The organism is Shewanella colwelliana ATCC 39565 (assembly GCF_000518705.1).
Taxonomy (GTDB): Bacteria; Pseudomonadota; Gammaproteobacteria; order Enterobacterales; family Shewanellaceae; genus Shewanella; species Shewanella colwelliana.
The window spans coordinates 1-57,671 of sequence record NZ_JAEC01000031.1; the positions used below are offsets into that span (position 1 = coordinate 1).

The 57,671-nt window shown below is 44.0% G+C and carries 51 protein-coding genes, 4 pseudogenes and 1 CRISPR repeat array (1 of these 56 running past the window's edge); of the genes and pseudogenes, 21 read left to right on the top strand and 34 right to left on the bottom strand.

Annotated elements, in window-relative coordinates:
• On the top strand, positions 1–266 hold a 266-nt coding region (locus L876_RS22525; RefSeq protein WP_156029427.1), incomplete at its 5' end, for an integrase core domain-containing protein.
• An 8-nt stretch (positions 267–274) separates the two neighbouring features.
• Here L876_RS22525 and L876_RS21760 read toward each other — a convergent pair.
• From L876_RS21760 to L876_RS0113215, 6 genes and pseudogenes are all read right to left on the bottom strand, one after another.
• Positions 275–508, bottom strand: a pseudogene (locus L876_RS21760) (transposase); the annotation flags it as partial.
• 240 nt (positions 509–748) lie between these two features.
• Entirely contained in the window at positions 749–1,174 is a 426-nt protein-coding gene (locus L876_RS0113195) for a hypothetical protein (protein ID WP_156029428.1), read from the bottom strand.
• A gap of 13 nt (positions 1,175–1,187) precedes the next feature.
• A complete protein-coding gene (locus L876_RS0113200; RefSeq protein ID WP_156029429.1) occupies positions 1,188–1,652 on the bottom strand; it encodes a hypothetical protein in 465 nt (154 codons plus the stop codon).
• Entirely contained in the window at positions 1,579–4,776 is a 3,198-nt protein-coding gene (locus L876_RS0113205; protein WP_028764242.1) for an RHS repeat domain-containing protein, read from the bottom strand. Before L876_RS0113205 ends, L876_RS0113200 begins: the two co-directional genes overlap by 74 nt.
• Entirely contained in the window at positions 4,773–7,952 is a 3,180-nt protein-coding gene (locus tag L876_RS0113210; RefSeq protein ID WP_028764243.1) for a toxin TcdB middle/N-terminal domain-containing protein, read from the bottom strand. Before L876_RS0113210 ends, L876_RS0113205 begins: the two co-directional genes overlap by 4 nt.
• 55 nt (positions 7,953–8,007) lie before the next feature.
• Entirely contained in the window at positions 8,008–8,334 is a 327-nt protein-coding gene (locus tag L876_RS0113215) for a hypothetical protein (RefSeq protein ID WP_028764244.1), read from the bottom strand.
• A 316-nt stretch (positions 8,335–8,650) separates the two neighbouring features.
• Between L876_RS0113215 and L876_RS22530 the strand changes: the two are divergent.
• Positions 8,651–8,952 (top strand): annotated as a pseudogene (locus L876_RS22530) (ISAs1 family transposase); the annotation flags it as partial.
• Between the two features lie 163 nt (positions 8,953–9,115).
• Here the strand turns inward: L876_RS22530 and L876_RS21765 are convergent.
• From L876_RS21765 to L876_RS0113240, 6 genes are all read right to left on the bottom strand, one after another.
• Positions 9,116–9,430, bottom strand: a complete 315-nt coding sequence (locus tag L876_RS21765) for a hypothetical protein (RefSeq protein WP_051413122.1) — start codon at positions 9,428–9,430, stop codon at positions 9,116–9,118.
• Positions 9,431–9,519: 89 nt separating this feature from the next.
• A complete protein-coding gene (locus L876_RS22770) occupies positions 9,520–9,678 on the bottom strand; it encodes a hypothetical protein (RefSeq protein WP_156029430.1) in 159 nt (52 codons plus the stop codon).
• 217 nt (positions 9,679–9,895) lie between these two features.
• Positions 9,896–10,223: direct repeats of the CRISPR family, unit length 28 nt; unit sequence ATTTTCAGCTGCCTATGCGGCAGTTCAC.
• Positions 10,224–10,353: 130 nt separating this feature from the next.
• Positions 10,354–10,953, bottom strand: coding sequence for a type I-F CRISPR-associated endoribonuclease Cas6/Csy4 (gene cas6f, locus L876_RS0113225; protein ID WP_028764245.1), 600 nt, complete (start codon positions 10,951–10,953; stop codon positions 10,354–10,356).
• 1 nt (position 10,954) lies between these two features.
• On the bottom strand, positions 10,955–12,049 hold the full coding sequence (gene csy3, locus L876_RS21770; protein ID WP_051413123.1) for a type I-F CRISPR-associated protein Csy3: 1,095 nt from the start codon (positions 12,047–12,049) through the stop codon (positions 10,955–10,957).
• A 9-nt stretch (positions 12,050–12,058) separates the two neighbouring features.
• Positions 12,059–14,164 (bottom strand): type I-F CRISPR-associated protein Csy2, encoded by a 2,106-nt coding sequence (locus L876_RS0113235; protein WP_028764246.1) that lies wholly within the window; start codon positions 14,162–14,164, stop codon positions 12,059–12,061.
• The gene (locus L876_RS0113240; RefSeq protein ID WP_028764247.1) at positions 14,158–15,393 is read right to left on the bottom strand and encodes a TniQ family protein; all 1,236 of its coding nucleotides are present in this window, start codon (positions 15,391–15,393) and stop codon (positions 14,158–14,160) included. The genes L876_RS0113235 and L876_RS0113240 overlap by 7 nt, the downstream gene beginning before the upstream one ends.
• Positions 15,394–15,997: 604 nt before the next feature.
• On the opposite strand from L876_RS0113240, the gene L876_RS0113245 reads away from it, so the two are divergent.
• The 4 genes from L876_RS0113245 to L876_RS0113260 are packed head-to-tail and all read left to right on the top strand — an operon-like array spanning position 15,998 to position 20,801.
• Positions 15,998–17,023 carry a nucleotidyltransferase domain-containing protein gene (locus L876_RS0113245; RefSeq protein WP_028764248.1) on the top strand — a complete coding sequence of 342 codons (1,026 nt, stop codon included), beginning with the start codon at positions 15,998–16,000 and terminating at the stop codon, positions 17,021–17,023.
• Positions 17,023–18,750 (top strand): ThiF family adenylyltransferase, encoded by a 1,728-nt coding sequence (locus tag L876_RS0113250; RefSeq protein WP_028764249.1) that lies wholly within the window; start codon positions 17,023–17,025, stop codon positions 18,748–18,750. The genes L876_RS0113245 and L876_RS0113250 overlap by 1 nt, the downstream gene beginning before the upstream one ends.
• The gene (locus L876_RS0113255; protein WP_051413124.1) at positions 18,737–19,219 is read left to right on the top strand and encodes a Mov34/MPN/PAD-1 family protein; all 483 of its coding nucleotides are present in this window, start codon (positions 18,737–18,739) and stop codon (positions 19,217–19,219) included. Before L876_RS0113250 ends, L876_RS0113255 begins: the two co-directional genes overlap by 14 nt.
• Positions 19,212–20,801: an SAVED domain-containing protein gene (locus L876_RS0113260; RefSeq protein WP_028764251.1), complete on the top strand. Its 1,590-nt coding sequence runs from the start codon at positions 19,212–19,214 to the stop codon at positions 20,799–20,801. The genes L876_RS0113255 and L876_RS0113260 overlap by 8 nt, the downstream gene beginning before the upstream one ends.
• Before the next feature lie 93 nt (positions 20,802–20,894).
• On the opposite strand, the gene L876_RS0113265 is transcribed toward L876_RS0113260, so the two are convergent.
• Positions 20,895–21,221, bottom strand: coding sequence for a helix-turn-helix domain-containing protein (locus L876_RS0113265; RefSeq protein ID WP_028764252.1), 327 nt, complete (start codon positions 21,219–21,221; stop codon positions 20,895–20,897).
• 219 nt (positions 21,222–21,440) lie between these two features.
• Between L876_RS0113265 and L876_RS0113270 the strand changes: the two genes are divergently transcribed.
• Together L876_RS0113270 and L876_RS0113275 are read left to right on the top strand one after the other, a co-directional pair.
• On the top strand, positions 21,441–21,968 hold the full coding sequence (locus L876_RS0113270; protein WP_051413126.1) for a hypothetical protein: 528 nt from the start codon (positions 21,441–21,443) through the stop codon (positions 21,966–21,968).
• Between the two features lies 1 nt (position 21,969).
• Positions 21,970–23,367, top strand: a complete 1,398-nt coding sequence (locus tag L876_RS0113275) for a DEAD/DEAH box helicase (protein ID WP_028764254.1) — start codon at positions 21,970–21,972, stop codon at positions 23,365–23,367.
• On the opposite strand, the gene L876_RS0113280 is transcribed toward L876_RS0113275, so the two are convergent.
• The 4 genes from L876_RS0113280 to L876_RS0113295 form a co-directional block, all read right to left on the bottom strand.
• Positions 23,361–24,353 (bottom strand): TniB family NTP-binding protein, encoded by a 993-nt coding sequence (locus L876_RS0113280; RefSeq protein ID WP_028764255.1) that lies wholly within the window; start codon positions 24,351–24,353, stop codon positions 23,361–23,363. The two genes, L876_RS0113275 and L876_RS0113280, sit on opposite strands and share 7 nt — an antisense overlap.
• Positions 24,353–26,200 carry a Mu transposase C-terminal domain-containing protein gene (locus L876_RS0113285; RefSeq protein WP_028764256.1) on the bottom strand — a complete coding sequence of 616 codons (1,848 nt, stop codon included), beginning with the start codon at positions 26,198–26,200 and terminating at the stop codon, positions 24,353–24,355. Before L876_RS0113285 ends, L876_RS0113280 begins: the two co-directional genes overlap by 1 nt.
• Positions 26,197–26,730, bottom strand: a complete 534-nt coding sequence (locus L876_RS0113290; RefSeq protein ID WP_248674607.1) for a TnsA endonuclease N-terminal domain-containing protein — start codon at positions 26,728–26,730, stop codon at positions 26,197–26,199. Before L876_RS0113290 ends, L876_RS0113285 begins: the two co-directional genes overlap by 4 nt.
• 340 nt (positions 26,731–27,070) lie before the next feature.
• On the bottom strand, positions 27,071–27,904 hold the full coding sequence (locus tag L876_RS0113295; protein ID WP_081730707.1) for a class I SAM-dependent methyltransferase: 834 nt from the start codon (positions 27,902–27,904) through the stop codon (positions 27,071–27,073).
• A 111-nt stretch (positions 27,905–28,015) separates the two neighbouring features.
• On the opposite strand from L876_RS0113295, the gene L876_RS0113300 reads away from it, so the two are divergent.
• Positions 28,016–28,855: a 23S rRNA (adenine(2030)-N(6))-methyltransferase RlmJ gene (locus L876_RS0113300; RefSeq protein WP_028764259.1), complete on the top strand. Its 840-nt coding sequence runs from the start codon at positions 28,016–28,018 to the stop codon at positions 28,853–28,855.
• 4 nt (positions 28,856–28,859) lie between these two features.
• On the opposite strand, the gene L876_RS0113305 is transcribed toward L876_RS0113300, so the two are convergent.
• The 4 genes from L876_RS0113305 to L876_RS0113320 are packed head-to-tail and all read right to left on the bottom strand — an operon-like array spanning position 28,860 to position 31,597.
• Positions 28,860–29,222 carry a nuclear transport factor 2 family protein gene (locus L876_RS0113305; protein ID WP_028764260.1) on the bottom strand — a complete coding sequence of 121 codons (363 nt, stop codon included), beginning with the start codon at positions 29,220–29,222 and terminating at the stop codon, positions 28,860–28,862.
• 6 nt (positions 29,223–29,228) lie between these two features.
• Positions 29,229–29,960: a lytic transglycosylase domain-containing protein gene (locus tag L876_RS0113310; protein ID WP_051413127.1), complete on the bottom strand. Its 732-nt coding sequence runs from the start codon at positions 29,958–29,960 to the stop codon at positions 29,229–29,231.
• Positions 29,960–30,970, bottom strand: coding sequence for a DUF3137 domain-containing protein (locus L876_RS0113315; protein WP_028764262.1), 1,011 nt, complete (start codon positions 30,968–30,970; stop codon positions 29,960–29,962). The genes L876_RS0113310 and L876_RS0113315 overlap by 1 nt, the downstream gene beginning before the upstream one ends.
• A gap of 57 nt (positions 30,971–31,027) precedes the next feature.
• The gene (locus L876_RS0113320) at positions 31,028–31,597 is read right to left on the bottom strand and encodes a LemA family protein (RefSeq protein ID WP_028764263.1); all 570 of its coding nucleotides are present in this window, start codon (positions 31,595–31,597) and stop codon (positions 31,028–31,030) included.
• A gap of 833 nt (positions 31,598–32,430) precedes the next feature.
• Between L876_RS0113320 and L876_RS0113330 the strand changes: the two genes are divergently transcribed.
• Complete coding sequence (locus tag L876_RS0113330) at positions 32,431–34,044, top strand: AbgT family transporter (protein WP_028764264.1); 1,614 nt, start codon at positions 32,431–32,433, stop codon at positions 34,042–34,044.
• Positions 34,045–34,111: 67 nt separating this feature from the next.
• Here L876_RS0113330 and L876_RS0113335 read toward each other — a convergent pair whose 3' ends face one another.
• Complete coding sequence (locus tag L876_RS0113335; protein WP_028764265.1) at positions 34,112–34,981, bottom strand: LysR family transcriptional regulator; 870 nt, start codon at positions 34,979–34,981, stop codon at positions 34,112–34,114.
• Positions 34,982–35,125: 144 nt separating this feature from the next.
• Positions 35,126–37,165, bottom strand: coding sequence for an oligopeptidase A (gene prlC / locus L876_RS0113340; protein WP_028764266.1), 2,040 nt, complete (start codon positions 37,163–37,165; stop codon positions 35,126–35,128).
• 272 nt (positions 37,166–37,437) lie between these two features.
• Here prlC and L876_RS0113345 point away from each other — a divergent pair, with 272 nt between their 5' ends.
• From L876_RS0113345 to L876_RS0113380, 8 genes are all read left to right on the top strand, one after another.
• Entirely contained in the window at positions 37,438–38,214 is a 777-nt protein-coding gene (locus L876_RS0113345) for a hypothetical protein (protein ID WP_051413128.1), read from the top strand.
• A 109-nt stretch (positions 38,215–38,323) separates the two neighbouring features.
• Positions 38,324–38,815 carry a hypothetical protein gene (locus tag L876_RS0113350; RefSeq protein ID WP_028764268.1) on the top strand — a complete coding sequence of 164 codons (492 nt, stop codon included), beginning with the start codon at positions 38,324–38,326 and terminating at the stop codon, positions 38,813–38,815.
• A 132-nt stretch (positions 38,816–38,947) separates the two neighbouring features.
• Positions 38,948–40,303, top strand: coding sequence for a glutathione-disulfide reductase (gene gorA / locus L876_RS0113355; RefSeq protein WP_028764269.1), 1,356 nt, complete (start codon positions 38,948–38,950; stop codon positions 40,301–40,303).
• A gap of 405 nt (positions 40,304–40,708) precedes the next feature.
• The gene (rimK, locus tag L876_RS0113360; protein WP_028764270.1) at positions 40,709–41,614 is read left to right on the top strand and encodes a 30S ribosomal protein S6--L-glutamate ligase; all 906 of its coding nucleotides are present in this window, start codon (positions 40,709–40,711) and stop codon (positions 41,612–41,614) included.
• A complete protein-coding gene (locus L876_RS0113365) occupies positions 41,614–42,639 on the top strand; it encodes a succinylglutamate desuccinylase/aspartoacylase family protein (RefSeq protein WP_028764271.1) in 1,026 nt (341 codons plus the stop codon). Before rimK ends, L876_RS0113365 begins: the two co-directional genes overlap by 1 nt.
• Positions 42,640–42,667: 28 nt before the next feature.
• Positions 42,668–43,096, top strand: a complete 429-nt coding sequence (locus tag L876_RS0113370; protein ID WP_028764272.1) for an ATP-dependent zinc protease family protein — start codon at positions 42,668–42,670, stop codon at positions 43,094–43,096.
• Between the two features lie 65 nt (positions 43,097–43,161).
• Positions 43,162–44,529, top strand: coding sequence for a magnesium transporter (locus tag L876_RS0113375; protein WP_037428723.1), 1,368 nt, complete (start codon positions 43,162–43,164; stop codon positions 44,527–44,529).
• A 119-nt stretch (positions 44,530–44,648) separates the two neighbouring features.
• On the top strand, positions 44,649–45,596 hold the full coding sequence (locus L876_RS0113380) for a YeiH family protein (RefSeq protein ID WP_028764274.1): 948 nt from the start codon (positions 44,649–44,651) through the stop codon (positions 45,594–45,596).
• Here the strand turns inward: L876_RS0113380 and L876_RS22915 are convergent.
• The 10 genes and pseudogenes from L876_RS22915 to L876_RS0113425 form a co-directional block, all read right to left on the bottom strand.
• Positions 45,570–45,728 (bottom strand): hypothetical protein, encoded by a 159-nt coding sequence (locus L876_RS22915; protein ID WP_169731093.1) that lies wholly within the window; start codon positions 45,726–45,728, stop codon positions 45,570–45,572. The genes L876_RS0113380 and L876_RS22915 overlap by 27 nt on opposite strands.
• Positions 45,729–45,829: 101 nt before the next feature.
• Positions 45,830–46,519, bottom strand: coding sequence for a DJ-1/PfpI family protein (locus tag L876_RS0113390; protein ID WP_028764275.1), 690 nt, complete (start codon positions 46,517–46,519; stop codon positions 45,830–45,832).
• Positions 46,520–46,709: 190 nt separating this feature from the next.
• Positions 46,710–47,888, bottom strand: a complete 1,179-nt coding sequence (locus L876_RS0113395) for a cyclic di-GMP phosphodiesterase (protein ID WP_028764276.1) — start codon at positions 47,886–47,888, stop codon at positions 46,710–46,712.
• A gap of 243 nt (positions 47,889–48,131) precedes the next feature.
• Positions 48,132–48,341: a hypothetical protein gene (locus L876_RS0113400; RefSeq protein WP_028764277.1), complete on the bottom strand. Its 210-nt coding sequence runs from the start codon at positions 48,339–48,341 to the stop codon at positions 48,132–48,134.
• 10 nt (positions 48,342–48,351) lie between these two features.
• Positions 48,352–49,089 (bottom strand): DNA-binding protein, encoded by a 738-nt coding sequence (locus tag L876_RS0113405; protein ID WP_028764278.1) that lies wholly within the window; start codon positions 49,087–49,089, stop codon positions 48,352–48,354.
• Between the two features lie 14 nt (positions 49,090–49,103).
• The gene (locus tag L876_RS0113410; protein WP_028764279.1) at positions 49,104–49,646 is read right to left on the bottom strand and encodes a hypothetical protein; all 543 of its coding nucleotides are present in this window, start codon (positions 49,644–49,646) and stop codon (positions 49,104–49,106) included.
• A gap of 15 nt (positions 49,647–49,661) precedes the next feature.
• Positions 49,662–50,345 (bottom strand): energy-coupling factor transporter transmembrane component T, encoded by a 684-nt coding sequence (locus tag L876_RS0113415; protein ID WP_028764280.1) that lies wholly within the window; start codon positions 50,343–50,345, stop codon positions 49,662–49,664.
• Positions 50,335–50,979, bottom strand: a pseudogene (locus L876_RS23295) (ATP-binding cassette domain-containing protein); the annotation flags it as partial. The pseudogene L876_RS23295 and the gene L876_RS0113415, both read right to left, overlap by 11 nt.
• A 315-nt stretch (positions 50,980–51,294) precedes the next feature.
• Positions 51,295–51,750, bottom strand: a pseudogene (locus tag L876_RS23300) (ABC transporter ATP-binding protein); the annotation flags it as partial.
• Between the two features lie 12 nt (positions 51,751–51,762).
• A complete protein-coding gene (locus L876_RS0113425) occupies positions 51,763–53,877 on the bottom strand; it encodes a TonB-dependent receptor (protein ID WP_028764281.1) in 2,115 nt (704 codons plus the stop codon).
• Positions 53,878–54,266: 389 nt separating this feature from the next.
• Between L876_RS0113425 and L876_RS0113430 the strand changes: the two genes are divergently transcribed.
• Positions 54,267–55,625, top strand: coding sequence for an isochorismate synthase (locus L876_RS0113430; protein ID WP_028764282.1), 1,359 nt, complete (start codon positions 54,267–54,269; stop codon positions 55,623–55,625).
• Here the strand turns inward: L876_RS0113430 and L876_RS0113435 are convergent.
• Positions 55,622–56,371 carry a substrate-binding periplasmic protein gene (locus L876_RS0113435; protein WP_028764283.1) on the bottom strand — a complete coding sequence of 250 codons (750 nt, stop codon included), beginning with the start codon at positions 56,369–56,371 and terminating at the stop codon, positions 55,622–55,624. The two genes, L876_RS0113430 and L876_RS0113435, sit on opposite strands and share 4 nt — an antisense overlap.
• A gap of 243 nt (positions 56,372–56,614) precedes the next feature.
• Here L876_RS0113435 and L876_RS0113440 point away from each other — a divergent pair, with 243 nt between their 5' ends.
• Entirely contained in the window at positions 56,615–57,283 is a 669-nt protein-coding gene (locus L876_RS0113440) for a 7-cyano-7-deazaguanine/7-aminomethyl-7-deazaguanine transporter (protein WP_028764284.1), read from the top strand.
• Between the two features lie 86 nt (positions 57,284–57,369).
• Positions 57,370–57,671: the 5' portion of a GNAT family N-acetyltransferase gene (locus tag L876_RS0113445; RefSeq protein WP_028764285.1), read on the top strand. 160 nt of this gene lie beyond the right edge of the window; 302 of the gene's 462 nt are visible here — the first part of the coding sequence; the start codon lies at positions 57,370–57,372; the stop codon falls past the right edge of the window.

The following is a 57,671-nucleotide window of genomic DNA, read 5'->3' on the forward strand; positions in this document are numbered from 1 at the left end:
GGCGTTTTCAAATTAAGCAAAGCTTATCTCGACGGGGAAACTGTTGGGATAATAGCCCTATGGAGCGCTTCTTTAGAAGTCTGAAAACTGAATGGATAGCGACAACTGGATATCGTAATTTTACTGAAGCTCAACACGAAATTACACGATACATAATTGGATATTACTGTCAGCTTCGCCCACATCAATATAACGGCGGGCTGACGCCCAATGAATCAGAACGACTGTTCTGGTTAAACTCTAAGATCGTGGCCAATTTTAGTTGACCACTACAGTCACGTTCTTCAGTAACTCGTTTAAGCTCTTTCTGTAATCGTCTAATCTCAGCAGACTCTGCTGACTTCTTCAGATGCTCCTCAGAGTCAGGGCCGTAGCGTTTAATCCAAGCATAAAGACTATGAGTGGTAGTCCCTAAACGCTGAGCAACGTCAGCAACGGAATGACCGGCAACAGTAACCTGTTTAACCGCTTCGATTTTGAATTGTTCGGGGTAACGTTTATGGCTCATGGACACCTCTTTTTTAGCTAGTTTATCTAACTAAAAGGCGTCTAGGAAATTAGTGGCGATTCACTTCACATTGCCCCGTTTCAATCAAGAAAAAGCCCCAAAGAGATGGGGCTTATTAGCATAAAGTGCTCTGGCTAATCGCTCTTTTTTTCTATTCTAATTCTTTCAGCTGTTCTTCATCTAAGATGAGCTGGAGCTTGTAAATGAATCGCCACTACTTCGTATCTCAGTCTTAAAAACCTATTCATTTATATAGTTCACATAGACTAGAAGATTTACAGATAATGAACCAGAATCAGATAAACCATACAGACCATCTAACAACCTAAATATATGGCCCGCTATATCAATGTGATCATAGGTTATGTCAATATTAGTTTTAAATGGCAGAGACTTTGTATGACCCGTAATACAGCTAAAGCGAATTTGCACAGCCATTTCATCAAACCAAACATAAAAGGTAGATTCTCGACTACACTTACACCGAAAGATTTCCTGCACATCAAATATAAACTCTGCGATATTATTTAAAGTGCACTCTCTGTAAGAAGTTTCATCCAATGAAATAGCCCACATATTATCCGATGCCATTTGAACCATATCCATCGTCCCTTCATTTAGTTCTTCTTTTCTTATAGCAAGAAGAATATCTTCAAAAATCTTCAAATTTAACCCTCAATTAATTACCGGTAGGAAGCTGATCCATTGGTTCCACCGAAGGAGACATGATGTAAGTCGTAGGATCAATAACTTCCAATATCGTCACTCCAATAACAATACTTGTATTGATTGATTTATCCCAACCACTAACAGAGTTTAGCTGTTTCCAAGGAATAGATAATCCCGTCGGCCCTTTATGCTTGCCAACTATAAAGTTTCCATATTCATCAGCATCATGAATCCACTCAAGACCTTCCTTTGTTTCCTTATATACTTTCCAGTAACTATCTCCATGTCCAGCCTTATCCGCAGACCACCATAATTTATCACTCTTACTTTTGTAGAACTTACCAAATTTTGAATGATTCATTATCTTCGAAGAACCAGCGGGTGTTACCGTCCAAAACTTTCTAACCGCAGCTTTTGCAAATTTTGCCCCCCCAACCATTAAATAACAATTGAAACCAGGCAGTTCTTGCTCCATTTGAAAACTTACCCCCACTAAGAACACTAGCTGTACCACCAATAACCATATGAGCAACTGCTTCGCCAACTAGGTTATCAGAAGTAGATGATATTAGTGGAGTCCCTAAGCCTTTAGTAAAACCAGCACTAATAAAACCATTTCCAAAGTTCCCTCCAGATAAAACATTTATAACCCCCCCTGATATTGCATGAGCTGCTATTTGACCTGCAACTTGACCTTTCGTTAAAAGATTTCCCCCAAAGTCAACATAATTCCCCAAACTTTCTCCGCCCCACACAACATCATCTATATTTTGAACACTCTGTCCCCTATAGTAGGCACCTATTTGCTGGAATGCTGCACCAGAAAATGCCCCTATCAAAGCCCCTCTCATAGTTCCTGTTGCTATGTACCCGGAAGCTGCACCTAACGCAGCAGCACTCCATATGCTAGATGCAGCTAGCTGTCCCACACCAGGAATAAACATCATTCCAATAGCCACAACCATTCGGCCATACTGCTTAAAAAACCTGCCAAACTCTCTGAATATTTTTTCAAAAAAGTACCCACTGGGGTCGGTATAGCTCATTGGGTTATTCAGCACATAACTGTAACGGTTATAGTTCTGGCTATTCTTAGGCGCCTGGATAAAAGGGTCGGCCTGCATGAAACGGCCTAGGGTTGGGTCGTAAATACGCCCTCCCATATGAATGATGCCCAGCCCTTTAAGCTCTTTATGACCGGTATAGCCACGCTCTGTCGGCTCAGGAACCGTGAAGTTGGCCATTAAACTATCGACATAAATGCTATGTCGCTTGCCATATGGGTCATAAATCGCTTGCGACACTACCTTGCCATTTTGGTCGGTTACCGCAACAACCGACCCTTGATGGTCTTTATGAAGATAATAGGACGATTGGCTACCATTACTTCGGTGCGTGACAACTATATCACCACCAACATAGTACTTGTGCTCAGTTAGCGCACCAGCCCCACCACTACGAACAACCTTTTCATAGTTACCAAGATAAGTTGTTTGGTAAGTCGTGCTTTTACCTTGCTCTACGCGACTATCGGTCTTGAAATACAGCTCTCTATCGACACCGTAGTACATTGTAGATGAGTTGCTACCTTTAGTTATCTTGGTAGCTTTGTCGTAGCTGCCATAGGTAAAGCTACGGCTACCGTCTGAAGTAATATTGCCATTTCCATCATAGCTAAAGCTATATAGTGCATGCGTGAACGATGAGTCACTGTAAACGCCCAGCAACTTATGGACTTTCGCCGCATCATACTTGTAGTAACCAGCTCCAGACTTATATTTGAAGTTACCCCAGCCATCTAGCGTATAAGTTTGAGTCGACTTAAAGCTACCAGGTAGCGTACCAAGAGTGTCCTGATAACTGATGGTGCGACGTTCCAAACGATTTAAATCGTCATAGGCGTACGACTCAGTAAAATTGCTACCACTGCCCACTTTTGAAGAGTAGTTGCTAGTCCTAGTTTTTACGTTACCAATTAAGTCGTAAGTGACCCCAGCATAGTGAATATTTGGGTTTGAACTGTGAGTGATTTGTACGCTGCTAAAGCGCCCCGTATCACTTTCATAGTCAATAGTGCTAATGACATTGTTGCCATAACTCAGTCTTGACACATGATTACGTTCATCCATGTCATCAATTTGCTTTAACTTTGCTTTGGTCTGGTTATTTCGCAGCAAATATAGGTAACCGTTACTCTTATAAACAGATTCAACGGCAAAGCTACTGGTACCCGAAGGGTAGGTGGTCACTTTGGGTCTACTATAGCTGTCATAGGACTGAGTCTGGGTATACCACTGACCATTGATATAAGTTTTGGTCTGCTCAGGCAATGACAGTTGATTATAGGTAAATGTTTTCTTGGTCGACGCCGATGACGTTGTATTACACGCAACAGAGGTGGCGGCATATTTTGCCGTCGACACCAGCTTGCCTACGGCTTTGCTGCTTGCATGTGCCGTTGAACCATAGTTCCAGCACAGCGTCCCCTCAGAAGCCTCGTAACTTCGTACTTTGCGCCCTAATACATCATAACTAAAGGTAAACAGGTGCTGTCGAGCCGTTTTCTGCGTATAGAGTTCACCAAATGCATTATAGGTATATTGCCAGAGCCCTTTGATAGGGTCGTTAGTACTAAGCTTACGCCCCCAGTCATCATAGGTATTGCTAATAACACTCGACTTCCCATCGGCCACCGTTGTAGAGGAAAGCAAATTCCCATACGAGTCATACTCAAATTCGACCGTATTACCGAGCTCGTCGACCGTTTTAACTAACTCTCCAAATGCATTTTGGTAAGAGTAAGCAATTTGCCCTAAACCATTAATCTCCTGCGTTTCGTTGCCATACCATCTCTTTTCGACATCATTCCCATTTGGACTGGTTACCAGATAAGGCCGTCCCAACACATCGTAATCTATGCTAGTCACAAGACTCGAGTTGGGTTCAGAAACAGTCTTCTGACGTCCCTGTTCATCATACGTTAGAACAACCGTATTCCAGGCTCCATCAAAGCCTTCGACGCTGTTAGCAACTTCTCTTCCCCAGCGGTCAAAATAGACTTCTTTATTAGGCGCCCCGCTCATTTGAGTCGTTATCTTGTAGTAAGAGCCAGTTTTACAGTTAATACAGAGACTTTGAGTCGTCGTGGTAACTTTTGAATCAGGATGATCAACATAATACGCTCGGCCCAATGCATCATATTTTGTCTTGGTAACTAAGCCGTTGGCATCGATTTGCGTAATTGACGTTTGTTTTCCACTGGCAGAACTCGCACTCAGGTCATTGTATTTATATGTCACCTTCTCATTAAGTGCATTAGCAACATAGTCAACAAATCTTCCTCTTGAATCATAAACGGTTTTTGACACGCGAGTTTGAGACGTACCGGTATTCGTTGAATAGCCCGTAACACTGACACTCGTCTTATTACCGTACTTGTCATATCCATATACCGTTTCAAGTCGGGTGCTTACATCCGTACTAGAGCCGCTAGCAGCCGTAGGCTCATTGAAAGAGAGTGAAAAGGAGGAATACTTATCGTCACCAGGCAGACAGATATCCCCATTAAATGGATCACAATCATCACCAGGGGGAGTCACTTCACCACCGGGGGGGTATATCCATCAGTGGCCTCATCTGGAGAAGTAACACTGCTCTTAAGCATTAAATCCTGATTATAGGTAAAGGCGGTAGACCTTGATATTGCAGAAGCACCAGTCCTCTCTTTAGTCACGGTTGTAAATAACAAGCGCCCCATACGCAGCATGGTTGCATCAGAGCCGTAATCATTGGTTGTTGTTGTTTTCAACTCCATGGCGTCACTCAGGTTTGTTTGAGTGACAACTTGCTCAGTGACGTTGCCGTACTTATCGTATGATGATGATGCATGCGTACTGCCTACTCTAGTGCTTAATCCGTCACTTCCAAATACATAGCTATCCTCATAAGAGTCTTTGATATAAGCAAATTTACCGCCCGCATAAGTTGTAACAGTGCCCAGTTCATTAATCGCTTTAGAAATAAGCTCCCCGTTTAAACGTTTTTCCGTATAAAGCGGCATGCCGGCGGTGGCATAACATGATGCTATACCTGATGTTGAACAACTTGACGAGTACGATTGGTCATAATGCGTTTCACTAACGACACCAGATTGATTATCAATAGTTCTAAGCATCTCAAAGCCTAGACTACCTCGACCTTTCCTATGTATCAGCATGCCTCCATACTGATATGAGACTGAGACCCATTGATTAGTGTTACTTTGAGAGGCTACCTCACTGACAACTTGCATGCCAAAAACTGGAGAAATTCCGTCCTTGTTGACACTATCGTCAGAGCCTTGAACAACATACACACTGTTATCGCTTAAAGGCTTATAGCTAATCTTGGTCTCGACACCGAATCCGTTGACAATTTTATTAATCGAGTATTCTTTGGTGCCTGGGCGTCGATAATATTCTCTCCATGAGTCCCCCCAAGAAGCTAATAAATTTAAATTTCCGTCTCCTCGTGTATCACCAAAACGAACTGTGGCGTTTAGCGGAAACTCAAATTCACCGCGAGGCTCAAAATCAATCCATTCACCATTAGAGGTTGCGCGGGAGAAATAACTGTAATAATTACCCGACACTGTTGCGTGGAGGACATCTGCACGGCCATCACCATTTAAATCAACAAACTGGTCGAGATATTTCAATGTGTCAGATGTAGCCATCCCTGTATAAACTGGATCCAGTAAGGTCACACCATCGGAAAGCCGGTAATACCACTTGTTACTTTGTACATAAAGTAAATCAGATAACCCATCACCATTAATGTCTGCCACTCTTAAGGTATCTATTCCTAAACCAAGTGACTGGATAAACGTCAGAGAAGGAGAGCTACTGGTGCCAGAGGCAATAAAGAGCTTATGGTAGGTGTTAGTCGCCTCGACCCAGACACCACCAATATCCCTCTCACATTCCCACTTACTTCTGATCAACGGCACAATGCGAGAACCATCATAACAAGCAGCATCAGACTCGGTGACTTTCATAATCAAATCTGAGCGACCATCGCCATTAACATCGATGACAGACGATGACTGCATATTAGCCGTTTGACTTTCGTAGTGACCATTCATCGTACTAGCGGAAACAGTCTTGAGAAATGAGTAGAGCAAGACATTAGGGGTGAATGAACCAGACCCCGTATTTATATGCGCTTTTATCTGACTCCCTGTTCTAAAAACGATATCTTCATAGCCATCACCATCGATGTCCATGACTTGCGCGTTACCCTCAAGACCAGTTGCAACGACCCCCAAATCTGTAGCCTTAGGACTTGAGACTTTGATGTAGTCTGAACAAGGGCCATTGTTGTCACATAAATCTCCATATCGATTATCTTCCTCAAAACTCAGCACAGTCCAATTAGAAGTGCTGGAGTCCGCAACCAGCAGATCTCTATGACCATCACCGTTATAATCGATATTTAGAGCATACTGTTTTTTATTGGCACCTTTGGTGCTGAGTAAAGATTCGACAGCGTCATAATCGGGACCGAGTCTGGCAACCCAAGTCGAATAAGGGTATCCATTGGCATACCCTGCTGGGCCATAATAAATAACATCAGAATATCCATCACCGTTTATATCAAAGACATGCGTATAGTCCCTATTGCTTGTGCCAGAAACCAGTGTTCTATAACCATCAAAAGGCTCATAGTCCGACTGTGTTGCCTGCCATCGGCAAAAATCAGGAGCGCCGGGTTCACTATCACAAACCCAGGACTTTCCACTTGTGGATAGAGGCGGTCTATTCCATTCAAAGCTTGTTCCAGGCAAACAGCTTGATTTAGCGCTATTAGAACACTCTTGTACACTTGTGAGCATTACTCGCTCTTCAATAAAATCTGAACCTTCATAATCAAGGAAGAAGGAGCGATATTCTTGCCCATCTATTTTGGTATCAATTCGAGAGACTAACTTATTGTGGTAAGTGTGTTTACCTGCTGCGTACCCTTTAAAGCCCTTTTGATAGGCTTCATAGTTAAACTTGATTTCAGCAAAAGGCTGCTCGCCTGTGGTGAGGTTTCCTGAGTATTTAATGGAACTTACATATGCATTACCTGACGCGATGTCTTTAGCATAGTTAAATTCAATATAATTATTCTTAACATCTTTGATGGCCTTGATAGCCCAGCTTTTCGCGATAGCCCCTGCAACGCCACCACCTGGTTCGACAAAGGCATCAGATGGATTGTTGAACATATTGCTAACAGCAGAGACATCACCATAGTAGTGCGTTTCACCAGCTTTGTTTTTTACTTCGAAGTACTTAGGGCCATTTCCCGAAGACCCGAGTCTCGCAGTAACTTCGGTAAACGGAGCATTTTCTATTCGATATACAGAATTAGGCGCGCCATAGGTGCCAGAGCGCAAAATCAAACGTTGCCCATCAATACAAAGTCGATCTTCACTCGTATAAGTAACTTGCTTGATATTACCGTTGTCATGTGTCGGCGTTTGAGGACATCGGCTTATTGAAGACAGCCCAGTAATGGACCATCCCACCCCTACAGGACCTTCTACAAGGTTACTGCTCGAATAAGTTAGAGATACAGAAGGTGCAACACCTGCGCGACCGGCAGGAGAGACAATAGGAATTGAATATGTCGCCGAACCAGACTCATCGACCCTGAATTTACCTTGCGATAACCCAACAACCTCTTGAGCGACTCCAGCGGAAGCAAAAGAAATCAAAAAAATGGCAGGTACTACAGTCCTTGTAAACATAAAAACTCCGTAAAGCACTACTTCTTAATGGTTAATCGAGCAGAAAAGTGGAAAGCTAATTGATACTTAACTGAAGGTCGGATATGCATTTGCCTGCATCAAACTCCCAAAGGAAAGAGCCTTTACCAGGCTCAATATCACGCAGCAAGGGCGGAAGGCTATCTCCCTTTTTATTCTTTAGTGACATCACGATTTGCCGGCTTTGATCGCCTGGAATGGAATAAAATACTTCCATGGTGACTTCTTCAGAATATGCGCACTTTCCGTATGAAACGTTCTTTAGCACTTCGTATCTGAGATGATTTTGCTGTTCAGCGTGAACGAGAGAGGGAATTGCCAATCCTACAAAACAACATAAAGTTAGGCACTGATTTAACTTCATTGAATAATTCCATTTAAATATTAAAAACTACTAAACTAACAAGCAGCCTGCTTCCTCATACAAATCGGAACAAATTGTTGCACACATGTAAATGAATAGTCAATAGGTTTTAACCACATACGGTTTGATTCAATGCCTTTAATATCAGTAAGCTAAAGCTAAATTAGTGACGCCCAACAATCTTGTTTTAGATAGCTATTCTTTAATCAAACCTGAGGAATACACATAATACTTACCGAATCACAGTTACCTCATCAAACAACTTTTCTTATCAAATGAAGCAGCGTGACCGCTATGTAAATACAAACAAACGTGAAAAGGCATTACAACCATAAGCATGGATTATTACTTAAGTTCTTTACCTCTAGACGTCAACTTGCAGCCAAAGCGGTGCGTCAGCATTGACACATCGAGAACCAGCAACGCTGGGTGCTTGACGTCACCTTTAGGGAAGACTCTTCAAGGATTGGTGACCATGAAAACGCGAAGAAGATGGCGCTATTTAGGCTTATCGTGCTGAACCTTTTAGAGTAGCATCCGCTAAAAGCAAGTAAACCAACCAAGATAAGAAAAGCAGCATGGAATGGCGATTTTAAGAGCGAGATTTTCTTTGGTTAAGTGATTTAACAAAGTTTAATCTGTGCTAGCTCAGATCTAATCTGACAGTTACCCATTTTTCTGGTACCTCTGTCAGATTAGATTTGAGTTAAATTATTTAATCCCGCCCTGGTTGGCATCCTATGATGTATTATTTGAGGTAGAAGTCGTTATACGTTTTTTACTACCACTCCCCCATATTGCGAACCCTTGACTCAACTTCTTTAAGTACACTCAGAGAACCTGTACCAATTAACTCTATGGGAGAAAGACCATTGAAAAAAGGTGTACGGTTATTCAGTACCATAAACCCGATCTGATTTTGAGGATTCGAAAAATACGACATTAGAAAACCACGAATGCTAAGAATATAATATGCTCGCATATCCTGCTCTTCCTCAGGATAATCAAGAAGTATTTTTTGAATTAATGTCGGTGAAGCCTTCCACTCCTTGAGAGCTTCAACAGCTGATTCTAATTTATTGTTGTCAGACTGCAAGTTGATACCTCAAACTCCACGATAAGAATCCTGCCTTATACTCACTTAGCCAAAATACAACAAACACAAGTTAATGTTCAGCAACAAAGCTATTGAGATTTCACGGGACTCTTAGCGGGTCCAGCTAGCCGTCCACTAGTATCGGGGGCTCGAATCATTAGAGAGTCGGCAATGGAAGACTGACTCTTACGAGCATGCAATTGCATACGTTCTAGCGCTTTTCTTAAATCTAATTTGGTTCTTCTCATAGTGGTAAAGCCTGAGCTCTGTAGATACTCTGCACCTCTACTAAATGTAGGTCCACTTTTAAACAGCCGTATAAATAACGCACAACTAAACTAAGCAGCTTGGGTACAGAAGTTTTAAGTAAATGCCGCTTCATACCAAGGTAAAAAGAGGTTTTAACATTTCACTGCCTATTCGGCAGTTTGCTGCATTAACATAAACGTCGAAACGATTGTTTTTATTTTTAGCTGCCTATGCGGCAGTTCACGCCCAGCGGCGCGAATGTTGACCGTAATAAACATTTTCAGCTGCCTATGCGGCAGTTCACAGAGCATGAGAGCGTAAGCGATACGCTTTTGAATTTTCAGCTGCCTATGCGGCAGTTCACGATGGCTCGCTATCCGATTGCTTTATTTCTAAATTTTCAGCTGCCTATGCGGCAGTTCACTATGACCGTACATCATATAAAACTGGTTTGAGATTTTCAGCTGCCTATGCGGCAGTTCACTAAGCATCAAACTCAATCACAATGAGGGCGAAATTTTCAGCTGCCTATGCGGCAGTTCACAATAAAACATAACCAATAAGTTATTAATTTTCAATTAGTAACTTGCAAATAGAACACTTCACCTATTTTTTTAGTATCTAAATTTATCAATTATAAAACAATGGGTTACGTTAACGACATATAAACAAGGTTAAAACATATTGAACTCTGGAACTGTCCCCTTTTGCTCTTGATTCGTTGCCAGCCCATACTGATTAAACTCGGCCTGTTCGGGCCTACGTACTTTCTCTTTTTGCACATGCAATAGAAAATCCTGCCCGGTACTTTTACTTTCTATTGCTATACAGTGAAAATTATCCAGCTCTCTAGGTTCGTAGCATTTACTCGTAGTAAAAGGCTCCCCCCTTGCAAGCGCCCGTTTCTCCAATCGTTTTAATCGCCTTCGAGCTTCACCAACAAATATTTTGGCGATACTTTGATTACGCTTAAACCTGACCTCATTACAATCATCAGGGACTGCTCCAACATCACCAACACTGAAGAAGCCACACTCTTGCATATCTTGAAAATAACCTTGCTGCTTCAACTCGCTCAATACACCTTTATCCTTGTGAACAAAAGCAATCACATGACCAATTGATGTATCTGACCAAGCAGGAAAACTCACACCAAGCCCTTTAATTTCATGCTTGCATATGAACCCATGCATGATTGAAATACATCGCCCAGTCAACAAAGCTAAATTTGCCTTTTCGGGTAAAAATCGCACCATAAAATAGTATCGTTGCATACTATGCCTTCGCAATGTTTGTGGTTGCTGGGATGGTTTCGGCTTTTGATTTACTTTTATCCTTAGCCTTTTTCTGGAACATACCGCCCTTTATTAACACAGCAAAAAGATAGTAGATATTAGGGCTAATAGAAGGTTCTGATTTAGGCAGGGCCTCCTTAAGCTCTGCAAGATAATGTTCAGCATTAACAAACAGAGAATAAAAGCTCAACTCCGATTCTGGAGAGCGGCGCGCGATACCTAACTCTTTGTCTGCACCATATTCATGGATGCGTAATCGCTTTGAGCCGTCTTCCCACCAATCATCAATCAATTGCAGTGCTGCCCCAACCTTTACTGAATTGAAACTTACGGCATAACGACCATCGACACACCTCACTTTTGCAAATTGTTTTGATGCTTCACCCTGTGTGGCCTTTTCACCAAAAACCTGACTTGGATAGATCTCTTGGCAAAAAGCCGTTTCAATTTTTGCTGTGATATCTGCATGCCAAAATACGGTTGGTTCAGTTAGTGCCTGATGTAACTCTTGGCTCAACTCATCTAGTACCCTCTGGGCATCTGCAGGCCAATGACTATCCCAAGCAAGCTGTCGAGTGTTAGATATTTGATAACTGTTACCAGAACTAGTTCTGATATCGATTTGAGTATTTCCGGTATTTTGATTACGCCAAAGCCAGCTACCCAACAACAAGTTTTTACAGTATCGAGTAGATAACTCTTTGAAGCCTCCACACGCTTTAAAGGTTGTCGCCAACTCCTGAAGTAATGAAAAAACTGCTGGTTCACTGCAACCTGTGGGCTTCAATGAGTTAGCTTGGGCTCTCAACGAAAAACGACAATAGATATGCTCTACATTTGGTGGAACATAGCATTCTTCAAGAATTAACGGATTACAATGAGCTAAATCTTGTGGAGCTAAATTTTTGGATTTGAACTGAGGAGTAAATGCTTCTGTAAAACCGGCTTTTTGGCCTCGAATGCGATTGATTTCAGCCTCGAGGGGAACAAAGTCATTTTCTGCTGTTTTATAGAAAAAAACCGCCTTGCCTGGGTACAGTGAGCGGTCATATTTTAGAACATTACATAACTCCATAGAGGTTCCTCAAATCCGTTTCATTAGCATTGAAGATTCTTTTATCTCGAGCATCCAAAAAGCCCGCCTAAAAAAGTTACTCATTCCCTGTAACCTTATCTCAATTGCAGTGGCGTACTCAACTCCCCCTATGGCAGACTCGGCATAAGAATGTAATGCTTCTAATGAATTTCGACGGCTTTTGGGTTTCTCCAACAACAGATAGCCAGACATGACCGGGCACAATGAAGCTTTTTGCTCGAGCAATACTAGGAGCTCATCAAGACTACTCATTTGATACCTAGTTGGCATAATCCATCTACCGGATACCGGAAGCCTGCTTAGCTGCGTAAAGAGTGACGCTTCATTACGATACAAACCACACCATTCATCAACAGAGCCTATCTCAGGAGGATGCATCACTCCTCCTGCAAAATTTGCAGGAAAGCTCGCCTTCAAAGCATTGATTGAACCATCAAGAACTTCTAGCTCTTCTTCATAACCATCAATATGAAACACTAAATCAAACACTAAATCACAATACCTATGATCTACAATTCCAGCTCGTCTAAATTGATTCTCGCTCGTGCCCTGCATTCCGTACTCAGGGAGTTTTTTACCCGCCACAGATGAATACTGACGAATAAACCAAGAAAAAGAGGTTAACCTAAGCTGAGTACCAAGACTTTCATTCAGTCGCCGTTGATAGTTATACATCATCCCCCAAACAGCAGTTAACGAAGGTAAGCCGGCACAATAGGGATTAGATAACGCTTGCGCATCAAATACTCGTATGCCCTTCAAATACAAATAACGTTGTTGATTCTCTTCATCAGAAGCTATTACTACTGCATTCGGTTCTTTCGAGAGGTTATCGAGTAACCATTTCAAACTGCTTTTTAATGGCTTCATCAAACGCTGATGGAATGCATATTTTTGTGATGCATTTGAGTTAGAAAGTACTGTATTCAACAGGCTAAACATCGGGCTTAGTAACCCGGCAAGTTTTTCTTTTTGCGCAGTTAAAAACTGATACTCAAATGAACCATGAATACAGGCGAGTTCGCTAACATTAACCTTGTTCTCTTCCACCTCTAAACGCCACTCTAATAGAGGTGACAACCATTCAGTCAGGGTTGCTCTTATCTGCCTCATGCTAGCTACTTTCTGCAGCCTGCGTTGTTTCAATGCCAGTTCAAAACCATTTGATAGAAGACCCTCTAAGGCTCTTTTAAATCTAGGTTGTGATAACGCGCCTTGGTTTAGCACAGTTTGACTGGCTTGAACCTTTAATACCCAAGAGTCACTTAATCCATGCACTGCATTTCCTACTCGAGGTGGGTAATTAAGCACTTTAACGTTACCGCCAAGAGAAGCCGACAACTCACTAACGGCAGCAGGACGCGTAAACTCAATATTGGTGTATCGGCCCTGCTTAGCCATTGCTGCTTGTTGTATTTCAGCTTGCAATGCATGGCTAGCAACTGGCGTTATCGCCAAATAGCCATCTCGATAAGGTAAGCGAACTTGAATTGAATATTTATCAACACGATTGGGGCTATCAATAATAGGCAATGAAGCTTTAACCCTGCCACACAAATTCATGAAGTGCTTCACAGGCATGCCAAGTTCCTTAAAAGCCGTCTTCCACTCATTAGGAGGATCAATCAAAAGAGTTGAAAGACAGCAAACTCGCTCTTGCCAGATAAAATGACAACTAAATAACTTTGCTAGATTCACTTTGGCACTGTCATGTGACCAACCTAAAGCCCTAGTGCAGTTTGCGCTACTCAATACATGAGGATGTGAAAACGGAGATGGTGCAATCAGCCTTTGTTTGCTGACTCGTATATCAGGGTACTTCAAATTATGCGTATGTAACCATTTAACCTCGTCAATACAGCCGTCAAGATGTGCATCAGTATTGAGTGTTTGCTTGGCTAACCTTTTATCAAGCAGATCATCAACCCGTTTTCTAGGGTAAGTCAGATTAAGTAGAATGGTTAATGCAGCAGCTTCACTGCCCGTCACATCTATCGGTGTGGTGTAGGCGGTAAATGCTCGCCTTAATACAATATTACGCTCAGCGATATCGTCAATGTCTAACAACTCTTGGAATTTCTGTTTATCTACCATGCTGATAAGTACATCCCTTGTTTATCGTTGCCAAAACTCGCTTTGTACTCGATGACTTGCCTTAGGTAGAACACACCAATATGAGGATCAATTCGAGTCTGAATTTTCTGCCTCATTCCAGCAGTTAACACGCCATCTTGATAGAGTCGATACACTTGCTCATGAGTGGTAGAGAGTAGCGCCGCAGCTTCAGCTACAGACACCAACATATCAGCCACATTAGGCTTTTTTGATTTAGGATGTGACTCAACTAGTTTGCTAAGGTAATCCATCAAAGCAAGGTAGATAAAATGCGGCTCTTTATCTTCTGGTTGTACACACTGAGACTGTAGAATTAGCTCACCGTAAATTGACCGAAATGATGTGCGATTAAATAGGTCAATAAGCCTCGCCTCTGCACCAGAAGTCACCACATCGAGTTCTTGGTAGAAACTTGATGGCCAATCTTCAAAGTAGCCAACTGATCCATGTGGCATACATTCAGCATTTTTAACACGACGCTTCTGGTACCAAAGCAAAGCAGCAAATCGCTGAGTCGCAGATGTGCCCATAAATAACAGAGGATTGTTAGATAAAGCGTCACCTTCAAACAAGCTACGTGACAATAAAACCGCTTGGCTATCGGCTTTCACGCTCGAAGCTGATGCAAATTCAAAACCGCATGCACAATGAGTAATAGACTCGTTCTCAATGTAGTTAATGGGCTGCTGGCACTCAGGGCAATGATGAAGCAGTTCACACTCATGCTTGGCACACACTTCAACAGGCCTAATATGCCAAGCCTGGCGAATATAGGCCTCTTCTTTCAGGCATTGAGGACAAACAGGCAAAGTCTCAATACCATCATCATCTGCGTAACGAATAAAGCTCAGCGGAATATCAATGCCGTTACGGTGAACTGCCGACATACCGCCAACGAACGTTCTATTAGAGCGCAGTAAGGCCAGTTTGTGTAACTCATGTCGAGGTAAATCAAGAAGGGATTCAAGCAGGCTCAACGCTCGCATTCTAAAATGGCTATTATGCTTGGCGTGATAAACATTAAGGCGTTTTAGCTCGATAGGAAATGCGCCATGAGCTTCAAAGTCCAACTCATGCAGCTCTTCCCTAATGGCCAAGCTCAACTGCTGATAGGAATCAAAGAAGTTCTCCGCCACAACTCGTAGCAAGTAGCTCTCTAATGACTCATCAGAGAATGCACGCGACTTAGGAGAAAAGAGAAATGCCATCAAGCACCAAAACTAAGGAAGTCTTAGTTACAATCTATTTAATCTAGAACTGCTTTGCAAGGAAAATTAAAGTGTAGTAAGTAGTTTTGGTATTTTCATAACTAATACTGATCCCGTTTTTACCCCATTTCTTGTTTCAACTTTTCGGTAACCTGCTTAATCAACTAGTTATTCAACTTACATTTTCTCATGTCTGGAAAACCAATAAAGTTGTGGAAACAGTGCTTGCTTTTGGCTGTAAAGAGAGCGATAGCTGTTCACAAATAACACACTAGTTCTCAAACGTTACTGTCAACATTTATCGGCTAACTTCATGAAAAAATAAAAGTAAATACTTTTTGTCTGATAATCAACCAACACGTTCAAATCTTTTTAACCTGAAACCACTTGAGGATGTTGTTTTGTACAGTTAGTAATCACTAACACATAATTTCTTATTCAATAGTTATCCACAGACATTGAAGTTTTAGTGACTTGAAACCTCCTTGTAAGCACACTATATTGTATCTTCAACTAAGAATAGGCACTACATATAGTAGTCGAACCTAATGTTACGAGTAAAGCCGACATCAATTTCTAGATATATAAGTAGTTAAGGAGCCAAATGAGTATCCAAGCAAAATTTATTAAGTTTCACGACAAAATTAAGTTGAGCCGTGAAGACAGCGAGTACAAAGACGCTCGCGAGAAGGATGACAGCATTTTAAAGGCTGTAAAAAAAGCATTGAAGGAAGAAGGTTACCCTGTAGTAGATAATTTTCTTCAAGGGTCGATGTCAACATCTACAGGGATTAAGAACCCGGGAGAGGACTTCGATATCGATAGAGCCATCGTAATAGCGTTTAATGGATCACCTGATGACCCAGTTAAAGTAAAAAAAATCGTTTTGAAGGTGCTGGAAGATCGAGGTTTCAAAAATGCCAAGATTAAGAAGCCATGCGTTACTGCTGATTATACAAGTAAAAATCTTCACATTGATATCCCAATCTATCGAGAACAAAATGGTGACTATGAACTAGCTGTAGGGAAAAAGAACTCTAGTGATGATAATAGGGAGTGGTCAGCCTCTGATCCGAAGGGACTAAGGGATTGGATAAATGACTCATCCTTATATATTGGGTCTGCGAATAAGAAGTTGGAGCAATATAAGCGCATAGTTAGGTACTTAAAACGGTGGAGAGACAATAAGTTCTCTACTGCTGTTGCTAAAAAAGTGTTCTCAATTGCTTTAACAGTAATGTCTAAACAGCAATTCCGTTCAAGCTTAGATGACAGCGAAAAAGCTAATGATTTAGTCGCGCTTCGAGATACCGTAAATGACATGCTTCATGCCAGTTATTTTAGCTTTCAAGGTAATGAGCAATATAGGGTTCGAGTAACTTTACCTAAGTCACCATGGAGAGATATTTTTGATGGAAGTAGCCTTAACACGGGGACTCAGTTTTACAACAAACTTACAGTACTGAAAAGTAAACTAGATCAGGTTATTGAAGAAACAGACTTAGTTAAGCAATGCAAGATACTGAACGAAGTTTTTGGCGATGATTTTGAAGTGCCTAGTAGCTCTTCAACAGCAAAGAAAGCTGCATATTCAACAGCTGGAGCTTCTGGTACTTCTCAGGGGGCTTAATGGCTGACAATATTGAGATCATCGAATATTTAAAAAGCAAAGGGTTTGCTTGCCAAGAACTCGACTTTAAAGGTATCAAGGCTATTTCTGTAGACGTAGAAATCGCAGAAAAGCTCATAGAGTTGATACACTTTCCATCGTCCGAGATAGCTGGTTTGCCTGTATTTTTACTTGCAAAGCCAAGTGAGATTGGTCACTTAGCACATGTTCTTAATTATCAAGAGTATGGCCATGATTTTGGTAGTATATGTGTCAATGACAGAGACTCTGTTTCAGTTAACTTTAATATGCCGTTATTGGCGATTGAAGAGTCGCTTAATCGCCATATAGATATTTTAGAGAAAGCGATAACTGATCCAATATGGAATAGGCAAGAGCTGTTGCGAGAGTTTAAGTCTTGTTGGCTAAACGTTTGTGATTTTGACGACAGGCCCGTGCTTTTAACTAACGATAACGGTGCAGTAGAGGAAATAGATGTCTTCAGGCCCGTTAAAGGGCGTAAGTTTGGTGTTAGATCCTACTACTTAGCTCAATCAAAGGATACTGAGCTCGCTGCAGCAGCTAAAATATACTGGCAAGATAATTCCGATAGAAGCCTTGCTGGTAAGGCGGTAGTGTTACCTTTAACTGAAATCGAGCCTGCACCATTAAACAAAGGCCAATTGGAAAATTGGTACTTAGATATTCTTTCGAAACAAAAACCAGACATTTTAAAAAAGCTAAATGATAACTATGGTCAATGGAAAACCTATAAGTATTGGCTCTTCTTTAATGCTCAGGTCCCATCTGGGAAGGTTTGGTTTTGCTTATCGTTTAAAAGTAAAAAAGGTAAAAAGCACTCTCTACCATTAACTGAACGACAATTAGAAAATTGGAATGTTAAAGCTGTACCTATAAGGCTTTTTAACAAAGAAGCTATTTTACCTAGGGGAGGGGCAAACTTAGACTTGGCAGAGACTAAGGTAGCGTTAGTTGGAGCTGGTTCTGTAGGAAGTGAAATAGCGCATAAACTGTCGGCTGCTGGAGTTCAAAATTTAACTATATATGACCCTGATAGATACAACATTGAAAACCTGTATAGACACGTATTACCCGAAGAATTCTTGAATTACGGAAAGTCCGGTGGGCTAAGCTTTAGCCTTAAACGCCAATTTTTATGGTCTAAAGCCAACTCATCGTTGAGTAAACTACTAGATCTCAGAAACTCAAAATTACTAAACACTTATGACTTGATCGTCATTGCTATAGGTAGTCCTACACACGAGAGGCTCTTTAAAGAGTACTTATTAGAGAAGGATATTAGAGTTCCAGTAATTAATACTTGGCTTGAAGGTTTTGGTGTTGGTGGGCATGCGGTACTTGATATTCAAGAACGTAGGGGATGCTTGCTTTGTGCATATGTTTGTCCAGATACTTTGGCTAGAGGGTTAGGATCAAATCTTAATTTTATAGAGCCTAATCAAAACGTAACTATTAATATGTCTGGTTGCGGTGAACAATTTATTTCTTATGGTGCAATGTGTTCTGCACAAACAGCTCTAATAGCAAGCGATCTAGCTATCAAATTCCTCGAGGGGAAAATTGAAACAAGTTCTAAGGTTAGCTGGAAAGGCTGCGAACAGGATGCCCAAAAGCATGGAATAACGCTGACAAATAGGTACTATCAGTTTACTAATTCATTGAAAATTCAACCGTTGTTTCATGAGGATTGTGATGTCTGTAACTGATGAAGTGCGGTTTGTCGGTTCAACCATAGAATTAACAGTAAGCAAGCAAGTTTATGACTGCTGGCTGAGGCATCGCCAAATGGAATCCGAGGATACGGAACAGTTTGGGGTACTAATAGGCTCGCGGATTGAAGATGAAAGCAAAATCTGGATAAACAAGTGTACAACACCTCAGAAAATGGATATTAGCCAACGAGCAAGGTTTACGATGAAAGATCCATTTCATCAAAAACAAATAGACACTGCATTTGAAGAGTCTAATGGTGAGTCGGGCTATATCGGTACGTGGCACACTCATCCACAAGGTATACCAATACCTTCAATTATAGATTTAAATGACTGGGATCAATGTTCATTACGCAACCCTGACAGGCAACTCTTGTTCGTGATTATTGGAAATAAACAGGTCAATATTTACATAAGAATTAATAATAAATTAGAAATGGTAACGAGGAAAATTGATGGCTAACAAAGCAGACCAGTTCTGTAATCAAGCAGCAAATTCACCAATTGAATCAGTGGAAACATTTGAACAATATATCGATAATTTAAGAAAATTGGTCAGTTGGAACCATGTGGGGATTTTAACAGATGAGGGTGTTCGGAATATCATCATATTGCTGATTTTAAATGATGAATTAGTTGGAACTGTACGCCTATCTCTTGCGCCAAGTATTGTTGCAAGCTGTTTAAAAGGCTTGACTGTAGAAAATGAGCCAGTTTGTTATAGATGCATTCAAGGCTATTCAATTTCTAGTGATGATCTTCTGCACTTGGAATCAATTGCAGGCATGTGGGACAAAGCAAAGGAGCAAAGTGCAGAACTTACCCACGATGAAATAGAACCTTTGTTCATCCGTTTTGATGATGATAGAAAAGAAAAAGGTCGAGGCCCTGACTTCACGAAGGATACCAAGGAAACCGTTTGGAGGGAAAGCTTCGGACGCTGTATGTTCACTGGGTGTGGCGAAAAGCTTGATTACGATGAAGTGTCAGGTACTTCAGGAAATTATGCGTACTTAGCTCATAACGTCGCTTCATCGGAACAAAGCGCAAGGGGAATCGTTGAGTTATCGAAAAAGCTCTCCAATAATCCGAATAACGTTCTGTTATTGTGTGATAAACACCATCGGCTCATAGATAAAGTGGCCGCTAGTGATTACACCGCTCCTGCATTGTCCGCTATGAGAAAGGAATTTAGTATTGTTGCTAATAGTTTATTGGACGGGCTAAAGTTCGAACCGATTCCTGTGTATGCAGTTTTATGGCCTGTAAATTCTCAGACGGTCTCACCTCCATCTTATCTGCAGGTAGCTAACAGTCTTTCAAGAATCAAAAGAAGGATGCATGAACAGCTCAATGTTTTAAGTAACAATGAAGAGTTATTAGTTGGATCACCGGACATACTTTGGAGTTTAATGCCAACTGTTATCCAGAATGCTGCTGAAAAAATAATTCAACAAACTAAGCAGTTTGGATACAGCGCTGCACTATTCGGGTTCGGGCCATCCTCAGCGCTTATAGGTTTAGGAGCTAGGTTGGGTAACAAAAATGCTGTCACCCCTATGCTCCGATTCAGAGAAAGCGGAAGCTGGTCTTGGCCACAAACAGAACCAGTTGGCGATTTTTATGAGATAGAAGGTAATAACAATTTACAAAGTGGTAGTGATTTTGTGATAAATATTGCCTTAACTGCAGAACCTGAAAGTTTAGTCGAGGCTTCAAAATCAGTCGGCGATAGGGTTGAGGCGCAAACTATTACGATCCGAGCAAGGAAAACTAATATGGGGAATGGTGCGATACCACACCCAGATGACGGAAGAGCTTTCTCTGCTTTTCTTCAATCACTGTTTCATGACCTCAAGTCAAAGTATGGGGCACAAGTTATTCACTTATTTCCTTGTACATCAAATGCTGCATCGGTATTTATTGGACAGGCATATGATCTGCACCACCCTAAGGTGATTGTATATGACTTCGACAATGGAACGATGGTACCAAGAATATGTTTAGAAAGTGAGAATCATCAGTGTTTAGTTAGGGCGATATAGAGCTGCTTTTGAATCACCAGAGTTTGGAGATGAATTTACTAATATCAAACGTGTTAGTTAGAAAGGTTTAGCTAGCTCATTTCTGCCCAAAATCTATTTATCTGTAGTATTCAATTTAGTCAACTGCTCTATCAAAATATCTTTTTCTGCATCAGTCATTTGATCTAAAAGACATAGTAGTTGGGCACTCTTTTCTGACTCACAGAAAAAGTAAGCAACGGGCACACCTAGTTCATCTGCCATCGCTTTTAGCGTTGCGTAATCTGGGGTGTGCTTGCCTTTCTCATAATGATTCATGCGTGCGCTCGCCGTTCCCGGTTCCATTCCTAACTGAATGCCCAGTTGCTTTTGGCTGATACCCATCGCTTTTCTTGCCTGCTTGAGCCTAAGAGGTAGCGGGCTAATTCGTTTGTCTGACACGAGTTCATTTTTGTCTGATCCTAGATAACTTAGATTGTCTTAGTTTTTTCACTTAAGGTATACTAAGGAATCCTTAGCTTTTTAGGTGGCATTGTCAAGTTTTAGCCTAATCAGAAAAAATTGAATCGATAAGAGGGCGATGAGGTAGAGGAAAACAATAAGAAAAACGTCACGGATTGGCTCATTAGATGTTGAAATTATTAATAATTGGTAAATACCGTGAACGAATCAAAAATCCGTATAAACAAAATACTTATTAGTATCTTAAAAAGTAAAACGCTGTCTCAATTTACTGCTATTGAGTTAAAAAAGTTATTCATAGAGCAAGTTCCTGCCACAAAAAATAAAGATGCCAACCAACTAGTGCATAGAACACTCGGCAAATTATGCCAAATTGGGTTCCTAGAAAAGCGTACTGATGGCAAAAAGATATTATTTTCTAAGACATTAACTTTTGATGAGAGTCGCCTACACCCAAGTAAACCAAGTCGTCAGACACAACAACCGAATGTGGTGAACCACGGTACAGCTCAATTACAAAAACTCAAAGCCACACTTAATCAATATCAAATTGATCTGCTTGAACACATTGGTGAAGCGGAGGAGTTTAAACGGTTATTTACTGAGTATCCTGAAACTAAAACAACCCTATATTCCCGCTATATGGAGGCACGTAACTTAAGTTCATCAATCGTTGGCAAAATTAAGGCTATAGAAGCCTGTATAAATGCACTTGAGGAGTTATGAGATGCAACTAAGGTCATGGCAGCAAGCCTGCGTAAATAAAGCGCTTAGCCTCTATCAGTCACAAAGCCACTTTATGTGCCTCGCGACACCTGGAGCAGGTAAAACTGTCATGGCTGCAGAGCTATCAGCAAGACTCATCGAGATGGGAACTATTGATTTTGTTTTGTGCTTTTCACCATCATCAGAGGTCAATGAAAGCATCCGTTCTACGTTTTCTCGTCGATTAAAAAAACGTTTTGACGGTTTAATAGGAGCAATTGGTAGTGTTTATACCTACCAATCGATGCCCTCTTTAACAGCTGAATTCTGGCAGCTTCTAAATAGCCATAATGTTTTGGTTATTATGGATGAGGTACATCATTTAAAAGGAGCTGAAATTAATGATGCTAATGCGTGGGGTGAAGAAGTTCTTGTTAATATCCAAAATAAGGCCAAGTATACATTAGCCCTTTCTGGCACCCCTTGGCGTTCAGATTCTGCACCAATTGTCCTATCACGGTTTACTGAGCCTGATAATACAGTTCATTGTGATTATATTTATGGTTTAAGGCAGGCTATTGCCGACGGCGTATGCAGACAACCACATATTACACTCATCGATAATGAAGAAATTAAATTAGATATTAATGAAGATTCAGAGACATTTACCTCGATAGCAGCTCTTTTAGAAGGCTCTAGTTACAGCTACCGTTCATTATTAAATAATCAACAAATCACGCACTATATGCTTAAACAAGGCGTTAGTAAGCTAGGAGATATTCGTAAAAGCACTCCCCTAGCAGGCGGACTTATCGTTGCTTCATCTATTAAGCACGCTAAACAACTTTATCAAATGCTAGTGACCGACTTTAAGCAAACAGCCTGTATCGTCACCTCTAAGTTGAAACATCCTTCACAGACGATTAAATCTTTTAGAGAGAGCGATATTCAATGGATAGTGAGTGTTGGTATGATCTCTGAGGGCACTGATATTCCGAGGCTACAGGTTTGCTGTCATCTGAGCAGTATTAAAACTGAAATGCATTATCGACAAGTATTAGGAAGAATACTACGAGTCACTGCTGATGAAGTTCAACAGGCTTGGCTATTCACCTTGGCTGAAACTAAGCTTACTGAATTTGCTTATCGTATTGGTCAAGATGTTCCTGAAATGCCCGTGATTACTAGTCAAAAAGCACGGCTACCAATAAATTTGGCATTCCCAAGTAAATTAAGCTCTAGCGGGCAGGATAATAACGAAATAGCTAGCTTGCAAATATCAGATTTAACGCTATCAACCAAACCTAGCATACAGCCACACTTATCTGATATTGAGCAAGAAAATCACTACAATTTAGCCTTGTTAGGCGGATACAAAGAGCAAATAGTAAGGATGTTTGACACTCATTTACATCAATAGGTGTATTCAAACACCCTATCAATAATTTCATCTTTCTCTTCTAGAGCATTTGGGTTATATCTTGAAGGGCTCGATAGCACTGGAATAGGAACGTCCTTAAATTCTATAGTAAATGGGTTTGAACTTAAGTGGTCACAGCCTAGTTTATCAAAAGTTTTAGCAAGTATTTGTTCATTTAGAGTATGAGCGTTATTCTGTAGCGCAATTTTACAAGCTTCATACAGAAAGTACTTTAGTTGCCTGAACTCCCCTCGACAAACAGCAAAGAGTGCTCGGGTTAATTCTTTACTGTGCAAAACTGGACGCTTGTCAAATGACATTCTTTTCGAAAAGCCAACTAGAAGCTCCCTAAAATGCTCACACTCTTCTTTAACGGTATAACTAAAATAGTCCAAGTGCTTCCTGCGCCGAAGCCTTGAAACCCATTCAGAGTCATTGATTATATCTTTCATCCAAGGCATCCCTACTAATACAATTGGTATATTTGCTTCTTCACTAATAAATTTTAGTGCACTCGTGATTATCTGGCGCTCTTGATAACTTTTAAACTTAACCAAGTCATGAAATTCATTAATGATAAGTAACTCTACTTTAGCCGCTGTTAAATTTTGAACCACTTTTTTGGTCAAATCGACTTTCGTATCACGTTTCTTTTGGTGACATGCAAACTTCTCTAAATCTGACAATATTTTTATTAAAGTTTTTTCTAGTCCCTTATTGCTCGAAACCTTTGTGATGAGCACTGGTACATCTGAATGCCTAAGGCCACTATTAGCGTTAACCCTTCGCCTATATTCTTGAATCAAAGATGTTTTACCTGATCCTGTTTCACCTGTAAGCATCATACATTGAGGATCTGATTGGTAACCTCTATTGAATCTTAGATCATCAAAGTCGTTAAACACTTCAGTCACAATGGGGAGTTCAATAAAACAAAGGCCAAACTCTTTAAGCGCTGCGTCCTGTTGAGGCGTCAATTTAGTCATCAATATCCTTCCAAGTCCATATCCCAATCATCATCTTCCATCTCTGCCTCTACTTGATTGCAGCTAATTGACTTCTGCGGTTCACTTTTGGAGAGGGCTATTGTGGATTTACCTGTTGAGCTAATATCAGCTAGTTGAGCTTTTTTCTTAAGTTCAGGAAGTTTGGCTTTAGTTTTAGATTTATTAAAGAGTTCTTGCTCTTGCTGTACTCGAGCATGAATTGCCATTCGAGCTTTAGCTAAACCAAGGTTATCCTTACTCTCGCGTATTGTTTCACGATTAATTTTCTTTATGACTTTATGTTCGTGAAGACTCAAGCCACTGACATAACCAGTAGTATCTGTACAAGGCACTTTTAGGTACCCACCCAACTCTTCTAGATAAACATGGATACTGGACAGATCATCAGGGTCTATCTTTATGAGTTTTTTTATTGTGTCTTTGGTTTGCGGGTAGTGCTTACGATAATCCGCTAATGCAGTTGAGTCATACATCAACTCTTCAAATTTAAAGCCATTTCGAGTTAATGTTCTTTCATCAGTAATCCCCATCAGCACATTAAAACGTTTTTCTTCTTCCACTGTCATCTGCAACGGTGGGTATATATCAAAACCATGCTGCCACTGCTTTATTGGAATACGTGTGTCACGAGAGTCTGAATCTTGGTGATAAATATCGACAACCCAACGATGAAACTCTTCGACAAATACTGAGAAGCGCATAATGGCGTCTTTTTCAGGTTTGTAGTCCTCTTTCTCTAGAATATTTGAAAACGTTTTTCCTGGGATCTCGGTTAAAAAGTATTGGTTAATCATGCCAAAGAAACGCTCAACAAACGGCTTCAACCATGGCTTACGAACTGGGTTATATTGAATATTTATACCTGCTTCTTTACAAGCATGGTCTAAACTCTTTGACCAAAATTCAGCTCCATTATCAACAACCAAGGTTTCAAATTTTCCATAACAAGGCCAATCATTCTGAAGCTCTATTCCAACATCGTTAAGAGTTTTAGGCTTTATCGCATGCACAATAGCTTTAGCCGCAGAAACATAAGAGGGAGCTTTGTAACTCAAATGGAAGCCTAAAACGCAATTGCTAAAAACATCAACGAGTAAAGTAAGGTAAGGCCTTCCCAAAGGGAGAAGTAGTTCATCATCGAGTAGGATTAAATCAAGTGGAGTATGATCTATTTCAACACGTTCTAAAATTCGAGTTGGCGGTATATGAGAAGAACAATATGCAAACCACTGATCAGCTTTGAACTTACCATGCCTAGCGACAGCAATAGGATAAGGTGGCAGTGACTTAATTCTCTGATTGAAAGCTGTATAGGAAATTATAGGGATCTTCCCATCAACAATTGATTCATTCTCAATGGTAATGGCGTCTTTATAGTACTGGTAAGCGGTCGTCACTTTAGGTCTTTTGGCATCTAAAAAGCGAGATAACGCTCGCTCAAAAAACACCTCATCACCTTCAACTCGCTTCTTTCGGTTGCCCATTTTATGGCGCTTAACAACCAAAGAGGCTAAATCTCCATTACTATCAATATAACTCTTACGCCAACGAACCACTGTACGCCAATTAGGTCGTTTTTCTGTATTGCCTTCAAACAGCTTATCAAGAATTGGGTCTAGCTTTTTTTGCGTCCAGCCTCCTGAGTTTTCCTGCTCAATAAAACTAATTAGTTTGTATTTATCGAGCGCTTTTTCTTTAAGGAAGTCAGGGAAAGTATCAAGATCTCGCTTAACTAACTCTGTATCATCTAACTTAACGTATTGAGCTGGGGTATCTGGCTTTTTGGCAGATGTAGACTCTGTGAACTCATCTTCAAAGTCCATCATGTATTACACCAAATAGATGGATTGCCAGTAAGGTCGTCTTGATTCAAATCAGCTTTTACCAAGCCTTTATTCATTAACGAATAAAGAAAAGAACGGGTTTCAGCGATCGGAAGTTTATATTCACTCGCAATATCATGAAGTTGAACTTTACCTGACTTTCGAATCAACTGGAGCAACTCACGTTGAATATCGGTCACGCCATAAATACCAGAGTATCGGTGTAGTAATTTGAGGTTATTTAAGATTGGATTTACACGGATTTGCTTGTCTGTAACGAGTATAAGCTCAGTACCAAGTAGCCGAGCAGCCTCTTTTTTAGCTACAAACTTTGCTCTAAAAACTGGATCGAATGTCTTACTGTAAGGTTTATATTCATGAAACTTTGTCGTCCCATCAATATAGCGAAGTATCGCGTCCGGTGTATAAGGTAATCTTTTACCCTCAAAACAGTAATAAAACCCTTCTGGTTGACTGCCAAAAGTCTCGATATTCTCATTATATTCATGATGGAAACATGCATCGAACTCCAATGTGCTCTCACACATTATCGTTTCGCTCACTTTTGCACTCGCGAATTTAAAAACGTTTTTATTGGGCGAAGGCTTGCGTAAATTCCGAATATACATGGACAAAACTCGAGCGACATCAGTACACTTAGTGTACAGTCGCTCGATATTTTGTCAAATTTGTCAGTCTATGCTTTAACTTTAAATTCAAGCAATTGATTTATATGAAATTGAATTGTGTACTTAAAATACAAAACACCATTTTATGTCAAACTATGCTTTAAATTTGTCAGACTATGGTTATCTTATGTCAATGTATGCTTTCAGCAACATAAAACCTGGTAAGCCCCTATTTTCTTAGACACTAACCACTTTTCATTGCCGCTTTAACATAGACATCGAAGCGATTTTTCTTGGTGGCAATAACTGTGCTGGGCTTAACACCATCTAAATCTTCGGCATAATCGGGACGCTTAACGACCACACGTTTGGTGGCTAAGGCCATTGCGGGAGCGAGCAGCCCATCTGCGTCAAGATCGGCACCGACCAAGGATTGGAATACGCGCATCTCTTTTTTAACTAGTGCAGATTTTTCACGGTGGGGATACATGGGATCTAGGTACACCACGTCAATTTCAGTGCCAGAGGTGTTGGCGGCATCGGCTAATGCATTAAGGCTTGAACCATGAAACAGACTCATACGCTCTTGCATCCACTGACCGATCTCGGCATCAAGATAGGCACGGCGCAAACCATCTTCTAATAGTGCGGCGACTACAGGGTGACGCTCAACCATGATCACTTTGCAGCCTAGGCTCGCCAATACAAAGGCATCGCGTCCTAGACCTGCGGTACCGTCAACAACGGTCGGCGTAACCGCTTGCTTAAGGCCAACAGCTTTGGCAATTGACTGGCCTCGGCCACCACCAAACTTGCGTCGATGGGCGACGGCACCACCGACAAAGTCGACATTAATACCAGCCAGTTTAGGTTCATCACGTTTATATAAACTCAGGATATTTTGTTCAAAGCGCAGTTCGAAAAGGGCGTCTTGATCCCACTTCAGGCCCCAACGTTCGCTCACCTCAACCAATGTTGGGTACTGACGATTAAAAAAGATAGCTGTTTGCAAAATACCTTGACCACAATTGAATAAAATCACTACGCCATTATGCCAAAAGCAGTCGGTGCTGAACATCTGATTTATTGGTGTCACGTGGAGGCTTTTGCACTCAGCGGTTTTACCTCGTCGCACTTACCCCCTATAATCGCCGTATTCAGGCAATTGCCCTCGACCATTGGACACCCCATGTTAAGTTATCGCCACGGCTATCACGCTGGCAACTATGCTGATGTGCTTAAGCACACTATGTTGCTGCAAACCTTGAGACTGATGCACAAAAAAAATAAGCCGATGGTGTATATCGACACCCATGCTGGTGCTGGCGGTTACGCCTTGTCAGATGAATTTGCCCAGAAGACGGGAGAATATTTAGAGGGCGTCACCAAGCTGTGGGACAAAACTGATCTGCCTGAAGCCTTGAGTCAGTATATTGCAGACGTTAAGCATTTTAATAGCACAGATGAGCTTGAGTTATACCCAGGCTCACCCGCCTTTGTCGATATGAACCTGCGAGAGAACGACCGTATGGTGCTGCACGAACTGCATGGCGCTGATCATCTGTTGCTGGACGAACAACTGGGCAGCGATAAAAAGATTAAGGTAATTAAAGGCGACGGCTTAAAGGGTCTTATTGCTTCAGTGCCGCCACTAGAGCGTCGTGGCGTCATATTAGTCGACCCAAGCTATGAGATGAAAACCGATTACCAAGAGGTTGCCAAGGCGGTTATTCAGGCCCATAAGCGCTTCTCTACTGGGGTGTATATGATCTGGTATCCAGTGGTTAATCGTGCGCAAACTGAGTCAATGTTTGAACTATTAAAGCAAAGCGGTATTCGTCGTCAGTTACGCATTGAACAGGCGATAAAAGCCGACAGTGATGAGTTTGGCATGACAGCGGCTGGCCTATGGGTCATTAACCCCCCCTGGCAGCTCGACGAGCTAGCACAATCGACATTAGATTACCTAGGACCACTGCTTAATCAGGGCGGCGGTTCGACGCAGGTAACATGGGAAGTGGGCGAATAAGCACCTAGAAAAATGCTTCGCAGGGAGTGCCTTGGTGATAGATCATCTGCCAACGCTCTCCCTCAAGCTTCCACAATGAAGTGCGCAGTGAGTAACGTTTTTCTAGCTCATTAATGGGTTTAAAGCTCGCGCGGTAGGTCAGCTGTGCTAAATCGGCACTGAGTAATCGATAGTGAATATCAAATACGTTAAAGCTTGGTGGCCTTGCTTGAGGTAAGCGCTGCAATACCTCTGGTTTACCAAAACTTACCCCTGTCGCCCCTATTTCTAAAAACTCATCATGAATCAGCTGTTGGAGTGCCGAAACGCTGGTGCGAACCTCTGGGGTTAATAGTGCAAGCTCTAACTCAATAATGGTTTGTCTCATCCGTGACTACCCCACTTTTTGATAGCGTTTCAGTAAAATCTTAACCCGTTTCACATAGGCCTGAGTCTCTGGGTACGGCGGTATACCTTGATATTGACTCACGGTTGTTGGGCCTGCGTTATAAGCCGCGCAGGCTAACTCAATGTCACCGTCAAATCGCGCTAGCATCTTGGCAAGATAACGCGACCCACCATCGATATTTTGATCGGGCCGATAAGGGTTCGTCACTCCCATCTCTTTGGCAGTATCAGGCATTAGCTGCATCAGCCCCATAGCGCCACTGCGCGATAAGGCAAACACATTAAAAGCCGACTCGGCATGGATCACCGCACGGATTAGTGCTGGGTCGAGCTGGTGTGTTTTAGCTGCGAGGTTAATCAGCTCGTCGTAGTCGGCGCTAAACAGCGGCATCTTTTGCCAGTCTAGCTCGGAGTTAGGTTTGCAGGCGTAGCAGTCATAAAGTAATACCCTAAACTCCTCTTTGCCCGGAGCATGATCCGAAAAAACCACCACGCCATTGCTTTGGGTGTATTGATAGACCTTAATTTTATTGTCGCTCACTGGCGCGTCAGCTGGGGCGTCGTTATTGGTCAATGTTGCCTTATCGCTATAACTTTTTTTATAGTGCGGCTTACCTTGAGTGGGCTGCTGTGCATGAAGGCTAACACTCAATAGCATTAGCAAGTACAGTGGCAGCACTCGGTAGTTAATGTCGGCACCAATAGACGAAAAGGTCATTACAATCCAATATCTTGATCGAGTTTGAGTACTTCAATCATAGCAAATAGCTGCTTCATCTCGCGGTTTATTTGGCTAAACTCATATTCAAAGGTCGCGCCATTAAAAATGGAGCCGAGCTCAAAACGGTTTTCGCGGCTAGCCAACATAATCAATAGCTTGTTCTCGTAAAATGCGCACTGAATTTTACCTGCAAACATACTCGCTAAGGATTGTAGCCGCTCCATAAATCCGACGGTGAGTAGATAACGCGCCTCAATCTGATCGGTAGAAAAAACATCAAACTGTTTCTCAAAGCGGGGATCTTCTAACTTCACTCGACTTAGGTTTTTAAAGGAGCTAGATAAGAAGTTAATTAAACCGCCGCGGCTTTTAACGACCACAGTGTGACCCTTAAACGCCTTGTGACTGCTTAACTGCACCATTACGCCACGAAATACGGTTTCTGTTTCGGTACGCTTATCACGGCGAACTTCTTTCGTCAGTTTCAGCTCATTAATGACGATCTCAACCCCATTATGACTGCCCTGCACATAGTCGTCGAAATGGGCATCATCGTAGCTGGGGAGTAATTTTGAACGTTTGAGTGTCGATAGGCTCATTGTGTGGGTATGACTAAAAATAAAGTCATCGCCAAAATAACGAAATATCTTAGGAAACACCTGCTCCTTAACATCGTTGCGATAACGCTTAATGGGTCGCGAGCACCACCACACCAAGGGGATAATCGGTACAGCTAAAAATATCCAAGGCATCTCAACATATTGGCGCGCGGCATACAGCATGGCGATAACCACGACACTGGCAAACATAGCGAGACTCATGTAGATACGCTGCCTAAGGGCTTTTAGGCAAGCAACACGACGGTTTTCAAACTTGCGAGTTAGCGGTTCAATATGTTCAGCGTAATGCGTCTTAAACTTATCCAGTTCAGCGCTATCGGCCACAAGGCGCTTAGGCTGACGTGAGGGCTTAATCGGCGCGCCAAATATAAAACTAATAATGTTCATTGGTGAGGCTCTACACGGCGACTTAGGTGAGTACCATCAGCACTCACCTATCAAATGTTACTTAAGATAATCGGCGGCATCGACGGGGGCTTTTGATGCTTCATCCGCTTCATAAAACGGCATCACTTTAACATTAGCCATTGACGCAATAATCGAACCTGGAAAGATTTCGACCGCTGTGTTCAACTCAGACACTGCTGAATTGTAAAAACGACGAGCGGCAGAGATATGTTCTTCGACTTCGTTGTAGGTCTGCATCGCTTGCAGCATAGTATTGTCAGACTTCAGCTCAGGGTAGTTTTCTACACTCACCATTAACTGTCCCATCTTGCTATTGAGTTGTTCCGCAACTGCCAGATGTTCCTTAATCGCTTGACTGTCTGCATTGTCGTAACCTGCTGTCACTTGGGCGCGCAGCGCGGTGATCTCAGTGAGTAGCGACTTTTCATGGTCCATAAACTTCTGTGCGATTTTGAGAATATTTGGCACAAGGTTAGCGCGCTTTTTTAATTGCACGTCGATGCCTGATAGTGCCTCTCGCCCCGCGTTACGCTTTTTGATTAAACTGACATACCAAAGGTAGGTAATAATCACTACAAGCCCTAACCCTAACAATAAACCTTCCATTTTGACGTCCTTCCTGTTGTTCTTTTTTAGTTTTTGCTCTTATAACTCCCCACAATTACCGATTTTGTTGAAGAATTCCAGTTATTTGTATGCCAATCGTCGCAATATAATTTGTTGTAAAAATCAACAATTAGCAGTTATCTGCTAGCTTTTACGCTTAAGTCAGATAGTTGACCTATGCATTAACAGAAACAAAATACCGTTTGAATTAGAAACAGGCGAAAATGACAAACAAGTCAACTAAATAAGCCAAATAAATACAGAGTTCATTGATTTTAAAAGCAATAAAACAAGTTATAATTTCATCATTTTTATACAAACCTAGCTGAAAATCACAATTTTTTCGACAAAAAGCTAACATTAACAGCACTAGAAGATGCATCCACCACAGTTAGAGATAACAGCTCATTTTGACCTATTCAGCTCAGGTACAGCGAATGATTGTTAAGCTAGCCTCATTGAATTGAAAGACGCTTGTTCGTAAATCCCATTTTGACCTCTTACCCCATAAGAGGTCTTTTTTTTGTCTGCGTTTTGGCCAAGTTTTAAACCCGACTAATGTTCAGGCTTTGTACAGCAATTTAGCGCTAATCTATTCACTAACCAAACAGCAACTCACCTCCCCATTGTGAGTTTTGGTGACATCATCCTATTGAGACCCATTCTGCTTCAGAATCGGGTCTATTTTTTTAATACCCCATCTAATTACTCAGATTTAAGTTTCAATTAAACCGCCTCTGCCATCATGCTTGGTTAACTCGCGATCGCGCTAAAGCGTGCGAGTACCAATACTAAATAAAAGGCACAAAGATGCCCGCAATGAAGGAAGTATGATGAGTACAAATCAACAGGATGGCCTGCCCTCCTCAAGTATAACGCCACCCACAGCGGGTCAAAGCGGTGCCTTTGTTCGCTTTTTAAATGTGGTTGAGCGATTAGGTAACTTGCTGCCCCATCCAATCACGCTGTTTGCGATGTTCTGTCTTGCCGTGATCGCCATCAGTGGCATTGCAGGTTACTTTGAATTAACCGTTACCGACCCAAGGCCTGTTGGTGCACCGGGTCGCAGTGCCGATGGTCTGATTCATGTCGTCAGCTTAATGAATGGTGAAGGACTGCGACTCATCGTCTCCAATCTAGTCACTAACTTTACTGGGTTTACACCACTTGGCACTGTGTTAGTTGCCCTACTGGGTGTCGGCATTGCTGAACGCTCAGGGCTACTCTCAGCCGCCATGCGCTCTTTGGTCATGGGGGCATCTAAACGCCTAGTGACGCTAACCATTGTATTTGCGGGTATCGTGTCAAATACCGCCTCTGAACTGGGCTATGTGGTACTTATCCCCATGGCAGCGCTAATATTTCACTCTCTTGGTCGCCACCCGTTAGCGGGCTTAGCCGCCGCATTTGCAGGGGTGTCTGGTGGTTACAGCGCTAACTTACTATTAGGAACGGTCGACCCACTGCTATCAGGCATCACCGAAGCGGCGGCGCAGATGATCGATCCTGAGTATCTTGTTGGCCCTGAAGTGAACTGGTATTTCATGTTTGTGTCGACGTTCCTGATCACCATTCTTGGCGCCATTGTTACCGAAAAAATCGTTGAGCCTAAGTTGGGCAAATATGATCCAGAAGAAGCCTCTATCGATTTGCATGCCCAAAAGATGGATGGAGTCACCGCCCAAGAAAAACGCGGTTTAAAGGCTGCGGGGGTCGCTATCTTGGTCTTGTCGGCTATCCTTGCGTTAACCATCATCCCTGACAATGCCCCACTGAGAAACCCAGAGACAGGCTTAGTCGCTGGCTCACCTTTCCTAAAGGGTATTGTTGCCTTTATCTTTATCTGTTTTGCGATTCCGGGCCTAGTTTACGGTAAGGTTGTAGGCACCATGAAGCGCGACAAAGATGTGATTGATGCCATGTCTCACAGCATGAGTACCATGGGAATGTACATTGTGCTGGTATTTTTTGCCTCACAGTTTGTCGCCTTCTTTAAGTGGACCAATCTCGGCGCCGTGCTCGCGGTCACAGGGGCTGATGCCCTGAGTGCGATAGGGTTAACGGGTCCCGTTGTATTTGTCCTATTTATTATGATGTGTGGCTTCATCAACTTAATGCTAGGTAGCGCCTCGGCGCAGTGGGCGGTGACCGCGCCAATTTTTGTCCCTATGCTAATGCTCGTCGGCTACGCGCCTGAGACAATTCAGGCTGCGTACCGAATCGGCGACTCGGTCACTAACCTTATCACCCCTATGATGAGCTATTTTGGGCTTATTTTGGCGGTGGCTTCTCAGTATAAAAAGAACCTTGGCATAGGCACTTTAGTGGCAACCATGTTGCCGTACTCTATCGTGTTCTTTATTGGCTGGACCTGCTTCTTCTTTATCTGGGTATTTGCATTAGGTTTACCTGTGGGCCCAGGAGCTGCGACCTACTATACGCCATAGCCCTGAGTGATAGCCTTGACTGACCATAAAAACGCCGAACTGAGTTCGGCGTTTTTATGCCACCTCGTTATAACCTGGCGACAATCTCATCCATAACCGAGATCACTCGCTTTGGTAACGTCGTTTGGCGTCGGTAACATAAATAGATGGGTTCACTTACAGGCACACTTAAGGGGTGCGAGCTGATCAACTCGGGGCGTGCGAACGCCTCGACAGCATAGGCAGGCAACACGGTAAAGCCTAACCCACGACTCACAGGCTCTAGTATCAGGCTGATCTGATTAGAAAAGCCTCGATGACTCAGCTGGTCGCAGTGCTCAAACTCTGTATAGTTAGCGGCCAATAACAAGTTAGCATGGTGTGCGCCATCTGGATGATTGATAAAGCCAAGCTGCTGTAATGACGACCAACTCAAAGATGTATGTGACGCAGGGGTTACCAGCAATAGTGGTTCTTGGGCGATCAATCGGCTTTGCACCTCACTTAAGATGGGCTGTCGAGTCATTAAGCCTAAATCAGCATCTAAGTCTGCAATCGCGGTTTCAACACCTGAGTTAGAGTTGATTCGGTAATCCAGCGTTAACCCGTTGTGCTGCTGCTGAAGGCCTAGAAGTTCAGTATACAACTTGAGACCAATACTCCCCGGCGACATTAATCGTACAAGCCCTTCAAAGGGCGGATCGACCTTAACCGACTGCTGCAGCGCATCGAGAGCTAGCAGAATATCTTGCCCTTGTTGATAGAGCTTTTGCCCTGCATCAGTGAGCGAAAACTGTTTACCCTCTCTTATTAATAGCGGTGTATCGAGCTGCTCTTCCAATTTACGAATATGCTGACTCACCCCAGATTGGGTCATATAGAGTCGCTCAGCCGTGCGAGTAAAGTGGCCAAGCTCCACCAGCGTACAAAAACTACGTAACCAGATTGGATTTATCATAACAAATTGTAATCAAGTCTATAGATATTGATTACCCTACATGATTTAACACAATTTGGAAGCCACACCACGATTGTTGGGCACAATCAAAAATGCCAACCCTTGTGTGTTGGCATTTTACCTTAACCTATTAGCTCAACAGCACTAGCCATTGATACCTGAGTGCCTGAGTAAGGCATCTATCTTAGGTTCACGGCCCATAAACCGCTTAAATAGCGTCATCGGCTCTAAGCTACCGCCCATCTCTAAGATGTTTTCTAAGAAACTATGGCCAGTCTCGGCATTGAAGATCCCTTCAGCTTCAAAACGGGAAAACGCATCGGCAGACAGTACTTCGGCCCATTTGTAGCTGTAATAACCCGCGGCATAGCCCCCAGCAAAAATATGTGCAAAGCTGTGTTGGAAACGGTTAAATTCAGCCGCCTTCACCACGGCGACTTGCTCTCTTACCTCGTTCAACTTCGCCTGAATTTCTGCGCCAACGCTAGGGTCAAACTCAAGATGCAGACGGAAATCAAACAGCGAAAACTCCAATTGACGCAGCATAATCATGCCTGACTGGAAGTTTTTCGCCGCCAGCATCTTATCTAACATCGCCTTCGGCAGTGGCTCGCCAGTTTCATAATGACCAGAGATCTCCGCAAGCGCTTCCTCTTCATAACACCAGTTTTCCATAAACTGACTAGGCAGCTCCACGGCATCCCAAGGCACACCATTGATGCCCGATACACCCGCCACATCAATCTTTGTCAGCATGTGATGAATGCCATGACCAAACTCATGGAACAGGGTAGTCACTTCATCATGGGTAAATAGTGCCGGTTTACCGTCAACTGGCGCATTAAAATTACAGGTGAGGTATGCCACCGGATCTTGCAAACCGCTTTCAGTTTGGCGACGCACGCGACAATCATCCATCCATGCGCCACCGCGCTTGCCTTCACGCGCATAAAGATCAAGATAAAAACTGCCTCGATGTTCGTCATTGGTATCTTTAATATGAAAGAAACGCACATCTTTGTGCCAAGTGTCGACATCTTTTTGCTCTTCAATACTTAAACCGAATAGGCGTGAGACGGTATAAAACAGCCCTGATAACACACGGTCTTCTGGGAAGTAAGGACGTAACAACTCTTGAGATATCTCATACCTATGGTGCTTGAGTTTCTCAGCATAATAGCTCAGATCCCAAGGAGATAAGTCGCTAACACCGTAGGTTGTCGTTGCAAATTCAGTGAGTTCGTTAAGCTCGGTTTCGCCCTGAGATTTAGAACGTGCAGCCAACTCATTTAAAAAATCCAACACTTGTTGTGGCGATTGCGCCATTTTGGTCGCTAGCGACTTATGAGCGTAACTATCAAACCCAAGTAATTGGGCCAGCTCATGTCTTAGGGCCACAATTTCATCCATCAAGGGACTATTATCAAATTCCCCCCCATTGGGCCCTTGGTCTGACGCACGCGTCACAAAAGCGCGATAACACTCTTCACGTAATTCACGGTTATCACTGTAGGTCATCACGGGTAGGTATGATGGAAAGTCTAAAGTAAATAGCCAGCCTTCAAGGCCTTTAGCCTCAGCCATAGCTTTTGCAGCGGCAACGGCTGATGCAGGTAACCCTGCCAGTGCTGACTTATCTGTTACCAATTTAGTCCATGCTTGAGTCGCATCAAGTAGTTGATTAGAGAACTGACTAGTTAGCTCAGATAAACGTTTAACCAATTTTCCGTATGTTTGTTTACCTTTATCGCTCAATCCTATCCCTGACAGCTCAAAATCACGTAGACTATGCTCGATGCTGGTTTGCTGTGCCTGGCTTAATGTAGCAAATTCATCAGAGGCTTTGAGTGACTTATAAGCTTCGTATAATCCTTGATGCTGACCAACATAGGTACCGTATTCTGACAGTAACGGTAAACAGGCATCATGAGCGGCACGCCACTCATCGGTGCTCAGTACTGAATTCATATGCGACACGGGTGACCAGATCTGGCTTAGCTCATCGTCTACCTGTTCAAGCGGCGTAATGAAATTGCCCCATGTATACGGACCACCAGCGGCTAACACCTGATCGATTTTCTGGCGACAGTTTTCAATCCCCTGCTCTACTGCGGGCTGAATGTGCTCAGGTTTAATTTGCGAAAATTGCGGCAAGGTGGCACCGCTCAGCAAAGGATTACTCATCATATTTCCTCGAAAATCTTAAGATACAGAGTAATAGATATGGGCGAACTCAATGCTATTCAAGCATGAGTGCCCAAGAGAATTGAAATGGCGCCCTCTAGCAGGCATATAAAATAAAAACTTTGATCTACGGCAAAAATAAGATTTACTCAATATTTACATAGCCGTAATTGATAAGCGGTTCGCAAATGCAATGCATTATCATTTACGTTTAGCACGTAACTGCCTATGCTCCATGTAAACAGGATACAGCCATCGGAATTTCATTGGGTATGAAACAAATCACTTTTTCATTAGCAACCAGTATGCTGCTTGTGAGCACGGTGACTTTTGCTAACGAACCAGGTCAAGCAACCAGTATCGACGACTCTCACATCACCAATATTATTGCCCACAGTGACGCGCAACCACTCGAATTTATTTTGGATATGGGCTGGGATTCTGAGTACATTTCCGAAGGACGCAACAATTTAGATCACGGCGGTATCTATTGGGGTACGGCCGCGGTGCAATACCAAGATCTCGTCATCTATACCACAGTGGGACGCGGTGACAGCGAAACCTACACCGAGTGGAACTTTGGTCTAGAGTATGGTTTTTCGATTGCTGAAAACCTAGAAGCATCGATAGGCTACCAACGTATCGAAGCCTATGGTGATGAACGCGGTAGCGATAATGAACTATTTGCGTCACTCAGTTACAGCGCTGTAGAGTGGTTAACCCCGTCAATGGCTTACACCTATTCTACCGAAGCAGGCGGATATTTTATTGAAGCAAGCCTGCATAGCAGTTGGCCTGTGACCGAGCAACTCACACTCACCCCCTACGTTACACAAGCATTTGATTTCCAATATGCTACCGAGGCACATAACGGCCCAAATCACTTCCAGTTTGGTATTGAAGCTGAGTACCAAACGAGTAGCAATTTAGTGTTATCTGGCCACATTAGCCACACATTAGCTCAAGAAGATATTAAACAAGAGCAACAAGGTAGCCACGACAGCTTAGACCAAACCTATGCTGGCATTCATTTAACTTGGAGCTTTTAACTTAACGCTGCACTTTAGCGTTTGCGAGTGGCAGGCTCGGTCGGTATCGACTAACTTTAAGCATGAAATCGTTGCAAGGAGCGCAACGGTCTAAGCATGAGGACATGGAATGTCTGCACAACGATATCACCCCCTTACCTCTATCATCGCGCTTAGTTTATGCTGCGTTTGCGTCTTTGCTGCCGACCCCGAACAGCCGATAACTGAAACACATACCCTGCCGCAAAATGTCGCCCTTGACAGTGAAGGCAACCCTATTGTGATACCCACCGGCGACAAGGCGGCACTGAACTATCACGCTGCGCCAGTGCAATCAATCTCCCAACCGGTTGTCACCAAGCCATTGCGCAAAAGTAAGCCCAAAAAACGAAGTCGTAAGCAGCAACTCGCTAGCCGTGATAGCGTTGCTGATAACCCCAGTTGTCGTTGGTTAAATAAGCGCATGCGCCACCTAGAAAAGACTTTAAAAACAGGCAATACCAAGCAGTTTGGCTACCAGTATGATGAACTGCAAGCACGACAATCTGAGTGGGTCTGCATGAAGTGTGGCGCAGAGGGACCCAATCAAGACGATCACAACCGCTGCCAATATCGACGCTAATCACCCTGCTGACTGAAAGCGAACCTCTGGCGACAAGGTCTATGATAAGGCACAAACATTGAGCACTGGTTTACCATGCTTTTTACCCCTACAATGACCGCAATATGCAATGGTTCGAATTTGGAGAAAATGATGGCTCAACACTTTGACTATATCTGTTTAGGCGCGGGTAGCGGTGGAATCGCATCGGCGAACCGTGCCGCTATGCGTGGTGCTAAAGTGCTACTTATCGAAGCAAAGGCGCTTGGTGGTACCTGTGTCAATGTGGGCTGTGTGCCTAAAAAGGTGATGTGGTATGGTGCACAGGTTGCTGAAGCAATGCACCTGTATGCCAAAGATTATGGTTTTGATGTCTCCGTGAACCAATTTGACTGGAGTAAGCTGGTCGAAAGCCGCGAAGCCTATATTGAGCGCATCCACGGCTCTTACGATCGCGGTCTCGAAAACAACGGCGTGACCTTAGTGCGCGGTTATGGTCGCTTTATTGATAACCACACCATTGAAGTCAATGGCGAGCATTACACTGCCGATCATATCCTGATTGCAACGGGTGGCTCACCAACTATTCCTAACATTCCTGGCGCAGAGCATGGTATCGACTCAGATGGCTTTTTCGCCCTTAACGAACAACCTAAGCGCGTAGCTGTAGTGGGTGCGGGTTATATTGCGGTAGAAGTCGCTGGCGTGCTGCATGCCCTTGGCAGCGAAACCCATCTGTTTGTGCGTAAACACGCACCGCTCCGTAGCTTCGACCCAATGCTTAGTGAAGCCCTAATGGAAAGTATGGCGACCGATGGCCTTGCACTGCATACGCATAGCGTACCGCAATCTGTGGTTAAGAATAATGACGGTAGCCTAACACTGACCCTTGAAAGCGGTGAGCAATATCACGTCGACACCCTTATTTGGGCAATAGGCCGTAAGCCTTCAACCAATAACATTGGTATTGAAAATACCGACGTGAAACTTAGCGACAAAGGCTATGTCATTGTCGATGAGCAACAAAACACCAGCGCCAAGGGCGTGTATTGCGTCGGTGATATTATCGAAGGTGGTGTTGAACTAACCCCAGTTGCTGTTAAAGCGGGCCGTTTACTGTCAGAGCGCCTATTTAACGGCATGACTGACGCCAAAATGGATTACAGCCTCATCCCTACCGTGGTCTTTAGCCATCCAGCCATTGGAACCATGGGATTAACCGAGCCAGAAGCCATCGCGCAATTTGGTGAAGCCAACGTAAAAGTCTACACCTCTGGCTTCACTTCAATGTATACCGCCGTCACCGCTCATCGCCAAGCATGCAAAATGAAACTTATCTGCGCTGGCGACAATGAAAAGGTCGTGGGTATTCACGGTATCGGCTATGGCATGGATGAGATTTTGCAAGGTTTCGGTGTTGCCATGAAGATGGGCGCAACCAAGGCTGACTTTGATGCAGTAGTCGCTATCCACCCCACTGGCGCCGAAGAGTTCGTGACCATGAGATAAGCTTTTTTGGTAAAAAACGGCTAAATATTCACTATGCCCAACATCAAGCTTTGCTTAGTGTTGGGCATTTTTTTATCAATAACTTCGATGCACTGCGCCCCACACTTAACGATTAGCGTTTGTTATTGTTACGATAAAAATAATTAGCTTTCCAATTAAAGTTTTTCACCCTATTTTCGCGTCCTCGTTGGCTAGGCTAGTAAAAAAAATCGTAACAACACCATCGTACTTTTTATTGATAAATTAGACACTAGAGCCATTTTAGTGGCTATATTTATAACGCAACCCTTAGTGTAGACTGACCTAAGGTTAGCGATTATTTATCCAATTCATCGTCCAGCGCTAGTTGGACCAAATGCTCCACTCTCAACTAGATGAGAGTTAGATTTTTTAAGGAATGCACAAATGCGCATTGCAATTTTGTCTCGTGGTGAAAACCTATATTCAACCCGTCGCATGAAAGAGGCGGGAGAAGCTCGCGGTCATGTGGTCGATATCATCGACACTCTGCATTGCTACATGGATATTACCAGTAGTAATCCGACGGTACGCTATATGGGTGCAGTGCTACCACAGTACGATGCCATTATTCCTCGTATCGGTTCGTCAATTACGTTTTACGGTACCGCCGTGGTGCGTCAGTTTGAGATGATGGGCACGTTTTCAGTCAACGAGTCGGTGGCGATTAGTCGCTCTCGTGACAAACTACGCTCGCTGCAGCTGTTATCGCGTAAGGGCATAGGCCTGCCCCGCACCGGTTTTGCGAGCAAGCCAGATAAAATTCAAGATTTAATCAAGAATGTCGGCGGCGCACCTTTAGTGATCAAGTTACTCGAAGGCACACAGGGTATCGGTGTGGTATTAGCCGAGACCAATAAAGCAGCCGAGAGTGTTATCGAAGCGTTTATGGGGCTTAAAGCCAACATTTTGGTGCAAGAGTTCATCAAAGAAGCGGGCGGTGCCGATATCCGCTGTTTTGTGGTGGGCGATAAAGTTGTGGCGGCCATGAAACGTCAAGCGGCTGAAGGTGAGTTTAGATCTAACCTACATCGCGGCGGCGAAGCTCAACTCGTTCGCCTCACTAAAGAGGAGCGCGCGACAGCAATTAATGCTGCTAAAGCGATGGGGCTAAATCTGTGTGGTGTCGACATATTGCAATCGAACAATGGCCCAGTGGTAATGGAGGTTAACTCATCACCAGGACTTGAGGGCATTGAGAAAGCGACAGGTAAAGATGTGGCCGACCTAATTTTCCAATTTATTGAGAAAAAAGCTAAGCCTCACGCCAACAAAACACGCGGAAAAGGCTAATGAAAACCCCGTTAACCATTGGCGGGGTAGATATTCTCCCCGGAGAGCAAAGACAGCTAGAGCTGCCTGTAGCACGTTTATATACCGACACCGAAGTGTCGATGCCAGTGCATATTATTCGTGCCAAAAGGGATGGGCCTATCATCTTTGTTAGTGCTGCGGTGCATGGCGATGAACTCAACGGTATTGAAATTATTCGCCGTTTGATTCAGAGCCAAGTGAAGCTCACCAGGGGCACGCTAATTTTAGTGCCTATGGTAAATGTGTATGGCGTCTTAAATCAGAGCCGCTACATGCCAGACAGACGCGATCTAAACCGCTGCTTTCCGGGCTCACAAAAAGGTTCGCTTGCTGGACGCGTAGCTTATACCTTTTTAAATAGCATCGTTGCCCACTGTGATTATGGGATTGACTTGCATACGGGCGCGATTCATCGGTCTAACTTGCCACAGATTCGCGCCAATTTGGATGACGCCGACACCTTATCATTAGCACAAGCTTTTGGGGTGCCAGTGCTACTTAACTCCAATGTCCGCGATGGCTCATTACGCGAATCCGCCGTTAATAAGGGCGCACGAGTATTGCTGTATGAAGCGGGAGAGGCGTTACGTTTTGACGAATTGTCAATTCAAACGGGTGTTCGCGGCATTAAAAATGTGCTTTCAGCACTTGGTGTCATTAGAAAGCGCACCGGTCGTAAAAAAATTGAACCCTTTGTCGCTAACAAGAGCGACTGGACTCGTGCATCGGCCAGTGGGTTTGTCTGTGAATATGCCAAACTTGGTGCCTATGTGGAAAAAGGCGAGGTGTTAGCCGATATCAATAGCCCTCTGGGAGAGCTGATCCAACAAGTGACCTCGACGCGTGCGGGCATTATTATCGGCAAACAAAATATTCCATTGGTCTTAGAGGGTGATGCGATGTTCCATATCGCTTATTTTGGCGATTCAGCCGATGAAGTAATTGAACATATCGAAATCATGACAGATCAAATTATGCCGTTGTCGAATTCGATACAACCCTGAAAGACATGGTTAAAGGTATGAGTATTATATGAAGAAAATGATTATTGGTAATCTTGAGGCCTGTCATTTACCAGAACTTGGCATTAATGATTTGCATGTCCGTATCGACACTGGAGCAAAAACCTCCTCTTTGCATGTGGACAACCTCAAACGCATTAAAGTGGCTGGGCGTCCCTTTGTCGAGTTTGACCTGCATCCCGATATCTATAATTTGGAGCAGACGGTGCATTGTCGCGCGCCCCTGCATGACACGCGCCGGATAAAATCGTCTAATGGCGAAGTTGAACAGCGTTGCGTCATCAAAACCCTATTACAGCTAGGTGAAGACCAGTGGCCAATTGAGCTGACCTTAAGTAATCGCCAAGATATGAGTTATTTGATGTTACTCGGCCGTGAAGGCATGGGCGATAAAGTGCTCGTCGATCCCTCGGCCAGCTTTTTAATCAATGGCGAATAAAGGGTAAAGCGATGACCATCGCTCTACCGGCAAAGATGACCACGTCGTCCAATTAAGGAAGTAAGATGACAATGCCAGATCCAGCCCCCTTCGTCGAAGTCTTGGAGCAAGACCAGCTATTAGCGAAGGTGATTGACATTGTTAGTCACCAGGAAGAGACTCCTGCATCACTGGCCTTTCTGGGTGATTACAGCGATGGTGAACTGGCTGACCTATTGGAATCGGTAACGGATCAGTACCGTTCGCCTATTTGCCACAATATCCCCATCGATCGCGGTTGGCCCATATTGCATCTGTTGCATTATGAAACCGCTCGTCACGTTTTAAACCTGCTCACAGAGAAACAGATCAAAGGGTTGGCAGCAAGAGTATCTGAAATCGATATTCTTACCTTTGCCGAAATACTGCCAAACGAGGTAGTTGAAGACTACCTTGACCATCAAGAGTCTCTGACCACAGAGCAGATGCAACAAGCACTGCGCTATCAAGATGAGGCAGTGGGTCGTTATCTCAACAGTGATATTTTACGCTCTCGCCCCACCGCCTCTGTGGGGCGGGTATTAGAGCGGCTCGCAAAAATAAAGAGCCGAGAAATAGTCGCTATTTATTCGGTAGATGCTCAAGGCGAGTACCACGGCGCCTGCAATATGGAGCAGTTACACAGTGTGCCACCTGAAGCCCCATTGTCACAGATTCTCTGCGATGTTGAGCTGGTCAATGATGAGGAAGATATCACCAAAGCCGCCCAGAACCTTAACCCTACAACCGGCTTTGCCTGGTTTCCCGTTGAAAAAGAGGGCAAGATCATCGGCGCCATTGCAGTGTCAATTTTGATGCAACGCTTAAAAGAGCGAAGCCTTGAAGTGCTCGCCTCAGACACCGCCCAAGACGAAGAGGATCTGTTTACCCCTGTCTCTGTGGCGGCAAAAATGCGCGCAATTTGGCTCACGACTAACCTATTAACCGCCTTTTTAGCCTCTTGGGTCATCGGCTTGTTTGGTGATGCTTTGCAACAAGTTGTAGCGCTGGCCATTTTAATGCCAGTAGTCGCCAGTATGGGCGGCATTGCAGGCAGCCAAACCTTAGCGGTGGCACTGCGCGGTATTGCACTGAATCACTTAAGTCGCAGTAACCTTAGGTTATTGTTAGATAAAGAGTTAAAAATTGCTGCCTTTAATGGGCTACTGCTCGGCGCACTCATTGGGTTAGTGGTCAGCTACTGGTTTTCATCAGTAGCACTTGGAGGCATTATTTTTGTCGCGATTGTATTTAACAGTTTAGCAGCCGCGTCATCAGGGACTGTTATCCCTTTTATTTTGAAGCAGATGAAAATAGATCCAGCCGTCGCGGGGTCAGTGATTTTAACCACGGTTACCGATGTTGTAGGCTTCTTTATCTTTTTAGGTTTAGGTAGTTTAATCCTATTAAATTGATGCTGAATCACCCAGAGATTAAGCAAAACTTAACCTCTGGGTAAGTGCAATTGAATTTCATCGAATATTATTAGCGACTATACTGCGATGCTTATTGGTCACACTGTATACAAGGCAAGATGAAGGCTCTATTTTCTCGACACGCTAATAGCGCAGCAACCGTGGTATTTATCGGCTTTTCACTGCTGTGTTTAACACCATTTATCTCATCGCCTATTGCGTTAATTCTTGGCTTTACCCTAGCCAGTTTAGGGTTTGTGCCAACACAGTTTAATCTCGCCAGTCTCACCAAGAAACTATTGGCTTACTCCATTGTAGGCTTAGGTTTTGGTATTCAACTCGATGCGGCAATAGAAGCCAGCATGGCCAATATCAGCCTGATATTAGGCTCCATCGTTTTTACCTTGATACTGGGTGCGCTACTGACCAAAGTACTGAAACTCGATGACAAACTTGGCCATATGATCTCAGCTGGTACCGCTATCTGTGGTGGCAGCGCCATTGCAGCAGTATCGCCCGCCATTAAGGCCAACAGCCAGCAAACCGCTATCGCTTTAGCGACGGTATTTGTACTGAACTCTATGGCGCTATTTCTGTTCCCAGCTCTTGGTCACCTACTAGAGATGAGCCAATATCACTTTGGAATATGGAGTGCGATTGCTATCCATGACACCTCATCGGTTGTCGGTGCAGCCTCCGCCTATGGTGATGAGGCACTGACAGTCGCCACCACGATTAAGCTAGCGCGGGCGCTATGGATTGTGCCATTGGCGTTGATCAGCGCGATGATATTTGGCGGGGATAAACGCAAACTCAATATTCCACTGTTTATCATCTTCTACTGTGTAGCGATTGCAACCGCTCACTATTTCCCTCAGGGAGAAGCGCTATATCAGCAGGTATTTGCGTTATCTAAACGCACCTTAGTTTTGTGTCTATTTTTTATTGGAGCGGGTATCACGATACAGCGGATGCGAGAAGCTGGCGCTAAACCTTTGCTTCTCGGCGTGCTGTTATGGTTGTCAATTGGGACGGGTTCGCTACTCTATATTCTCAACTTTAGCTGAGTCTTGATGCCATACTAAGGCTAGTATTGCGATAAAAGCACTAAGATCGATTAAAGCGCGCACTAATCCTGTAGTCAGCACAGAGGCCATCACAAAGACGACACAACAAAAAATAATTAACCACTGCTTCATTTCGCCTCCTTATGATTAGGCGGTTATAGAGAGTGGTTATTATTTATCAATCAGGCCAGCAGCAACAAATACCCGTTTTTACTAACAAATAGCCGAATCGGCTAAGGCGTCATTGACTCAACTGCGTAGGGATCATTCGCCGCATCACTGTTCCACTGATACTCGGTCAATCTCTCAATCCGACGAGCTTCAGCCTCACCACGCCGTTGACGGACATAAAATAACGCCGCATCGGTACCAGCTGAAACACCAGATGAAGTCAAAAAACGTCCGTCATCGACCCAACGAGCACTTGGCTGCCACAACGCCTGCTGTGACAAACTGGTAACCCATGAGAAAGCCATTTTGTTGGTGGTTGCACTCACTCCGTCAAGCAACCCTGCTTTCGCTAACAAGGCTGAACCAGTACAGACGGAAAATACCTTTTTAGACACGCTTGCCTGACGCCTAAGCCACGTTAACAAGGCTTCGTCATTGATCAATGTTCGCGTGCCTAACCCACCAGGAACCAACAACAGATCACAATCAACTACATCATCAAGCTGGTAATCTGTAACCACTCTGGGTCCTTGATAACTTCTCACTGTAGGGCTAGCACCAATCAGTTTAATCTGCACATTTTGCATGTGGCCTAACATCTCAATGGGCCCGTGAAGATCTAAGGTTTCATAGTCATCAAAAACTAAAGCTAATATTTTTAATGGTTGTTGTTGCGAAGCAAACAGTGATGGGGAAAGGGTAGCCGCAGCGAAAGTTAAGCCACCAGCAATTAAAAAATCACGTCGTTTCATTTAATTAATCCGTGTAAACAATCAGGAATGGACATCAGGTGCCGTCATGGTTCAGCGCGGGTGAGTATAGCTAAGCGAAGATAATGGCTTCATTGTTTGTTGCGGAGTTTGTCAGCGAGGCCACATTATCTGAATACCTGTGACCTCATCATACTGCCGACAAACTAAAAAATAGACGATTGCCCAAGGATTAATAAAAAGGTGAAGGATCAACCTCTAAGGTGCTGGGGGAAATGCCGCGCTCGATATGCAGTTCTGATTTACTCAAGTCGATCATAGCTACTTCAGTATAACGTTTATGCTTTATTGAATAGAAACACTTCAGTATTGGGTGCAAAGCATCTCTATCTTTGGCATCCCAAACGATACCAATTCGACCATCACAAAGCTGTACCAATGAGCCCACAGGATACACACCAATACAACGAATAAACTCATAAACCAGTTTTTCATCGAGATGGAACGGTGTCAGGCTAAGCAAAATTTTAAATGCGGCGGCCGGGCTCATTGCCTCTTTATAACAGCGGGTTGCCGTTAAGGCATCGAAGATATCAACAACACAGCTCATCCGCCCATGCAGCGTCAGTTCATCGCCTTTTAGGCCATTTGGGTAACCATTGCCGTCAATTTTTTCATGATGCATCAGACAGACATCTTGGCTAATTTGAGAGAGGCCTTCGGTTTCCGATAGTATCTCTTTGGCATGGACCTGATGCAGCTTCATATGCTCAAACTCTTCGGGTGTTAAACGACCTGGTTTGTGCAGAATTTTATTATCAACACGCACTTTACCAATGTCATGCAATATGCCGCCAACCGCGAGCTGTTTGAGCGCTTCACGTTCTAATTTTAAGTATTTACCAAATGTCACCAACAAAAAGGCGACGTTGATAGAGTGTTCAAGCAGGTAGGCATCTTTTGAACGCAGTGCAGAGATACACTTAAATGCATCGGCATCTAACATCACCGATTCAATCATGTTTTCCGCTAAGTCTTCGAAAGGCTCAACTTGTACAGCCTTACCATCAAAGGTCTCCGACAGAACCTTTTTTACTAAGCCTTTTGCTTCTTGCATTAATCGCTTAGCTTTCTCTTGAGACTGCTCTCTAGTGACTTTCTTCGGCTTTGTTGGCGGAGTGACGGACTTTTTCTTTAGGCCACAATCTTCCGATGAACGCTCAACATCGACCCAAACAAACTTAATGCCGTTTTTAGTGAGCTTACTAATAGCTTCACGGCTTTTTATCTGACCAGGGTTGGCGATATTGACCTTTCCTTGGCTATCGACAGCCGTGACAAACATACCTAAAGACAAACGTGGCACAGGTACTTTAATAACATCTGTTTTATTGCCAACTCTTTCGCCCATAAACCCCACTCAGATAGTAAAAATGCTCGAAATGACCCACACTCCCCCTCTATTCTAGTACGTCTAATACTTTAAGGCAGTGCGAGGTAGTCAATTTACGAGAAAATAGGGGGCTAATACTATGCCTAGCGGCGTTAAATCGCCAATAAATTTATGCAAACTTTCATTAATTTATTTAAGTTGTACAAGCCAAAACAAAAAAACCTTATACAGCAACAGCTAATATTAATCGGGTGACTCTTGTTATTGTGCTTCAGTGCACGTAATGCCATTCACTAACCAACGGCGACGAGTACAATTGACACAAGATCGCAATGTGTCATCAACCTGTTCATCCTCATCGTCGGCACAGAACTGGATACAACGTGATGCCACAAGCCGGGCCTGCCAATAATCATCATCAATAATATTCAATTGCCAAACATCCGCGACTAACCGAAAAATAGATCGCATATCAACTCCATCAATAATGTTGCAAGTGCTGCTTTAAGGCGTTACGCCAAATGCCGTCTTGAGGATAAACCAGCAGGCAAACCTGGTGGTCGTGATAAACGGCTTTGAGTTTGCCAGAGAGTGTCACTGATTCTTTAAAGCATAAAAACTGTCCAGTATGGGTGAGCACACTGTCGACTCCGGTTTGTTCTATCACCTCAGCTACCGAAAAAACCTGCTCACCATCTAATAAGCCTTTGAGCTTTACTTGTCCTTTGATGCGCCCATCGCTGCCCTGTAAACGCAAACCTAACCCAGCCAATGCACCAATGATCCCCTGCCCGGTGCCACCGTGCTCACTTAAGCTCACCTCTAACGCCTCCGCTAATCCGTAGGCCTGAGATTTAGTTTTCACACTTTGTTTTGCAGCAAGGCCAAAATCGATTAACGCCTGACGGTCAATATCTGATTGTAAGTCGAGTATTGCCAGACCAGGGTCTGCCGCAGTGGCACTTTCTTGCAATAAGTGCGCGACGGCGACGTCACGAATCTCAGCTAAAGAGAGGTGGGTGCGAACCTGAAAACACATCGCACTATTATGTGAGGTGTAAGGGATTTCGGGATGGACATAAAGTTGATGCCTTGTCACAAAACTACAGCGACTCAGTGGCTCACCGCTGATCAGCAGCGCTATCTCCTCGGCGATCTCTCCTGTGCCTTTTGTGCCTATATCATCGGTGTCATCAATACAGATCAACCAAGATTTCAATTTACCATTAAGCATTACTTTAACTCCGTATTATCTAATAGATCATGGCTTCTTAATCGCTGCAGTACAGGGGGGACTAACGTTGCGGCAAACACAGCAAACAGGCTGCCAAACAGTGCACTCTTAGCAAATTGCACTAGTGCCACGGCGATACTCATGCCCACAAGTAAATCTTCAATTAACCCCTTACTCGCCCACGCTAACGTTGCAACCAGCGCCAACATGATAAAACGCCATTTCAGACCGAGTAGTGTCGGCAGTATCAATAAACAGAGATCCATCGCTATGGCAGGCAAAGCAAACTTAAGCAGGATAAATGGTCCGCCTTTGCCCACACTCAACATCATCGCTAATAGCCCCGCCAACATGCCGCAAGCGCTTATCGCCCCCGCCTTGCCTACGGCCCCGTAGCAAATAAGATAAAAGAAACAGATCAAAAACATTGAATGACCTGTGATGCCTAGTTTTAGGCGTAACATCCCTTTAAGCGCCACCAATAATGTGGCACAGAACCCGATAAACAGTGCGTCATGTAGACTGAAACCTTTGTCACTCATTTCAATATTCCTTACCTAGTCAGGCCAATGGGTTGGTCTTTTATGGCTGCCAAAGCCACGGAGTTTGGCGGCCAATGCCATCTGCTTAGAGAGCTTTAACAATTGGATTAATAGCGGATACAGCACGCAGTAAATTAACTCCGGCCAATGCTTTGGATAACACAGTGCTTTGGCGGTGATATTGGCACCACGCATCACCTGCATTTGGTAAATCTCTCTGGTTTCTTTGGCCATATAGGGCAACAGGCTAAAGCTCGCTGCCATCACAAACGCCCACTTTCGAGGTAAACACCAACTAAGTACCTCACCAATGCGCTGAGGCGTGCAGACGATTGACAACCACCAACCTGGAATGATTGCCAGCATAATACGTGTCACCGCCAATCCTCCCTCATGCAAACGCTCTACGCCGTGGAGCAATAGATAGAGCATTGAGGTGATCAATAGTTGTATGGCGAAAAGCAACAGCAACCCACGTACTCTGCCACCTAAATAACGTCCATGCCCAAGCAAAGCAGCATTGATCAAAAGCAGGGGGATGAGTGCGGTATTGGGGACAAAAAATGCACCGCTGGCACAGCAGAGCGTCGCGACTATACATAGCGCACAGAGTTTAGCGCTGCGTACCACGTAATGAGGAGATGTTCGATCCCTTCCAGAGCGATCAAAAAACGGTGTTTTAACACGTTTAACCCACATCTTGATAACCATCAGAAACCATGCCATCGCAGTGCTTAAGAGCGACCTCACCGGCAAGCGACTCCGCGCGATAGCAGCGCAACGTCTGTTGAGCAATGCACCAGTAATGGTCCACGGCTAACTGAGGTTGAACACGATGATTGGAGAGTAAAATGGCACAGCCTTGCTGACTCAACTCATTAATGAGATCGACCACCACATCGACATAGCGGCTATCTAAACCCGCAAACGGATCATCAAGCAGCAAAAGTTTAGGCTGCAGGCACGCCAGAGAAGCCAAAGCGACGAGATGTTGTTGACCATAAGAGAGCGTATGAGGAGACAGGTTTGCCAAAGTGCTCAAGCCTAATTTGGTCAGCATGCCGATACCACGTTCTATTGGTAAGCCGTAACGCTTTAAGCTAAATTGCATCTCCTCAATCACCGTCGACTCAAACAATTGACGACTCGGCCTTTGGTGCAGTAGTGCTAAGGAGGCACCATAGCGTCCTAACTTAGGCCGCACACCCAGCACATTGAGATCCAGCGCCCCAATGTCAGATTGAATCCCCGCCAAGGCTTTAAGTAGTGTGCTTTTGCCGCTACCGTTGTCTCCGATAAGCGCAACCACCTCTCCTGGGTACAGGTTAAGCCCACTCGAATGGAACAGTAACTTGTTGTCGTTAAACTGCAATGTCAGTGCTTTGCTAACGACCACTGGCGCTAACAATGACAGGTCTCGGCGCCTGTTTAACCCAGGCAGTTGGCAGACAGATATAACCGGCTCATCACATGGTTGATAAGAGATTAACTTTCCGCCACTCAACATCCACCTGTGAGTCACACATTGGCTAAAAGCCCCTCGGTGATGCTCAACAATCACAATCGCCATACCACGGCGTTGCAACTCAAACAGCAGCTCAGTGAGCTCATCGACACCTTGATTGTCTAATTGTGCCCAAGGTTCATCTAGCAGTAATATTTGGGGGGACGACACCAGTTGTGCGGCAATCATTAAGCGATAGCGCTGACCCAGCGATAAGTTGGCAATTGGCGTATTTAAAGCGACATACAGCCCCGCCTGTCGCAAAGCATGCGCCACCAAATCAATCATCTTATTGCTGGGTACACCGCTGTTTTCCAGCGCAAAAGCCACTTCAGCCCCAACAGTTTGGCGCAGCAGCTGCACATTAGGATCTTGCATCACAACGCCAATTGAGCATGGCTGTTGGCAAACTCTCTCACCGGAAAAAGGCCGGGAGAGTACGCCAACTAGCAGCTTTAGCAGGGTCGACTTTCCTGAGCCCGTTGACCCATGGATGAGGTGACACTCTCCCTGACGTAGCTGTAAGCTAAGCTCATCAAAGAGCTCGCCGATTGCAGCCTGATAGCCAAAACTTATCGCTTTGAGCTCAAGTAAACACATAATGATAACGCTTTACAGCTGCCAATTAAGGCCGACAAACACTTGTCTACCCGCTTGAGGTAATCCCTCGCTCTGGTAATAGTGCTCATCAAACAAATTGGTCGCTCTGAGGTAGAGCTCTAGGTTATCACCCATAATTGGCTGGATGAGGTTCAAATCCACCAAGGTGTAATCGTCTAGATCCTGTTCAACCAGCATATTCTGCCCCGCAACTTTTTGCTGCAGATGGTAAACTTGCCCCACAATATGCTCGACATTGAGGTTGAGGCGCAGTGCAAATGGCAACTCATAATCGGCTTGTACTCTAAACTGATGGCGTGGGCGATATGCTAATGTCTCTAGCCCTGGCGTGGCATCTTTATCTTCAGTATCAAGAAAGCTATAGGCAAAGGTCACGGCTAGCTTGTCGATACTTTGGTTACGTAACGACAGATCGATACCCTTAAACTGATAACGCCCCATATTTTGATAGACACCGCCTAAATCTTTGGCGATATAGTTTTTGGTGTCGGTATAGAAGCCCGCTAAATGAAGGTCGGTACTCCAAGCAAAGTTTTGCGCCATGCTTAATTCAACATGCTCAGATGTCTCAGCCACCAGAGCATCATTACCTGAAGAGAGTGAGTAAAGGTTTCTCATCGACGGAAAACGTACTTTACGCGCCAGCCCAAGGTTGACCCGGGTATCATCGGCAACCTGCCAATAACCCGCCGCTTGTGCTGAATAGTCCGTTTCATCATCACTAACACGCTCTTGCTGGTGTGCTGCAGCGCCTAAGGTTGCGCCTAGCTGATCTTGCTGATACTGATATTCCGCAGCCAAGGTGTATAGCCACGCCGCATCATCAAACGATTCATTCGATGAACCGCCATTACCGCCGCCGGAACCAGAACCACCGCCATTGCCTCCACCAGAACCAGAACCACCGCCATTACCGCCACCTGAACCAGAACCACCGCCATTGCCTCCACCTGAACCAGAACCAGAGCCACCAGCACCACTGTTGCTGCCCGATGTTGTTTCTACAACCGGCTTGCTACTGGTTGACTGCCAGCTTTGACGCTCAGCAATCAAGGAACTCGTTAACAGATGCCCTTGCTCCAAATCAGCAACTAACTGCAGATTACCACCACTCACAGTAGACCGGCCGTCCTGAGTTTGTTGCATCAAGGTGTAATGGCTATCGGTATAGCGATTCTCTATCACGTCAGTTTGATTTTGATAAAGAAAACCCCGCAAGGTTAATTGATCGAACTTGTGCGCCATGCCCAACTGAATCGTCTGCGATTGATAATCATCGACACGCTCGAACTTAGGTTTCCCAGTACTGGAGCCATCGATGGCTGGCTTACCCCAATCACCGCTACGCAAACTGACATTTGCCATCAATTGAGTGCGGTCCGACAACCAATAACTTCCCTGAGCAAATAGACTATTGATGGTTTTGTCTGAGTTAAGGCGTGTATCACCAGACTGCAACGCGGTATCATAGTGATCACTGGATATGGGCCAGCCATCGGTCTGCTGACGCGATAGTGACATCAAACCCTGCCAACGTGCACCAGAGGAAGCGGCGGTGATATCGCCATTAAAAGTATTATTGTCAGCAGCTTCTAAATGCCCAGATAACCTAGGCGCATCATCGCCCTGCTTAGTCCGAATATTGATCACACCGCCCGCGCCACCAGGGCCATACAACACAGATGTGGGGCCAACGGATACCGTGACTGACGCTATTTGGCTAGCAGGGATAACACTGGGATCAAACTGCCCATCTTCGGCACCATTAGCGGGCACGCCGTTAATTAAGTAGATCACATGACGTGCTTTAAAACCGCGAATATCGACCCTAGGAGTTCCCTGTCCACCGGTTCTGACATAGACACCGGGAGCATTCTTTAGGATCTGATCTAGACTTTGGGCACCTAGCTCACGAATCTCCTCTTCAGAGATACTCCATGTGGTGGTGGTCTGCTCAAGTGGTGTCGGCCTTTCACCCGTAACAACGATCACCTCAGAGACATCTAAAATGGGATCGCGGGCCGTCTCAGCGGCATTCACAAAAGGGCTTAAAGTGATGGCTGACGCCACCATAGAAAGTTTGATAAGTTTTTGATTTGTTTTCATTACAGGCACTGTTATTGATCTAATAGCCCATATTGTTGGAGGGATCCATAAAGCGCAGCAAGCAAACAAAAACCAAAAACCAACCTAGATCGACTAATTTAAACATTGGGAGTGGGTGATTGATAATTGTCGGGACAGAATGTCCAAGCAAAGTATAAGGTCAGACAAAAGTTCTCAGTGTCAGCTACCACCGTCACTGCCTAGAAGAGAAGAGGATTTCTTGGCCAAGCTCACAGCTTACCTCCCTGTAACTTGACACTTTTTTGCTAGGATATTAGTTTGTGGTAAAGATTCTTATTTCCAATACAGAGTAAGTCTGTTCACTATCGGCTCCGCGGTTGCTTTGCACCGCATGCATCGACACTAAAGTAATAAGGTTGGAATATTCATTGAGCGTTTTCTCGCTATCACAGGCTATACAATCTTTAGTCAGCAAACTTGAGCGACTCGACATACATCAACATGGCGAACCTATTATTCAGGTGTCCGTGCCTGTATGCCCTTTGCCGACGATTGCGTGGTTAGCCAGCCAACCTTGTTATCCGCGTATTTACTGGAGAGGTCGTGACACCCAAGAGGAAGTGGCGGCGATAGGATCCTGTAAAGACTTTATTTTTGAAGATGCTGTAGACGATAACCAGCTCTCCTTGGCTTATCAGCAGCAACGAGCACTATCCACCAATCAAGATATTCGCTACTACGGCGGGGTTGCCTTTGATCGTGATACCGATTGCTGGCCAGAGTATGGTAAAGCGCATTTTGTGCTGCCACGACTCGAGTTAAGACGCAGCGGCCATGACTATAAATTGGTGATCAACCTCAACATTGAAAACGAAGAGATAGAGCAGGAGCGTCAAAACGCGTTGCAAGCTCTGCAACAGTTAGCATCGCCTTCACCGCTTTCACCACCAAACAAGATTCACCTGCTCAGCCGCAGTGATCGTCCCGATCACCGCCGCTGGACTGAGCTCGTTAACCAAGTCACTCACGAAAAATTTATTAAACAGACCCCAAAAGTGGTCTTGTCACGGCTGACTCAGTTGGAGATTAACGAAAAGGTCGATCCCTGGATGTTGCTCGCCAGTTGGCAGGGACGAAACCAAAATAGTTTTCAATTTGGCTTCCAATTTAGCCCCGATAGCGCCTTTATCTCCTGCACACCCGAACGCCTCTATCGAAGACGTCAGCGCGAGCTGTTTACTGAAGCATTAGCAGGCACGACAACGCGTGGCCTCAATGAAGAAGAGGATGCGATGTTGGCGCAGCAGCTATTGGATGACAGCAAAAACAGTCATGAGAATCAGCTGGTTCGAAAACATATTGTCGACGCTCTCACTCCGCTCAGTAACTATGTAGGTGCTGACGAATCGCCAAAAGTGTTTAAGCTCAGCCATATTCAACATCTTCACCGCGCGATTAGAGCCGAGTTGAAGGGCGGTGTTAACGACTTCCAAATTCTACAAGCACTCCACCCGACCCCTGCTGTAGGTGGTCTGCCAAAAGAGTCTGCAATTAATTTTATCAGGCAAAGAGAGGGCTACACCCGCGGCTGGTATGCGGGTGCCTGTGGTTACTTTAACAAGCATGAAAGCGAGTTTGCCGTGGCAATCCGTAGCGCCTTGATTGAGCCAGGTCGCATCAATCTATTCGCTGGGGCAGGCATAGTGTCAGGGTCTGAGGCTGATGCGGAGTGGCACGAGTTAGAAAACAAACTCGCCACGATTTTGTCTATTTTGACAGAAGTTTAGTCACTACGTGCTTTTGCTACCCGCTCTCTATCAGAGACATAACGTTTAAAGATCTGTTCAATGTCACCGCTTTTAATAAGCTGTTGCATCTGCTTATCAAATCTCACTTTGAGTAGCTTACCTTTCTCGGTTTGCGGGAATACAAAATAGACAGCTGGATTCAGTACATTTTCAATGATGACATATTGCCGAGGGTGGTCGAGATGACTGGCGAGTGAGATCATCGAACGTTTGTAGTCGAGCAAAGCATCTATTTTCCCATCATTAACATGGTTCAGCATTAATAACAGCTCACTGCTCTCTTCATAGTACATAGGGACACTAATGAAGCTGTCAAAACGATACGCTAGCATCGCCTGCACCTTTTTTTGCTTTAGACTGGTAATATCTTTCCAAACAGCAGCAAGTTCAGGGGTTACCGCCGCATCCACGCGATCGACCTCAACGGGTATCTCGCTGTAATAGCTAGGATCGACATCACCACGATAAAAACCTAGCCCCACATCAACACGCTGTTGATTGACTAAAAATAGCGCCCTAGAAAAAGGCACGATATCCAATTCCAACTGATAATCAGGCTCGGGGAATACATGCCGCAGTAGGTCAATATAATAACCAGTTCCATCAAGGTTACTGTATTTAGGCCAGTGATCGGTCACCGCATTAATTGTCACTGGTGCTGCACCTAACAGCGACAATGGCCAGCAAATAAGCAATATTAACCACCACCTAGCAAACTGCTGCATCTAACACCTCAAAGTAGACCTGCAATCCATTTAGTTTAGAACGCATTATGAAGTTAGGTCGCTCAATTTCTCAAAAACATTGCCACAAAGTTAGCGCTTACCGCTTGCTCATTTTTAATCCTCCACTATAATCTTCCGCCCTAACCATAAGAAGCCATCCAAATACCAAACATTTCGATGGACACCATAATTTAATCAAGCGGGTTCCCTCACCCCGCATCAACCCATTAAAAAGGCCACAAGATGTTAATGCTAACACCTGCACAAATAAAACGTGCTTTACTGCTATTGGTGAGTTTCCATATCCTCATCATCTCGACAAGCAACTACTTAGTTCAGCTTCCATTTCAAATATTCGGTTTCCATACCACCTGGGGAGCATTTAGCTTTCCATTTGTCTATTTGGCGACAGATTTAACCGTGCGAATTTTCGGTCAACAGGCTGCCAGAAAGATCATTCTCAGAGCTATGCTACCGGCCCTAGTGATCTCCTACCTAATGGGAGTGCTGTTCCATCAAGGTAGTTTTCAAGGCGGGCAAGCGCTGGCCGAGTTTAATAGCTTTGTATTTCGCATCGCCTTTGCCAGTTTTGCTGCTTACTTAGTGGGTCAGCTGATGGATATCACAGTGTTTGCCAAGTTGCGCCAAGCAAAAGCCTGGTGGGTGGCCCCAGCCGCATCAACTATCATAGGTAACCTTATTGATACCTTAGTCTTTTTTGGCTTGGCTTTTTACGCCTCAACCGATCAATTTATGGCAACACATTGGCCTGAAATCGCGACGGTTGACTACGGCTTCAAACTCATCGTCAGCCTGGGCTTATTTCTTCCCGTCTACGGTGTACTACTAAAGCTCCTACAGGAGAGAATTTTGCGTGTCGATGGGGAAAATTCGACCAACACACTGGCCTGACCAGTTGTTTTGCTATATCATCGCGGCTCTCAAATTTTGACCACATTTTTGTGCCGCCTTTTTTGGCGTATTTATCAGGAGATAAGATGTATCACATCACCATAGAGCGCCATACTCAGATCACCGACACTCAGCTACTCGCACTGATTGAATTGAATCGCGCTATACCTGAGTTTGAATCTCGCTATACATTGGCAGACTACCAGCAACGTCTGCAGAACAAGCCTGCCTTACTGCAATTTATCTATGTTGAAGGTGAACTGGCAGGATTTAAGCTAGGTTACAGTGAAAAAACGGGACAGTTTTATAGTTGGCTTGGAGGCATCTTACCTGACTTCAGACAGTTAGGGCTGGCAAAAACATTGTTAGTCGATCAGGAAGCATGGGG

What these genes read in the sequence shown, in the direction of transcription:
- L876_RS0113200 (WP_156029429.1), bottom strand. Translation starts at nt 1,652, where the DNA reads ATGGAGCAAGAACTGCCTGGTTTCAATTGTTATTTAATGGTTGGGGGG.
- L876_RS0113210 (WP_028764243.1), bottom strand. Translation starts at nt 7,952, where the DNA reads ATGTTTACAAGGACTGTAGTACCTGCCATTTTTTTGATTTCTTTTGCT.
- L876_RS0113215 (WP_028764244.1), bottom strand. Translation starts at nt 8,334, where the DNA reads ATGAAGTTAAATCAGTGCCTAACTTTATGTTGTTTTGTAGGATTGGCA.
- L876_RS22770 (WP_156029430.1), bottom strand. Translation starts at nt 9,678, where the DNA reads ATGAGAAGAACCAAATTAGATTTAAGAAAAGCGCTAGAACGTATGCAA.
- cas6f (WP_028764245.1), bottom strand. Translation starts at nt 10,953, where the DNA reads ATGCAACGATACTATTTTATGGTGCGATTTTTACCCGAAAAGGCAAAT.
- csy3 (WP_051413123.1), bottom strand. Translation starts at nt 12,049, where the DNA reads ATGGAGTTATGTAATGTTCTAAAATATGACCGCTCACTGTACCCAGGC.
- L876_RS0113235 (WP_028764246.1), bottom strand. Translation starts at nt 14,164, where the DNA reads ATGGTAGATAAACAGAAATTCCAAGAGTTGTTAGACATTGACGATATC.
- L876_RS0113240 (WP_028764247.1), bottom strand. Translation starts at nt 15,393, where the DNA reads ATGGCATTTCTCTTTTCTCCTAAGTCGCGTGCATTCTCTGATGAGTCA.
- L876_RS0113245 (WP_028764248.1), top strand. Translation starts at nt 15,998, where the DNA reads ATGAGTATCCAAGCAAAATTTATTAAGTTTCACGACAAAATTAAGTTG.
- L876_RS0113250 (WP_028764249.1), top strand. Translation starts at nt 17,023, where the DNA reads ATGGCTGACAATATTGAGATCATCGAATATTTAAAAAGCAAAGGGTTT.
- L876_RS0113255 (WP_051413124.1), top strand. Translation starts at nt 18,737, where the DNA reads ATGTCTGTAACTGATGAAGTGCGGTTTGTCGGTTCAACCATAGAATTA.
- L876_RS0113260 (WP_028764251.1), top strand. Translation starts at nt 19,212, where the DNA reads ATGGCTAACAAAGCAGACCAGTTCTGTAATCAAGCAGCAAATTCACCA.
- L876_RS0113275 (WP_028764254.1), top strand. Translation starts at nt 21,970, where the DNA reads ATGCAACTAAGGTCATGGCAGCAAGCCTGCGTAAATAAAGCGCTTAGC.
- L876_RS0113280 (WP_028764255.1), bottom strand. Translation starts at nt 24,353, where the DNA reads ATGACTAAATTGACGCCTCAACAGGACGCAGCGCTTAAAGAGTTTGGC.
- L876_RS0113285 (WP_028764256.1), bottom strand. Translation starts at nt 26,200, where the DNA reads ATGATGGACTTTGAAGATGAGTTCACAGAGTCTACATCTGCCAAAAAG.
- L876_RS0113295 (WP_081730707.1), bottom strand. Translation starts at nt 27,904, where the DNA reads ATGTTCAGCACCGACTGCTTTTGGCATAATGGCGTAGTGATTTTATTC.
- L876_RS0113300 (WP_028764259.1), top strand. Translation starts at nt 28,016, where the DNA reads ATGTTAAGTTATCGCCACGGCTATCACGCTGGCAACTATGCTGATGTG.
- L876_RS0113305 (WP_028764260.1), bottom strand. Translation starts at nt 29,222, where the DNA reads ATGAGACAAACCATTATTGAGTTAGAGCTTGCACTATTAACCCCAGAG.
- L876_RS0113310 (WP_051413127.1), bottom strand. Translation starts at nt 29,960, where the DNA reads ATGACCTTTTCGTCTATTGGTGCCGACATTAACTACCGAGTGCTGCCA.
- L876_RS0113315 (WP_028764262.1), bottom strand. Translation starts at nt 30,970, where the DNA reads ATGAACATTATTAGTTTTATATTTGGCGCGCCGATTAAGCCCTCACGT.
- L876_RS0113320 (WP_028764263.1), bottom strand. Translation starts at nt 31,597, where the DNA reads ATGGAAGGTTTATTGTTAGGGTTAGGGCTTGTAGTGATTATTACCTAC.
- L876_RS0113330 (WP_028764264.1), top strand. Translation starts at nt 32,431, where the DNA reads ATGAGTACAAATCAACAGGATGGCCTGCCCTCCTCAAGTATAACGCCA.
- L876_RS0113335 (WP_028764265.1), bottom strand. Translation starts at nt 34,981, where the DNA reads ATGATAAATCCAATCTGGTTACGTAGTTTTTGTACGCTGGTGGAGCTT.
- prlC (WP_028764266.1), bottom strand. Translation starts at nt 37,165, where the DNA reads ATGAGTAATCCTTTGCTGAGCGGTGCCACCTTGCCGCAATTTTCGCAA.
- L876_RS0113345 (WP_051413128.1), top strand. Translation starts at nt 37,438, where the DNA reads ATGAAACAAATCACTTTTTCATTAGCAACCAGTATGCTGCTTGTGAGC.
- L876_RS0113350 (WP_028764268.1), top strand. Translation starts at nt 38,324, where the DNA reads ATGTCTGCACAACGATATCACCCCCTTACCTCTATCATCGCGCTTAGT.
- gorA (WP_028764269.1), top strand. Translation starts at nt 38,948, where the DNA reads ATGGCTCAACACTTTGACTATATCTGTTTAGGCGCGGGTAGCGGTGGA.
- rimK (WP_028764270.1), top strand. Translation starts at nt 40,709, where the DNA reads ATGCGCATTGCAATTTTGTCTCGTGGTGAAAACCTATATTCAACCCGT.
- L876_RS0113365 (WP_028764271.1), top strand. Translation starts at nt 41,614, where the DNA reads ATGAAAACCCCGTTAACCATTGGCGGGGTAGATATTCTCCCCGGAGAG.
- L876_RS0113370 (WP_028764272.1), top strand. Translation starts at nt 42,668, where the DNA reads ATGAAGAAAATGATTATTGGTAATCTTGAGGCCTGTCATTTACCAGAA.
- L876_RS0113375 (WP_037428723.1), top strand. Translation starts at nt 43,162, where the DNA reads ATGACAATGCCAGATCCAGCCCCCTTCGTCGAAGTCTTGGAGCAAGAC.
- L876_RS0113380 (WP_028764274.1), top strand. Translation starts at nt 44,649, where the DNA reads ATGAAGGCTCTATTTTCTCGACACGCTAATAGCGCAGCAACCGTGGTA.
- L876_RS22915 (WP_169731093.1), bottom strand. Translation starts at nt 45,728, where the DNA reads ATGAAGCAGTGGTTAATTATTTTTTGTTGTGTCGTCTTTGTGATGGCC.
- L876_RS0113390 (WP_028764275.1), bottom strand. Translation starts at nt 46,519, where the DNA reads ATGAAACGACGTGATTTTTTAATTGCTGGTGGCTTAACTTTCGCTGCG.
- L876_RS0113395 (WP_028764276.1), bottom strand. Translation starts at nt 47,888, where the DNA reads ATGGGCGAAAGAGTTGGCAATAAAACAGATGTTATTAAAGTACCTGTG.
- L876_RS0113400 (WP_028764277.1), bottom strand. Translation starts at nt 48,341, where the DNA reads ATGCGATCTATTTTTCGGTTAGTCGCGGATGTTTGGCAATTGAATATT.
- L876_RS0113410 (WP_028764279.1), bottom strand. Translation starts at nt 49,646, where the DNA reads ATGAGTGACAAAGGTTTCAGTCTACATGACGCACTGTTTATCGGGTTC.
- L876_RS0113415 (WP_028764280.1), bottom strand. Translation starts at nt 50,345, where the DNA reads ATGTGGGTTAAACGTGTTAAAACACCGTTTTTTGATCGCTCTGGAAGG.
- L876_RS0113425 (WP_028764281.1), bottom strand. Translation starts at nt 53,877, where the DNA reads ATGAAAACAAATCAAAAACTTATCAAACTTTCTATGGTGGCGTCAGCC.
- L876_RS0113435 (WP_028764283.1), bottom strand. Translation starts at nt 56,371, where the DNA reads ATGCAGCAGTTTGCTAGGTGGTGGTTAATATTGCTTATTTGCTGGCCA.
- L876_RS0113440 (WP_028764284.1), top strand. Translation starts at nt 56,615, where the DNA reads ATGTTAATGCTAACACCTGCACAAATAAAACGTGCTTTACTGCTATTG.